The sequence below is a fragment of the Bacteroides sp. Phil13 genome (genome assembly GCF_001940965.1).
Taxonomy (GTDB): domain Bacteria; phylum Bacteroidota; class Bacteroidia; order Bacteroidales; family Bacteroidaceae; genus Bacteroides; species Bacteroides intestinalis.
This window is the reverse complement of the sequence record NZ_MSHA01000089.1, coordinates 4,648-45,977: the sequence shown is the minus strand read 5'-3', so window position 1 is coordinate 45,977 and position 41,330 is coordinate 4,648. Positions and strand designations below refer to the sequence as shown.

The following is a 41,330-nucleotide window of genomic DNA, read 5'->3' as shown; positions in this document are numbered from 1 at the left end:
ATATGGGGGCTTTTTGTATTTATACCCCCTGTCCAGATAATATTCTTTTTGTTTTTTCGTTTATATACTGTAAGTTTACACCTTATTTATATATGCTGAAGCAAATCCGTCCTATAAAGTTCTGGTTGATATTGATTGCTGTGATTATAGCTATCTCTTCCCTGTATGTTTCCCATTCTCTGATAAGCGATTTATCTGCTGAAGAACGGGTACGTATGGAGGTGTGGGCCGAGGCAATGAAGAATCTCCAAACCGCTGATGGAAATACGGATTTGACTATGGTGCTGAAAGTTCTGAACGCCAATCATACAATTCCGGTAATTGTAGTGGATCAGAATGAAGATGTACAAACTTACAGGAATATTGAGCTATCTCCAACCGATACAATCGCTTCGCTGAAAGAAAAACTGAATCGCTTCAGCCATGAAGGAAACTGTATCCGTATCGACTTGAATGGTGGTGGTGACTATCTGAATGTGTATTATGGTCCTTCCTTGATGCTCACGCGGCTGGCTGTTTATCCTTATGTACAGTTGGCAGTGGTACTTATCTTTGTTCTGATTGCTATTTTTGCCCTGTTGAGTTCTAAAAAAGCAGAACAAAATAAGGTATGGGTTGGACTATCTAAAGAAACAGCCCATCAGTTGGGAACTCCTATCTCTTCATTAATGGCATGGACGGAATTGTTGAAGGCGCAATATCCACAGGATGACTTGATTCCTGCCATGGCGGAAGATGTGGAACGCTTGCAGATGATTGCCAATCGTTTCTCGAAGATAGGTTCTGTTCCAGAGTTGGAAGAGGCGGACTTGAAAGCTCTGTTGGAACGGGTGACGGATTATATTTCCCATCGTACTTCGAACAAGGTGAAGATCATTACCCATTTGCCGGATTTACTTCCGCCTGTAAGGCTGAATGTTGCTTTGTTTGAATGGGTGATAGAGAACCTGTGTAAGAATGCGATTGATGCAATGGGAGGAGCTGGAACTTTGACTATTTCAGTACAGGAAACGTCAAGATTTTGGCATATTGATGTGGCTGATACGGGAAAGGGAATTGACAAACGGAATTTTGAAACAGTGTTTGCTCCCGGTTATACCACCAAAAAAAGAGGGTGGGGACTGGGCTTGTCATTGGCACGCCGGATTGTGGTGGAATATCATTCGGGGCGTATTTTTGTAAAGCAATCGGAGATCAATAAAGGGACGATATTCAGAATAGAGCTTAAAAAATGAATATTTCGTGGCTAATTTATACATTATGAGGATAATTATTTGTATCTTTGTCGCCCGAATAAATAAAAGAAGCTTTGGGAAAGTTTGATAAATACAAAATAGATTTGAAAGGCATGCAGGCAGACTCTTGTAAGTATGAGTTTGTACTGGATAACCTTTTTTTCGCTAACATTGATGGCCCGGAAGTACAGAAGGGCAAAGTTAATGTTACATTGGTTGTAAAGAAAACATCTCGTGCTTTCGAATTCAACTTCCAGACGGAGGGTATGGTGTGGGTGCCATGTGACCGCTGCCTGGACGATATGGAACAGCCGGTTAGTTCTACAGATAAACTGATGGTAAAGTTTGGTCATGAGTATGCTGAAGAAGGTGATAACCTCATTGTGATCCCTGAAGAAGAAGGGGAGATCAATGTGGCATGGTTCATGTATGAATTTGTTGCGTTGGCAATCCCGATGAAGCATGTACATGCTCCCGGAAAATGTAATAAGGCCGTTAGCAGCAAATTGCATAAGCATCTGCGCACAAAAGCAGATGAAGATGATGCGGAAGATGAAATCTTTATCGAAGGTGAAGATGCAATGCCGGAGAGTGATGCGGAGGAAACACAGATTGATCCGCGTTGGAATGAATTAAAGAAAATATTAGATAACAATTAAAGATTAAGAAAAATGGCACATCCTAAGAGAAGACAGTCTAAAACAAGAACTGCAAAGAGAAGAACTCATGATAAAGCAGTAGCTCCTACATTGGCTATTTGCCCGAACTGTGGCGAATGGCATGTATATCACACAGTGTGTGGTGCTTGCGGATATTACAGAGGCAAGCTTGCTATCGAGAAAGAAGCTGCTGTTTAATTTGCAGCCTGATGAAGAATATACTTGAATGCCGGATGTCTAAAAAGATTTGTAACACACAAACCTTTTTAGACTACCGTTGTTTAGGTATTTATTAACTTTAAGCAGGATTGATGGAAAAAATAAATGCAGTAATTACAGGAGTCGGCGGATATGTACCCGATTATATCTTGACGAATGAAGAGATATCAAGAATGGTGGATACCAACGATGAATGGATTATGACCCGTATCGGAGTAAAGGAAAGACATATCCTGAACGAAGAAGGACTGGGTACTTCGTACATGGCTCGCAAGGCTGCAAAGCAGTTGATGCAGCGTACTGGTTCTGATCCTGATGATATCGATCTGGTGATTGTAGCTACTACTACTCCTGATTATCACTTCCCTTCTACAGCTTCTATCTTATGTGATAAGCTCGGTTTAAAACATGCTTTTGCTTTTGACTTGCAGGCTGCGTGCAGCGGTTTTCTGTATCTGTTGGAAACAGGAGCTAACTTTATCCGCTCGGGAAGATATAAGAAGATCATTTTAGTAGGCGCTGATAAAATGTCGTCTATGGTAGATTACACAGAGCGTGCTACTTGTCCGATTTTCGGTGATGGTGCAGCTGCGGTTATGATGGAACCTACTACGGAAGATGTAGGTGTTATGGACGCTATCTTGAGAACAGATGGTAAGGGATTACCTTTCTTGCATATGAAAGCAGGTGGTTCTGTATGCCCTCCTTCTTATTTTACAGTGGATAACCATATGCACTTCATTTATCAGGAAGGCCGTACAGTATTCAAATATGCTGTATCGAATATGTCGGATGCGTGCGCTGCCATTGCAGAACGAAATAATCTCACCAAAGAGAATATTGACTGGATTATTCCTCACCAGGCCAATCTGCGTATTATCGATGCAGTAGCTCACCGCCTGGAGCTTCCCCATGAGAAAGTAATGATTAATATCGAGCATTATGGTAACACAAGTGCCGGTACGCTTCCGCTCTGTCTGTGGGACTTCGAGGATAAACTGAAAAAAGGCGATAACCTGATCTTTACAGCATTCGGTGCAGGGTTTACCTGGGGAGCCGTTTACGTGAAGTGGGGATACGACGGAAAAAAAAAGTAACTGTATAATTACACGGATTACGAATTACGGTTACTAACATATAAACTAAAAAAACGCATCCTACTTCGATTCGATGCGTTTTTTTGTCTCAACTAAAATACAGGAATGTGATGCATAAAGCTGGTTTTGTAAACATCGTGGGAAATCCGAACGTGGGTAAATCTACATTGATGAACGCCTTGGTGGGCGAGCGGATTTCGATTGCTACTTTCAAGGTGCAGACAACCCGTCATCGTATCATGGGAATCTATAATACGGATGATATGCAGATTGTATTCTCGGATACTCCGGGAGTGCTGAAGCCACAGTATAAGTTGCAGGAGTCTATGCTGAATTTCTCTACTTCGGCTCTGACAGATGCGGATGTGTTGCTATATGTAACAGATGTGGTTGAGACACCCGATAAGCATAATGAGTTTGTGGAGAAGGTGGCACACATGGAAATACCGGTGTTGCTCCTTATCAACAAGATTGATTTGTCGAACCAGGAGAAACTGGTGGAACTTGTGGAAGCTTGGAAAGCATTATTGCCCAATGCAGAGATTATTCCGATTTCTGCAACGGCAAAGTTCAATGTGGATTATGTGATGAAGCGGGTGAAAGAACTGTTGCCCGATTCACCGCCTTACTTTGATAAGGACCAGTGGACGGACAAGCCGGCCCGTTTCTTTGTAAACGAGATTATCCGAGAGAAAATTTTGTTGTACTATGATAAGGAGATACCTTACTCGGTAGAGGTAGTGGTGGAACAGTTTAAGGAGGATGCGAAGAAGATACATATCAGCGCTGTGATTTATGTGGAGCGCGATTCGCAGAAAGGAATTATTATCGGCAAGCAAGGTAAGGCACTGAAAAAAGTGGCTACTGAAGCACGCCGTGATTTAGAGAGGTTCTTCGGAAAAACGATTTTCCTGGAGACATTTGTGAAGGTGGATAAGGATTGGCGTAGTTCGGATAAAGAGTTGCGCAATTTTGGCTATCAACTGGATTAGAGTATTCATACGACTGTGATAGTCGCAAAAACAAGAAGAGTGAACTATGGGAAATTTAGTTGCAATCGTAGGACGCCCCAATGTGGGAAAGTCTACTTTATTTAATCGCTTGACCAAAACACGTCAGGCAATTGTGAACGAAGAAGCAGGAACAACACGAGATCGCCAGTACGGTAAGTCCGAATGGCTGGGGAAAGAGTTCTCCGTGGTAGATACCGGCGGATGGGTGGTGAACTCTGACGATATCTTTGAAGAGGAAATACGCAAACAGGTGCTGATGGCTGTGGACGAAGCAGACGTTATATTGTTTGTAGTAGATGTGATGAATGGGGTAACTGACCTCGATATGCAGGTAGCAGCCATTTTGCGCCGGACTCAAAAGCCGGTGTTGCTGATTGCCAATAAGACTGATAACGGGGAATTACAATACAATGCTCCCGAATTTTATAAGTTGGGTCTGGGTGATCCTTACTGCATCTCGGCTATGACGGGTAGCGGTACGGGGGATATGATGGACTTGATTGTGGGTACATTTAAAAAGGATACGGATGAGATTCTAGATGAGGATATTCCCCGCTTTGCTGTGGTGGGACGCCCGAATGCTGGTAAATCTTCTATCGTGAATGCCTTTATCGGAGAAGAACGGAACATTGTAACGGAGATTGCCGGTACAACACGTGACTCTATCTATACCCGTTATAATAAGTTTGGATTTGATTTCTATCTGGTAGATACTGCTGGTATCCGTAAAAAGAATAAGGTGAATGAGGATCTGGAATATTATTCTGTGATTCGTTCCATCCGTTCCATTGAGAATGCGGATGTGTGTATTCTGATGTTGGATGCTACACGTGGTGTTGAAAGCCAGGACTTGAATATATTCTCACTGATACAGAAGAATGCCAAAGGTCTGGTGGTAGTAGTGAATAAGTGGGATTTGGTACAGGATAAGACTGTGAAAGTGATGAAGACTTTTGAAGATGCGATCCGTAGCCGCTTTGCTCCATTCGTTGACTTCCCTATCATCTTCGGTTCGGCATTGACCAAACAACGTATCCTGAAGGTGCTGGAGGAAGCACGCAGTGTATATGACAACCGTATGACGCGTATTCCGACTGCCCGCTTAAACGAGGAAATGCTGCCGTTGATTGAGGCATATCCGCCTCCTGCAACCAAAGGTAAGTATATCAAGATTAAATATATTACGCAATTGCCGAATACACAGGTGCCTTCTTTTGTTTACTTCGCTAATCTGCCGCAGTACGTGAAAGAGCCATATAAACGTTTCCTGGAAAACAAGATGCGTGAAAAGTGGAACCTGACAGGAACTCCGATAAATATTTATATCCGTCAGAAGTAGATAAATCGATTACTGAGATATTGGTATGAAACCGCCCGATTTAGTTATAAATCAGGCGGTTTTTTTGTTGCTTATTAGGAAAATGTAAATAAAAAATAGGTTAATATAAATATAATATTTATTTTTGCTCTGACAACATAAAAAAGGATTAGATGAAACGTTACAGGTGGGTATTGGGATGCTGCTTGCTCCTCTCCATAGGTGTGCTGTGGGCAGAGGACAAGTCGGATTTACGCGCATTACAACAAGAGGCAGCCCAAAACAGAAACCTGGATAGCTATGTCAAGGTCTGTAAACTCCTTTATCAGACAGAAGAAGATCCTGATTTACTTCTTTCATACGCCGATTCCATTCATCAACTGGCCATAGACAGTGGAAAGCCGGAAATATTTATCGAATACTACATCTGGCTAAGTGAAGGTTACTTCATTAAAGGCGACTTCAAGCAGGGGTACGCTTTGAAACGGAAAGCCATTGGCTTGGCTGAAAAGGCTGGATTGAGGTTTACAATAGCCCAGGCTTGCTGTGATATGGGATATTATTGTAATGCGGATGCCCGCTATGACTCTGCACGTTATTATTTTCATAAAGGGTTGGTAGCTGGTGAAGGTTTGCCGGGTGCTGAGGAGGCATGCCGCACCATATTGACGAATTATGCCAGTTCTTTTCTTTTTGAGGGACAGACCGATTCGGCTTTAGTTTATACCATTCGTGCCAGTGAGCGCTCTGCTGCCGATAAAGATACAGCTATGTTGATTGAAAATCTGAATCAGTTGGGCACTATCTATCGTCGGAAAAAGAATCTGGAGGATTGTATCGCTAACTTTGAAGAAGCGCTCCATTTGTGTGAATTGTGTGGAAATTACAACACGGTCGCTTTTATATATGGAAATATAGCGACGGCTTATTGTGACTGGAATCGACCGGAGGATGCTATTTCCTTCTCCGAAAAAGCTTTGAAATATGCTTTGAAGACAGATAATAAACGGAGGATAGGTACGTGCTATGTTAATTTGGGTGCCATCTTGGTACGAATGGAGAAAATGCGTACAGAGGGCATTGACACGTTACTGAAAGCTATTCCTTTTTTGGAGCAGGTGAATGACAGAAGGCAGCTATGTAATGCTTATAATTATTTGGTAAATGCCTACCGGTTGGATGGAAATCTGGATATTGCAATGCAGTACTTGCAGAAGTTGGATAAATTGGCGCATGAGATGCAGACTGATATAGAGCGTTTCAAGTATTACCAGGCAAAAGCTGCATTGTTGCAGGAAAGTAAGAACTATGCGGATGCTATTGTTTATTATCGCAAGATAGTTGATATGCTCCGTAGTGGATATAAAGATGCACGTGATTATGAGCATTACAGGAAATTATCGGAATGTTATCTGGCTGTGAATAATCTGTCTTTGGCTTATAATTATATGACGCAGGCTTATGCACTTCGTGATTCTGTGTTCCAGACGGAAGAGACTGACCAGTTGTCCGAATATTCTGTGAAGTACCGGACCAAAGAGAAGGAGTTGGAGATTGTAAGCCTGAGGCGTGAACAGTTGGAACAGGAGACGTATATGTTACGTCACCGTATTATTGTAGGTTCGGTGATCTCTTTACTGGGAATTTTGTTGCTGGGCTCACTTTATGCACGCCAACGTCAGCGGGCAAGGATTGCTTTGCTGGCAAATGCAGCTTGTGAAAAAGAGCGCGAATTCCTGGAGCTCCAGAAAGAAACAGAACAGCGCTTAACACGAAAATACATTGATGGTTTGGAGAGTGAACGGGAGCGTATGGCAACTGAATTGCATGATGATGTATGTAATAATTTGCTTGCACTTGAAATGAATATTCGTACTATTTCTACTGAAGAAGGAGCTGATCTGGATAAGCAGCTGGATTTATTGAATAATACTAGGGAAAGGTTGAGAAAACTTTCCCATGAACTGATGCCACCGGTTTTCCAGTATGCTACACTCGATGAACTGCTTGCTGACTATGTTTTGCACTTATCATTGCCAGAAGGTACGCATGCGGAATATCATTCTACGGTAGGTGTAGATTGGAATGTAGTGCCTAAATCAATCAGTTTTGAATGTTATCGCATTGTTCAGGAAGCAGTGAGCAATGCAGTAAAATATGCCGGCTCAACCTGTATACAGGTAGAGTTAGTTCTGGAAAATAATGACCTTTCCATACTTGTAGCAGACGACGGAAAAGGGTTTGATATGAGCAAGAAAACTAAGGGTATCGGCTTACGGACTATCTGGCAGCGAGCGGAAACCGTAGGTGCTGAAGTTGAACTGGTCTCTTCTCCTGGTAAGGGAACCCGTTTGAAAATTAACGTATTAATCTAATCGAACAATGGAAAAGAATGTGAAGGCAGAATTATTGGTAGTGGATGATCATAATCTGATTCTGGAAGGTATTTGTAAAGTGGTGAATAAGATGCCGGAAGTAGTTGTGGTGGATGCTGTAACTTCCGGATTGCAAGCTGCAGAATTGATTGAAAGACGAGATTATGATATATATATCCTGGATGTCAGTATTCCTGATATGTCCGGATTTGAGTTGATTGCTAAAATCCGTGAAATGAATGACCAGGCAAAGATTATTGTGAATACAATGCACGAAGAAATATGGATAGTTAACAGGTTGGTACAGTGCGGAGTGAATGCTGTTATTCTGAAATCTTCGGCCTCTGCGGAGTTAATGACAGCTATTCGTTGTGTGTTGAGAGGAGAAGCGCATGCTTGTCCACGGTTTGCTGCTATCTCGCAGAAACTGAATTCTGCATCAGCAGGTTTGCAGCCTAAGGATGCGCCTACCCGTCGGGAGCGTGATGTGTTGGAGGCTGTGGCTAAAGGAATGAACACCCATGAAATTGCTGATTTATTGAAAATTTCAGAGAACACTGTGGAAACATTTCGTAAAAGGCTTATTAGCAAGTTTGGAGCAAAGAATGCTATAGATATGGTAGTCAAGGCTGTTGCGCAAGGATGGATTGCGCTGAAATGATTTGCGGAAAATTCAGAGTGTAACGGTTTTCCGTGATTTTTTATTAGTATCTTTTGGTTATCTTTGTTGCCGTAATTGAAGTTGTTCTTCATGTTTTCTCATGAAGATATAAGGGCAATCAAAGTATATCGTGAGGATATATGTCAATTCTATTAACTGGTTTTATGAGGAAAAGGGCGTCCGGAAAAACATCCGGACGCCCTATTTATAGGAGATTGCTAATTTTTTTAATCTTATCCTTCTATATTCTGCACTTCCACTTCCTTTACCTTCCGGAAGAGGTCGGATGCAAAAATAAAATCGTTGAGTTTCTTGTTGCTGGAAGTGAAGATGTCGTCTTTACTGCCTTCCCACTCCTTGTATCCGTCGTAGATATAAATAATTTTTTCACCGATACCCATTACAGAGTTCATGTCGTGGGTGTTGATGAGGGTGGTCATATTGTATTCATGGGTGATATCGTGTACCAGTTCGTCGATTACCAATGAGGTCTTTGGGTCTAATCCGGAGTTCGGTTCGTCACAGAACAAGTATTGCGGATTTAAGGCAATGGCGCGGGCTATGGCAACACGTTTTTGCATACCACCACTGATTTCACCTGGAAATTTATCTTTTGCTTCTGCCAGGTTTACGCGATCCAGACAGAACATGGCACGGCGGGTACGGTCGCGGAATGTATCGTTGCTGAACATGTTCAAAGGAAACATTACATTGTCCAGCACCGTCATGGAGTCAAACAATGCCGCACTTTGGAATATCATTCCCATTTCGCGGCGCAATGCTTTCTTTTCATTCTTGCCCATGGCAAGGAAATTTCGGTTGTCGTATAATAATTCACCCCGTTCCGGTGTGAGCAATCCAACGATACACTTCATCAATACGGTTTTTCCCGAACCACTCTGTCCGATGATGAGATTAGTTTTCCCATTTTCAAAAGTGGCATTGATATCCTTTAATACATCTCTGCCTTCAAATGATTTCCAAAGTCCTTTCAGTTCGATCATCCCATTAAGAGTTTAGTTAATATTAAGTCGGCAAATAAGATAAGTACGCTGCTGCATACCACAGAGTCTGTAGAGGCCTTGCCCACCTCTATAGAACCACCCTCGACGGTATAACCGAAAAAGGCCGATACACTGGCGATGATGAAAGCGAAGAACAATGATTTGATGATGCCACACCAGATAAACCATTCTACAAACATATATTGCAAACCGTATTCCAAGTCTACCGCCGACATGATGCCACCGAACCAACACGTGGCAAAGGCTCCGATGATGCCGGCAAAGATACTGAACGTTACCAGGAAAGGAATGGTGGTCACCATGGCGCAAATCTTGGGAAGGATCAGGTAATTAGCTGAATTGACTCCCATGATTTCCAATGCATCGATTTGTTGGGTTACTCGCATGGTTCCCAACTCAGAGGCTATATTGGAACCTACTTTTCCTGCTAATATCAGACACATGATGGAGGAAGAGAATTCCAGCAACATAATTTCACGTGTCACATAACCTACTGTCCAACGTGGCATAAAAGGGCTCTCGATGTTCAGTTTGATTTGTATGGTGATAACAGCGCCGATGAAGAACGAAATCAGCAACACAATGCCGATAGAGTTCACGCCGAGTTGCCCCATCTCGTTGAGGTATTGGCGGAAGAACATGCGCATGCGCTCCGGGCGGGCAAAAGTGCGCCCCATCAACATGATGTATCTTCCGACAGTTTTAAGTGCTTTTATCATGACTCTTAACTATTTTGTCTGCAAATATAGCCCATTTTCAGCTGATAATTGCTACATTTGCGGCAAAATAACGCAAGTATGGAAGAAAGCAAAATGGTGCTTCGCACTGAGGACCTGGTGAAAAAGTACGGTAAACGTACAGTAGTAAGCCATGTTTCCATAGATGTGAAGCAGGGGGAAATTGTTGGTTTACTGGGACCGAACGGTGCTGGTAAGACGACTTCATTCTATATGACCGTGGGACTGATTACGCCGAATGAGGGACGTATTTTTCTGGATGACCTGGATATTACGAAATATCCGGTGTATAAGCGTGCGCAAACCGGTATCGGATATTTGGCGCAGGAAGCATCTGTATTTCGCCAGATGAGTGTGGAAGATAATATTGCTTCTGTACTGGAAATGACGGATAAACCTCTGGAATATCAGAAGGAAAAACTGGAAAACCTGATTGCGGAATTCCGTTTGCAGAAGGTGCGTAAAAATAAAGGTAACCAACTTTCGGGTGGTGAGCGCCGTCGTACAGAGATTGCCCGTTGTCTTGCTATCGACCCTAAGTTTATCATGCTCGACGAACCTTTTGCAGGAGTTGACCCGATTGCTGTAGAAGATATTCAGCAAATCGTATGGAAATTAAAGGATAAGAATATCGGTATCCTGATTACTGACCATAACGTGCAGGAAACATTAAGTATTACCGACCGTGCTTATCTGTTGTTCGAAGGGAAAATCTTGTTCCAGGGAACGCCGGAAGAGTTGGCGGAAAACAAAATTGTACGTGAAAAGTATCTGAGTAATAGCTTTGTGCTTCGTCGCAAGGATTTTATGAAATAATGATAGTGGTAAAACAAAGACCGCCTGCTCTCTTTTCCAAGAGTGAGCAGGCGGTCTTGTTTTCTTTCTCCTTTATATTAGTATTTCGGAGGTCTTGCTTCTTTAACTACCATGTTGCGGCCGAAATATTCAGCTCCGTCGAGTTCTTCAATCGCTTTAGCTGCAGCTGCTGCATCTTCCATTTCTACAAATGCAATGCCTCTGAAACGACCGGTTTCGCGATCTTTGATAAATTTGACTGCGGTTACAGCACCGTAATCTTCCATGACCTTTTGCAGGTCTGATTCCCTAACTTTGTAGTTAAGGTTTCCTACGTAAATGTTCATAATGAAAATGTAAAATAAATAAATGGATAAAACTCTCTTGGAACAGTAAGTATAATAAAAGGATCACAACAACAGAGAGTTTACAAAAGCGTTTTAATAAAACGGAAGTAAAAACCATGTACTGAAAATCTAAAAACTAACGCATTACCATTCCGCAACAAAGAAACTGAAATATTTCGAATTAACAATATTTCTCTTCTATTTTTTTTGCTTTTTCTTTCGAATCTATAGATAAATGCCTTATGAAATAACAATTTGTTGTTTATGGGGCGCAGACTTTTCTTTTTAATGATAGAGGTATCATTCAATGGTAAGTATTCTCTCCTTTTGTTATAAAGAAATAATTCAGCTATGTTTTTTTGATAATTGAAAGAATAACGCTAATTTTGCACCCTCATTTGAGATTGGAACAAAGTATAAATCAAATAAATAATTGTCAGAATGAACGTTTCATTACAAAACATTGACAAAGTAAGCGCTCTGCTTACTGTAAAGCTTGAGAAAGCCGATTATCAGGAAAAAGTTGATAAATCATTGAAAAGTCTTCGTCAGAAAGCTCAAGTTCCGGGTTTCCGTCCGGGTATGGTTCCGATGAGCTTGGTTAAGAAAATGTATGGTAAATCTGTTATTGCCGAAGAAGTGAATAAGGCACTTTCAGAAGCTGTATATAAGTATATTCAAGATAATAATGTATCTATCCTCGGCGAACCGTTGCCAAACGAAGACAAGCAACCGGAGATCGACTTCGACACTATGGAAGAATTTGAATTCCTGTTTGATATTGCTTTGGCACCTGAATTCAAGGCTGAAGTAGACGCTAAAGATAAAGTAGACTACTATTTGATTGATGTTACCGAAGATATGGTAAACAATCAGGTGAAAGCTTATACACAACGTAACGGTAAGTACGAGAAAGTAGACGTTTACGAAGATAAGGATATGTTGAAAGGTCTGTTGGCTGAGTTGGACGAAAACGGCAATACCAAAGAAGGGGGTATTCAGGTAGAAGGTGCTGTAATGATGCCGTCTTATATGAAGAACGATGAGCAAAAAGCTATTTTCGCCAATGCAAAGGTTAACGATGTACTTGTATTCAATCCTCACACTGCATGGGAAGGTAATGCTGCCGAACTGTCTTCTCTGTTGAAGATCGACAAGGAAGAGGCTGCTGAAATGAAATCTAACTTCAGCTATCAGGTAGAAGAAGTTACTCGTTTCGTAGAAGGAGAACTGACTCAGGAAATCTTTGACCAGGTATGTGGTAAAGACGTAGTGAAGACTGAAGAAGAATTCCGCGCTAAAGTAAAAGAAGTAATTGCTAATCAGTTCGTAGCAGACAGCGATTATAAATTCCTGATCGATGCTCGTAAGATGTTGATGGAAAAGGTTGGCAAACTGGAATTCCCGGATGCATTGCTGAAACGCATCATGCGTATGAACAATCAGGATAAAGACGAAAAGTTTGTTGATGACAACTATGATAAGAGCATTGAAGAACTGACATGGCACCTGATTAAGGAACAGTTGGTGAAGGCAAATGATATTAAAGTTGAACAGGAAGATGTAGTCAATATGGCTAAGGAAGCTACTCGTGCTCAGTTTGCACAATATGGTATGATGAGCGTTCCCGAAGATCTTCTGGAAAACTATGCAAAGGAAATGCTGAAGAAGAAAGAAAGTGTAGAAGGTTTGGTGAACCGCGTTGTTGAAACCAAATTGGCTTCTGCTTTGAAGTCTCAGGTGAAGCTGAATAACAAAACAATTTCTGCAGAAGAATTCAACAAGATGTTTGAATAAGCTTTTTTATTCTGAAAACAGTTTAAAAACATTAAGAAACACAGAGTTTTATAGTATATAACTCTGTGTTTTTTTGTGTCTCTGTGTTCTTTTTTGTTTCTTTGCATTTCAATTTACTAAACCTAAATAAAGAAAGTAATATGGATGATTTTAGAAAATACGCTACCAAGCATTTAGGAATGAATAGTTTGGTGTTGGACGATGTGATTAAATCACAAGCCGGGTATTTAAATCCTTATATCCTGGAAGAGCGTCAGCTTAATGTAACACAGTTGGACGTTTTCTCCCGCTTGATGATGGATCGCATCATTTTCCTTGGTACGCAAGTTGACGATTATACCGCCAATACTTTACAGGCGCAGTTACTTTATCTGGACTCGGTAGATCCGGGTAAAGATATCTCTATTTATATCAATTCACCGGGTGGTTCTGTATATGCAGGATTGGGTATTTATGATACAATGCAGTTTATTACAAGTGACGTAGCAACTATCTGTACCGGTATGGCGGCAAGTATGGCTGCAGTGTTGCTGGTGGCAGGTGCTGAGGGTAAGCGTTCGGCACTGACTCATTCGCGTGTAATGATACATCAGCCGATGGGCGGTGCGCAGGGGCAGGCTTCAGATATTGAAATCACAGCCCGTGAAATACAAAAACTGAAGAAAGAACTGTATACTATCATTGCTGATCACTCTCATACTCCTTTTGATAAAGTTTGGGCAGACTCTGACCGTGACTACTGGATGACGGCACAGGAAGCCAAAGAGTATGGTATGGTAGATGAAGTGTTGATTAAAAAATAAATATGGCAGACTCAAAAAGAAACAAAGGAAGGTGTAGTTTTTGTGGGCGTATGGAAGATGAAGTCGGATTCCTGATAACAGGAATGAACGGTTTCATCTGCGATAGTTGTGCTACTCAGGCCTATGAGATTACTCAGGAGGCATTGGGTGGAGCAAAAAGAGGTGGCGCTGCAACAAAACTGAACCTGAGAGAACTTCCGAAACCTTTAGAAATAAAAGAATTCCTTGATCAATATGTCATTGGACAGGACGATGCCAAGCGTTTCCTTTCCGTGTCGGTATACAATCACTATAAGCGCCTGTTGCAAAAGGACGGCGGTGATGATGTGGAAATTGAAAAGTCCAACATTATTATGGTAGGAAGTACTGGTACGGGAAAGACCCTGCTGGCGCGTACTATTGCCAAACTGCTTCATGTTCCTTTTACGATTGTGGATGCCACGGTGCTTACCGAGGCAGGATACGTAGGTGAGGATATTGAAAGTATTCTGACTCGCCTGCTGCAGGTGGCAGATTATAATGTTCCCGAAGCAGAACAAGGCATTGTGTTCATTGATGAAATTGATAAAATAGCCCGTAAGGGTGATAATCCTTCCATCACTCGTGATGTGAGTGGAGAAGGTGTACAGCAAGGTTTACTGAAATTGTTGGAAGGCTCAGTGGTGAACGTACCGCCTCAGGGTGGACGTAAACACCCCGACCAGAAGATGATTCCGGTGAACACGAAGAATATCCTTTTCATTTGCGGCGGTGCATTCGATGGCATTGAGAAGAAAATAGCTCAACGACTGAATACGCATGTGGTGGGTTATAGTGCAGTGCGTAATACTGCGGTGATCGATAAGAGCAATATGATGCAATATATCGCTCCGCAGGATTTGAAGTCATTCGGTTTGATACCTGAAATCATCGGTCGTCTGCCGGTGTTGACTTATCTTAATCCATTGGACCGTGCTGCTTTGCGCTCCATCCTGACTGAACCCAAGAACTCTATTATCAAACAGTATGTAAAGCTGTTTGAGATGGATAAAGTGGAATTGAAGTTCGAAGATGAGGTTTTTGAATACATAGTCGATAAGGCTGTGGAATACAAATTGGGAGCCCGTGGATTGCGATCTATTGTGGAGACCATAATGATGGATGCTATGTTCGAAATCCCTTCTGAGCACAAAGATACCTTTGTTGTGACGTTGGATTACGCAAAACAACAACTTGAAAAAGCAAACATTGCAAGACTGCAAACTGCTTAAAATCAAATGATAAGGATGTGCAAAACTGACTTTTTTGTTTTTTATTGAAAAATATTCATTGGATTATGCTTGAAAATTAAGAAGTTGTTTATAACTTTGTTAGAGTTCTTATTAAAAAAAGAATGGCTAAACGAGATGTTGAACAATCACTCAAAAAACAACCTAATGAATCATGGCAGGGAAGAAGATTAATTTGACAGACCAGCTGAAGAAATACTTCGGATTTGACACGTTTAAAGGGAATCAGGAAGCTATCATACAAAACCTGTTAGCAGGCAACGATACATTCGTGCTGATGCCTACAGGCGGTGGCAAATCATTATGTTACCAGTTACCTTCATTAATGATGGAAGGCACGGGTATTGTGATTTCTCCTCTGATTGCTCTAATGAAGAACCAGGTCGATGCGATGCGCAACTTCAGTGAAGAAGATGGTATTGCCCATTTTATAAACTCTTCCCTTAATAAAGGCGCGATAGATCAGGTAAAGTCTGATATCCTCAGTGGTAAGACGAAGTTGCTGTATGTGGCTCCTGAATCGCTGACGAAAGAGGAAAACGTGGAGTTTCTGAAGACAGTGAAGATATCCTTCTATGCTGTAGATGAAGCACATTGTATCTCCGAGTGGGGACATGATTTCCGTCCGGAATACCGGCGTATCCGTCCTATTATCAATGAAATCGGAAAAGCTCCGGTGATTGCTTTGACGGCGACTGCTACTCCTAAGGTGCAGCACGATATTCAGAAAAATCTGGGTATGGTGGATGCAGAGGTGTTCAAGTCTTCGTTCAATCGTCCGAACCTCTATTATGAGGTACGTCCCAAGACTAATAATATAGATAGAGATATCATCAAGTTTATCAAGAATAACTCGGAAAAATCAGGTATTATTTATTGCCTGAGCCGGAAGAAAGTAGAGGAACTTGCTGAGATTCTGCAGGCAAACGGCATCAATGCCCGTGCTTACCATGCAGGTATGGACTCTGCAACACGTACGCAAAATCAAGATGACTTCTTGATGGAGAAAATAGATGTGATTGTGGCAACCATTGCTTTCGGTATGGGTATTGATAAGCCCGATGTACGTTATGTCATTCATTATGATATTCCGAAAAGTCTGGAAGGATATTATCAGGAAACAGGACGTGCCGGAAGAGACGGAGGTGAAGGGCAGTGCATTACCTTTTATACCAATAAAGACTTGCAGAAACTGGAAAAGTTCATGCAAGGCAAACCTGTAGCAGAACAGGAAATTGGCAAACAGCTTCTGTTGGAAACTGCTGCTTATGCCGAATCTTCTGTATGCCGCCGAAAGACGCTGTTGCATTACTTCGGCGAAGAGTATTTGGAAGAGAACTGTGGAAATTGTGACAACTGTTTAAACCCGAAAAAACAAGTGGAGGCTCAAGAATTATTATGTACCGTGATAGAGGCTATTCTCGCGGTGAAAGAGAATTTTAAAGCAGATTATATTATCGACATTATACAAGGACGCGAAACTACCGAAGTACAAGCGCACCTGCATGAAGATCTGGAAGCTTTCGGTTCTGGCATGGGCGAAGAGGACAAGACATGGAATGCTGTCATTCGTCAAGCGTTGATTGCCGGTTACCTGAGCAAAGATGTGGAAAATTACGGTTTGTTGAAGGTGACGGATGCCGGAAAGAAATTCCTGAAACATCCTAAGTCATTTAAGATAACCGAAGATAATGATTTCGAAGAAGTGGAAGAAGAAGCTCCGGCACGGGGAGGTGGTTCTTGCGCTGTCGATCCGGCTCTTTATTCCATGCTGAAGGATTTGCGCAAGAAGCTCTCTAAGAAGTTGGAAGTGCCGCCATACGTTATATTTCAGGATCCTTCGTTGGAAGCCATGGCTACCATTTATCCGGTGACATTGGACGAACTGCAGAATATTCCTGGCGTAGGAGCCGGTAAGGCGAAACGTTATGGTGAAGAGTTCTGTAAACTCATTAAGCGTCATTGTGAAGAGAATGAGATCGAACGTCCGGAAGATTTACGTGTTCGTACGGTTGCCAATAAGTCAAAACTGAAGGTTTCTATAATTCAGTCTATAGACCGGAAAGTGGCACTGGATGATATCGCTCTCTCCAAAGGTATCGAGTTCAGTGATTTGCTGGACGAAATAGAGGCTATTGTTTATTCCGGTACGAAGTTGAATATCGACTACTTCCTGGATGAGATTATGGACGAAGACCATATGCTGGATATCTATGATTATTATAAAGAATCCACCACAGACAAAGTAGATGATGCCCTCGATGAGTTGGGGGATGATTTCACGGAAGAAGAAGTACGTTTGGTTCGCATCAAGTTCATTTCTGAAATGGCGAATTAATCCTTGGCTGTTGGTTTAAAAAAAGAAAAAAATATTGCGTGCACACATACGGAATGGAATAAAAACCGTATATTTGCACGCAATAAATTTTAAACGCATAGCCCTATGTCATTTATTGCTGATAAGATTGTAATGGATGGATTAACTTATGACGACGTTTTGTTAATCCCCGCTTACTCTGAAGTACTCCCTAAAACTGTCGAACTCTCGACAAAGTTTTCAAAAAACATTGAGTTGAAAATTCCGTTTGTAACGGCCGCTATGGACACGGTTACTGAGGCGAAAATGGCTATTGCCATTGCACGTGAAGGTGGTATCGGTGTTATTCATAAGAATATGTCCATTGAGGAGCAGGCACGTCAGGTTGCCATTGTGAAGCGCGCTGAAAATGGTATGATTTATGATCCGGTAACCATTAAAAGAGGTTCTACTGTAGGAGATGCATTAGCATTGATGGCAGAATATAGAATCGGTGGTATTCCAGTAGTAGATGATGAAAGATATTTGGTAGGAATTGTTACTAACCGTGACCTTCGCTTCGTAAGAGATATGAATAAGCATATCGATGAAGTGATGACAAAAGAAAATATCATTACTACGAATCCGACTACTGATATGGAAGCTGTTTCTCAGATTTTGCAGGAACACAGAATTGAGAAATTGCCGGTTGTGGATAAAGAAGGTAAGCTGGTAGGACTGATTACTTATAAAGATATTACGAAAGCTAAAGATAAACCGATGGCCTGCAAAGACTCTAAAGGTCGTTTGCGTGTAGCTGCCGGAGTAGGAGTTACTGCTGATACCCTCGACCGTATGCAAGCTTTGGTGGATGCCGGTGCCGATGCTATTGTTATCGATACTGCTCACGGACATTCTATCTATGTGATAGAGAAATTGAAAGAAGCAAAGAAGCGTTTCCCGAATATTGATATTGTAGTAGGTAACATTGCTACCGGAGAGGCTGCAAAGGCATTGGTAGAAGCTGGTGCTGATGGCGTTAAAGTTGGTATCGGTCCGGGTTCTATCTGTACTACTCGCGTTGTAGCAGGTGTGGGTGTTCCTCAGTTGTCTGCTGTATATGATGTTGCCAAGGCATTGAAGGGAACAGGTATTCCTTTGATTGCTGACGGTGGGTTGCGTTACTCAGGAGATGTTGTGAAGGCCTTGGCTGCCGGAGGTTATAGTGTAATGATCGGTTCGCTGGTTGCCGGAACGGAAGAATCTCCGGGTGATACGATTATCTTCAATGGACGTAAATTCAAGTCGTACCGTGGTATGGGCTCGTTGGAAGCAATGGAAAATGGTTCAAAGGACCGTTATTTCCAGAGCGGAACTAATGACGTGAAGAAGTTGGTGCCCGAAGGTATTGCTGCTCGTGTACCTTATAAAGGAACTTTGTATGAAGTAATCTTCCAGTTGGTTGGTGGTCTGCGTGCTGGTATGGGTTACTGTGGTGCAGGCAATATTGAGCAGTTGCACGATGCTAAGTTTACCCGTATTACCAATGCAGGTGTACTCGAAAGTCATCCGCACGATGTATCGATTACAAGCGAGGCTCCGAATTACAGTCGTCCCGAATAAAAGTATAGGCAAGTTAGATAAGAATACCCGGAAAGGAGCAGTTTCTTTCCGGGTATTTTAGTTTCTGAAAATACATGGTCTGTTCGGCATAAGCAGATGGTCTGTTTGAGGTAAACAGACCGTCTGTTTGAGGCAGACAGATGATGTGTTTAAAGAAAGCCGTTGAAGGCAAACAATATAAAAGATGTTTTCCCGTTATTACATTGTTCTTTTTCAAAAGAAGATAGTTATGATAAGAAGTGGATTGACAATAATTTTCCTATGTCTGGGATGGACAGTTTTTGCTCAGCAAGATCCTGTGCTGATGCGTATTAACGGGAAAGATATTCTCCGTTCGGAGTTTGAATATATCTATAATAAGAATAATGCTCTTTCTGGTATAGAGCAGAAAACATTGAACGAATATGTTGATTTGTTTGTAAACTTTAAGTTGAAGGTTGCCGCAGCTGAGGCTATGGGATTGGATACTACCCGTGCTTTCCGTGAAGAACTGGAAGGTTATCGTCGTCAGTTGGCAAAGACTTATTTAACAGATGAAACCGTATCAGAACTTGCCGCTCGGCAAGTATATGACAAGATGAAAGCCAATCAGCGTGCGGGACAAGTACGGGTTAGTCATATCTTTAAATCCCTGCCTCAGACAGCTACCAGTCATTTGCTCCGTACTACTGAAACCCGCATGGATTCTCTTTATACTGCATTGCAGAACGGACAAGCGGATTTTGATGCTTGCGTACGTAACTTTTCTGACGAAAAGAAGTCTTTCTGGGTAAGTTGGCTACAGATGCCGGCTGAATTTGAAGATACGGTCTTTAAAATGAAACCGGGTGAAATATCCCGTCCTTTCTTCACTCCGCAGGGTATTCATATTGTCAAGGTGCTTGAACGGAAAGATATTTTGCCTTTCGAGGATGTGAAAGATGAAATTATCCGTCGCCAGACCCGTCGTCATGGAATGGATAAGGGAACAGAATCTTTGGTGGAGAAGTTGAAAAAAGAGTATCAATACACACCGGATAAAGTGGGAATGGATGAATTGTTGGCAAAAGGGCAGACTGAAAAGAAACTTTTTACTCTTGGTGGCAGAGAATATACGGGGCAAATGTTTGCAAATTTTGCTATTGCCCATCCTCAGGGGATACAACGTCAGTTGAAAGGGTTTATCATGAAGTCTGTACTCGACTATGAATACAGTCGTTTGGAACAGAAGTATCCGGAGTTTCGTATGCTTATGCAAGAGTATCGTGATGGTATGTTGTTGTTTGAAATCAGTAATCGGGAAATATGGGAACGCGTGCCTTCGGATGAGGTGGGAATGGCTGCTTACTTTGATAAACATCGTTCTGATTACCATTGGAAAAATCCTCATTATAAAGGGATTGTGATACATTCTGCAACAAAACGAATAGGGAAACAAGTTCGTAAGCTTTTAAAATCTTTGCCGGAAGAAGAGTGGCAGGATGCCATCCGGTTGACATTTAATGTAAAAAAACAGCAAGTACAGGCCGAACAAGGATTATTTGCCCTTGGAGACAATATCTATGTAGATGATGAAATATTCAAAAAAGAGAAGGCTGAACCTATACCGTCATTTCCTTTTACCACTTTTCTGGGTGAGAAAATAAAGGGTCCTGAGAGTTATCAAGAGGTGCGTGGACTGCTTGCCGGTGATTATCAAAATTACCTGGAGGAGCGTTGGGTAGCACGATTACGGGCAGCTTCTAAGGTTGAAATAAACCAAGAGGTTTTAAAAACCGTTAATAAGCACTGATGCAACCGATTAAACCGCTATCTTCGTAGCTTGAAATAAAGTAAATATCAATCGGTAATGCGAATAATCTTTCTGGGAATCCTATCCATCCTTTTCTGTGTGGCTTGTAGCGAGCAGCACGACCATAAAGGTAAGACGCCATTGGTGGAGCTGGACGGCAATTTCCTTTACCAGGAAGATTTGCAATCTGCACTTCCGGCAAGATTGTCGAAAGATGATAGCTTGCTGTTTGCTGAACATTATATTCGCAACTGGGTGGAAGATATCTTGCTGTACGAGAAAGCTCAAAGTAATATTCCTGATAATGGGGAAATAGAAAAATTAGTGGAGAACTATCGCAAGGCATTGATAATGCACACTTATCAACAAGCGTTGATTCATCAAAGGCTCTCGAATGAGATATCAGAAGGGGAGTTGACGGATTATTATGAAAAGAATAAAGAACTATTCAGATTGGAACGCCCGCTTATGCAAGGGTTGTTCATTAAAGTACCTCTCACTGCACCGGAACTAAACAAAGTACGTCGTTGGTATAAGACTCCTACGCAAGATGCAGTGGAGCATTTGGAGAAGTATAGTTTGCAGAATGCTGTAAAGTATGAATACTTTTATGACAAATGGGTACCGATGGCGGATGTGTTAGATCTGATACCGCTGAAAGTTCCGGAGGTAGAGGATTATGTGAATAAGAACCGTCATATCGAACTGAAAGATACGGCGTTTCATTATTTTCTGAATGTAAGCGATTTCCGCACGGTGGGCCAACAGGAACCATATGAGTTTGCCCGTCCTAAAGTAAAAGATATGGTGTTGAATCTGAAACAAGTAGAATTTATGAGAGCTGTGAAAGATGACTTGTATCAGCAGGCAGTGAAAAGAGATAAGATTAAATATAATTAGTTTAGATACACAGAATGAAGAATTTTATGAACTTTAAGTTTGTCGTTTTATGTGCCTTGGCGCTGATGACCGGTTCTGCCGTTTATGGACAAGACAACGTGATTGACGAGGTAGTTTGGGTAGTGGGCGACGAGGCTATATTGAAGTCTGAAGTGGAAGAAGCACGTATGAGTGCTGCTTACGAAGGACGCAAGTTTGACGGCGATCCTTACTGCGTGATTCCGGAAGAAATAGCTGTGCAGAAGCTGTTTTTGCATCAGGCTGCTCTCGATAGTATCGAAGTACCTGAAAGTGAAGTTATCCAGCGTGTGGACTATATGACGAATATGTATATCGCCAATATCGGTTCGCGTGAAAAAATGGAAGAATACTTCAATAAGACATCCAGTCAGATTCGTGAGACTTTACGTGAAAATGCACGCGAAGGTCTGAAGGTGCAGAAGATGCAGCAGAAACTGGTGGGAGAGATTAAGATTACTCCGGCAGAAGTACGTCGTTACTTCAAAGATCTGCCACAGGATAGTATCCCTTATATCCCTACCCAGGTAGAGGTGCAAATCATCACACAGCAACCAAAGATCCCTTTGGAAGAGATTGAAGATGTAAAAAGAAGACTGCGTGAATATACGGAGCGTGTGAATAAGGGGGAAAGCTTTTCAATGTTAGCACGTTTGTATTCTGACGACCGCGGTACGGCTATCAATGGTGGTGAAATGCCATTTACAGGACGTGGATATTTGGACCCCGCATTTGCCAATGTGGCTTTTAATTTGCAAGACCCCAATAAGGTCTCTAAGATTGTAGAATCTGAGTATGGTTTCCACATTATCCAGTTGATGGAAAAACGTGGTGACCGAATCAAGGTGCGTCATATTTTGCTGAAGCCTCATGTACCGGAAGAAGCGTTGATGGCAGGTACTGCCCGTCTGGATTCTATTGCAGATGATATCCGTAATGGTAAGTTCTCTTTTGAGGAAGCTGCTTCTGTACTTTCGCAGGATAAAGATACACGCAACAACCATGGTTTGTTGCCTAATCCTAACAATAATACTTCCAAGTTTGAGATGCAGGAACTTCCGCCCGAGATTGCCAAAGTGGTAGATAATATGAAAGTAGGAGAAATCTCCACAGCATTTACTATGATTCCGCAAAAGACCGGTAAAGAAGAATGTGTGATCGTGAAACTGAAAAGCCGCATCAACGGCCACAAAGCTACAATTTCAGAAGACTATCAGAATCTGAAAGAAATCGTTTTGGAAAAACGTCGTGATGAAATGCTGGATAAGTGGATTCGTGAAAAGCAGAAGCATACGTACGTACGTATCAACGATAACTGGAAGAACTGTACATTTAAGTATCCGGGTTGGGTTAAAGACTGATTCCGGGTGATACATTGATTCTTTTTGTATGCAGAAAAAAAATACAAGAACTAATTTTCTGAACAGGCATAGATTCCTTCTCGCAGGTCTTCTATGCCTGTTTGGTGTCTGTTTACTGAGCGCTCAGGATAAGAAAAAAGAACCGGAAAAGAAGAAAACCCGGGTCGATTTGCTTCATGCTGAAGAGGCACAGGCGGACAAAGTGTTGCATCCGGATATCCAGATACTGATCCGGTCGGTGAAGTTGCGTCACGATAGCATGTATATGTATTGTGACAGTGCGTTGATCTACGAAAAGACAAATTCGGTAGAAGCGTTTGGTAATGTTCGTATGGAGCAGGGGGATACGCTTTTTATCTATGGCGATTATCTGTATTATGACGGTATGTCGCAGTTGGCAATGCTTCGTGAAAATGTCCGTATGATCAACAGAAATACTACCTTGACAACCGATAGTTTGAACTACGACCGTTTGTATAATCTGGGTTACTACTTTGAGGGCGGTACATTGACTGATGAAGAGAATGTACTGACGTCTGAGTGGGGGGAATATAGTCCGGCAACGAAAATATCTGTATTCAACCATGATGTGAAGTTGGTGAATCCGAAATTTATATTGACTTCGGATACCTTGAAATATAGCACTGCAACTAAGATAGCCACGATTCTGGGGCCTTCGGATATCGTGAGTGATAATAACCATATCTACTCTGAACGAGGATTTTATAATACTACTACTGAACAAGCTGAACTGCTGGATCGCTCCGTGTTAACTAACGAAGGTAAGAAGTTGACAGGTGACAGCATTTTCTACGATCGTGTATTAGGATACGGTGAAGCATTTGAAAATGTGCAGATGAATGATACTATCAACAAAAACATGTTGACGGGTAACTATTGTTTCTATAATGAAATAACGGGAAGCGCTCTCGCTACTCAGCGTGCTGTCGCTATTGATTATTCACAAGGTGACAGTTTGTTTATGCATGGTGATACGTTACGGTTGATTACTTATAATATAAATACGGATTCCATGTATCGTGAAATGCGTGTTTATCATAAAGTCCGTGCTTACCGTACCGATGTACAGGCTGTGTGCGACTCTTTGGTTTATAATTCAAAAGATTCTTGCATGACGATGTATACTGATCCTATTTTGTGGCACGGTGCGCAACAGGTATTAGGTGAGGAGATCAAGGCATATATGAATGACAGCACTATAGACTGGGTACATATCATTAACCAGGCTTTTACCATAGAACAGAAAGACTCTGTCCATTATAATCAGGTGTCGGGTAAAGAGATGAAAGGATTCTTTGTAGCAGGAGACATGCGTCAGGTTGACGTGAACGGTAATGTGCTGGTTATCTTTTATCCGGTAGAAGAGAGAGATAGTAGTTTGATAGGACTGAATTATGCCGAAGGTAGCTTCTTGCGTATGTTGCTGAAGGATAGACGTATGGAGAAAGGTGCTTTTATTGGTAAAGCTAACGGTACGATGTATCCGATGGATCAGATTCCTGCGGAGAAATACAAATTGCCTACCTTTGCCTGGTTCGATTATATTCGTCCGCGAAATAAGGAAGATATATTTGAATGGAGGGGAAAGAAGGCTGGTCAGCAAATGCAGAAATCAGACCGGAAACCTTTAACTTCACCAAGGAATATGAATATTAAACGAAATAAATAAACGCTATGGGAATGTTCACTATGAGAAAGCCGCGCGGCTTTAACCATCCATACATATATGTGGATGAGCGGAAAGAGAAGTTGGCGAAAATGGAAGAGAGCGCCAAGCGTGATTTGGGGATGTTACCTGAAAAAGAGTTTTCACCGGAAGATATCCGGGGGAAGTTTGTAGAAGGAACTACTCACCTGAAGCGACGCAAGGAAAGCGGGCGTAAACCGGTGCATCTGGGGGTGATATTGGTTATTATTGCCTTGCTGATATACTTGTGGTATGCAATAAGTACCGGAATCATTTAATTTAATTACGAATTACAATGTGGCATCATGTAATCTGTTGTTATTCGTTATTTGTAATTCATAATTCATAATTTGTAATTATAATGAGCGACATTATTCATTTGCTGCCCGATTCGGTTGCCAATCAGATTGCTGCCGGAGAGGTGATTCAGCGTCCGGCATCTGTGATAAAGGAATTGGTAGAAAATGCGATTGATGCCGAAGCACAAGAAATACACGTATTAGTGACGGATGCAGGAAAAACCTGCATTCAGGTGATTGATGATGGAAAAGGTATGTCCGAAACGGATGCACGCCTTGCCTTTGAACGCCATGCCACTTCTAAGATAAAAGAAGCAGCCGATTTGTTTGCTTTACGTACGATGGGATTTCGTGGCGAGGCATTGGCTTCTGTGGCTGCGGTAGCAGAAGTAGAATTGAAAACCCGTACGGCAAATGAAGAGCTGGGTACACGGATTGTGATAGCCGGTTCTAAAGTAGAAAGTCAGGAAGCGGTATCCTGCCCTAAAGGGAGTAACTTCTCCATTAAAAACTTATTCTTTAATATTCCTGCTCGTCGTAAATTCCTGAAAGCGAATTCTACGGAACTTAGCAATATCCTTACAGAATTTGAACGCATCGCTTTGGTACATCCCGAAGTGGCATTCTATCTATATAGCAATGATACTGAACTGTTTAATTTGCCGGTTATGCCGCTTCGGCAACGTATTCTTGCTGTGTTTGGCAAAAAGCTGAACCAGTATTTGCTATCGGTGGATGTGGATACCACTATGGTGAAGGTATCGGGTTTTGTAGCCAAGCCGGAGACGGCACGAAAAAAAGGTGCTCATCAATACTTCTTTGTGAATGGCCGTTATATGCGTCATCCATATTTCCATAAAGCAGTGATGGATGCTTATGAACAGCTGATTCCGGCTGGTGAGCAGATCTCTTACTTTATTTATTTTGAGGTAGATCCGGCAAATATAGATGTGAATATACATCCTACAAAGACGGAAATCAAATTTGAAAATGAACAAGCGATTTGGCAGATACTTTCTGCGTCTGTTAAAGAATCATTGGGCAAATTTAATGCTGTACCATCTATCGATTTTGATACCGAAGGTATGCCTGATATTCCGGCATTTGACCAGACACGTCCGATAGAACCGCCGAAAGTGCATTATAATTCAGACTTCAATCCGTTTAAAACTTCTTCTGCCTCTTCTTATAGCGGTGGCAACTATTCTCGTCCGAAAGTAGACTGGGAAGGATTGTACGATGGGCTGGAAAAAGCCAGCAAAATGAATGCTCCGATGGAAGAAGAACCCTTTGTGGATGAAACAGATTGGGCTTCTGCGCCGGTATCGACTGATATGTCCGAAGAACGTACACCGTATGTACCGGAAACGCAGGCTTCTTCTTCCTTATCTGCACCGTTGTATGCTAATGAGCCGGCAGTGGAAAAGGGGACGCAGCATTTCCAATTCAAGGGACGTTTTATTCTGACTTCGGTGAAGTCCGGCTTGATGTTGATAGACCAACACCGGGCACATATCCGGGTATTGTTTGAACGCTATATGAATCAGATCAGTCAGAAGCAGGGAGTGTCTCAGGGCGTCCTGTTTCCGGAAATCGTACAGTTACCGGCTTCGGAAGCTGCTGTGTTGGAAAGCATTATGGAAGACTTCTCGGCAGTTGGCTTTGAATTAACCCCGTTGGGCGGTGGCAGTTATGCTATCAATGGTATTCCATCTGGCATTGAGGGACTGAATCCTGTGGAACTGGTACGTAATATGGTACATACAGCCATGGAAAAGGGAAGTGATGTAAAAGAAGAAGTGCAAACCATGCTGGCTTTAACGCTGGCAAAGGCTGCGGCAATTGTTTATGGGCAAGTGCTGAGCAATGAAGAAATGGTTAATTTGGTAGATAGTCTGTTTGCTTGCCCTACTCCAAACTATACACCGGATGGGCGTACCGTATTGTCAACTATTAAAGAAGAGGATATTGAGAAATTATTCTCGCGATAAAGATTATAAGGTAATAACAAAAATTAATCTCTTTCAAAAACCTTTTAGCAGGGATGGTGTTATTTAGTCAGTTATAATAATGAATTTAAATTAACCACTTAACTATTTAGGTATATGAAAAAGATTCTAATGTTGCTGGCTTTGGCCGGTCTGACTTCTGCCGCCTGGGCGCAGAACAGTACAAGTGAAGTTGTAGAGTATGAAGTAATTCAGGTACAGGATAAGTATCAGGTGATAACGAATCCTTTCTGGAGCAATTGGTTCTTCTCTATTGGCGGTGGTGCCGAAGCTACATTTGGTGATAACGATTCAGCCGGAAGTTTTGGCAAACGTATTAGTCCGACGCTGAATGTTTCCGTCGGTAAATGGTTTACTCCGGGTTTAGGATTGCGTTTGCAATATAGCGGTCTTCAGGCAAGAGGATTTACGTACGATGCAGGTGCCGACTATGTAAAAGGTACCCAACTGAAAGACGGTTACTATAAACAACGCTTTGACTATATGAACCTCCACGGTGACGTGATGTTCAATCTGAACGCACTCTTCGGTGGTTACAATCAGCATCGCGTTTATGAGATTATCCCTTATGTAGGTGCCGGTTTTACTCACAACTATTCAAAGCCTCACCGCGAAGCACTGTCCGTAAATGCGGGTATCATCAACAAGTTCCGTATTTCGAATGCGATAGATATTAACCTGGAACTTAGTGCAATGGGTGTTGAAGACAAATTCGATGGCGAAGTTGGTGGCGATCATGGATATGATGGTGTACTGAGTGCTACAGTTGGTTTGACTTACCGTTTCCCTGCCCGTGGTTTCCGTCGTCCGATGCCGCAGTTGATTTCTCAAATCGAGTTGGCTGCTATGCAAGATAAGTTGGCCGCAATGGGTGCGCAGAATGCACAGTTGAAGAATGCTTTGATACAGGCTCAAAACCAACCGGTAGCTGAAGTTACAGAAACAGAAGTAATCGTTCCGGATCCGGATATCGCACCGCGTACTGTATTCTTCACAATCGGTTCTGCTGAACTGTCTCCGCGTGAAATCATGAACCTGTCTTATCTGGCAGAACAGATGAAGCAGTTCCCGAATGCAACTTACACCGTGAATGGTTATGCAGACTCTGCAACCGGTACTCCGGCATTTAACAAAGAATTGAGCTTGAAACGTGCACAAGCTGTGAAAGATGCACTGGTTAAGAATTACGGTATTGCTGCCGACCGCTTGAATATTGAAGCCGGTGGTGGTGTAGACAAATTTGGTCAGCCAATTCTGAACCGTGTGGTATTAGTGAAATCTGCCAATTAAATCATAGATGATTTATAAATATAGGAATGGAGTTATGTGATGGCATAACTCCATTCTTTTTTTAAGAAGAAATAAAAAAATACTCAATATTGCAACTTTATTATCTGTCTTGCATGATTCCTGAATCCACATCTTTGTTATTGATACGTTTCTGTTTTTCTTTCAGAAGACGTTTATAATTAAAGTTCCATGAGAAACTCAGTATTACCATGCGCGAAAGATCATTGATGTATAGAGTGCTTTTTGAAGGCGTATAAATATTCCTGCTTCCGGTCTCTCGTTTATACAACTTTGTGAATGGGTTCATGATGCCTGCCCCTATTGAGTATTTACCGCTATTATATCTCAGCATAAATAGGTGTGCATCCTCTCCTTTGGCTAAAGTTTCTCCTGAAAGACCTGCATAATATGCTTCTTTTATCTGGAACATTCCCATAAACTTTTTATAGATAGCAGTTATCTGTGCCTGATAATAGAAGTCGGTATGGTTGTGAGTATACAGATTCCCCCTGCTTATATATCGATTGATTCCTCCTGTAAATGAAATCATCAGAAACTTCTTAATCGGTCCTGCATTGATTGACAACTCGTTACCCAGTCTTTGCCAACTTTTCTGATTATTCTGCGTAGATACGAATATGTCGTTCTCCCTGAAAGTATCTTCCATAATGTTTTTGGGAATATATTGATAAGTGAGGTAATATGTGGCATTATAAATGTCCTTTCTCCAACTCAACATCATATTCGTCGAATAGTTTAAGAAAGGTTTTAATGCTGGATTTCCCCTTTGAATATTCAATGTATCTATATATTGGTCGACAGCACTCATCTGGCTAAGGGAGGGAGAATTGTTGGAAATGCTTCCCGTCATGCGCAAAAACATATTCGGAGTGACATCATATTGCAGGGTGAATTTAGGTCTGAATATTATGTCGATATATTCCTTTTCGTTTGTCTGCTGGAACCATGAACGGGCTATGCCAACCCCTCCGGTATAGCTGAATTTATTTTTTCTTCCTGAATAATACTCGGCACCGAAATAGAAGTCATTCTGCCGCATCTTTGTGGAGCTGTTTATGGTACCAGTATATTGATTATCGGTAAATGATTGCATGTATCTTAGGTTAGCCGTAAACCGCCCCGAATTCTTGAATATCTTTTCATAAATGCCTTCACTGATAATCGAATATTTATCTCCATCTACGTCTGAGATAATATCGGCAAGTGGCGAGCCATTTTCTGTTTCTTCATATTTCCTGTTTACTTTTGTGTCGATATATGTCCCCACCACATCCAAGATAATAGTTTGCTTATTCTTTAAAGTGCGCAGGTAGTAGAGGTTGATTGAAGGTAAATATTGTTCTTGTTGTCCTCCTCCGTATACATCTGTTATTTTCCCGATTTCGGCAGATGTGTATTGTCGGCTACGGTTCATCAGGTTTACGTCCCTGATAGATTGATTGAGTGAGGCTGTGAAAAGATATTTGTCGTTATCCATCAGATTGTAGTTTAAGGCGATATTATGTGATCTTTCCAGCACTTTTCCCGGGACTCCTTCTTTATAGCGTGTCAAGCTGCTTCCGTCAGTGAAATTAAATGTCTGTTGTTGATCTGTCCATGACTTTTTCAGGTTACGGGAATTCAGAACGTAATTTGCTCTAAATTCTGATTTCTTATGATTAAGCCTTGCAGAGAGCTGATCTTCATTAAAATTTGTATTGATAGCATTGCTTAAATCCACACTGATCGCTCCTCCTGATATTTCTCTTTTCAAGATGTAGTTGATGACCACGTCACTGCCGTAACGGATGCCTGGATTATCCATGTATTCCACACGAATTATTTCCTGAGGTTGCAACGCTTTAATATCTGTTCTGTTCACTTTTACCCCATTTATGCAGAATTGGATACTTTCGCCGCCCGGAAGGGACACATCGTTGGTGAGCGGATTAACGGTTAATCGGGGAAGTCCCATCATCAACAGTAGATTTACACCGTTGGTGGAAGTTGACCGATGTTGGTCGGTAACGAAAACAATCTGTTTGTCTGTATGGTTAATGACGTTTGAAGCAGATATGGTTACTTCATCCAGTTGACCGGAAACAGGTGTCATCCGGATTTCTCCAATATTAACAGACTGAGAAAGTTTGTCTAATGCTACTACTTTTGTGCCATACCCTAAATACGAGATGACAAGGAAAAAATCGCCCGTAGGGATGTCTTTAAGATGAAATGTTCCTTTGCTGTTGCTGCTGGTTCCTTTAAGGTAGACGGAGTCTTTTGTATTCAGCACAATATTGGCTGCATCGAGTGGTGAGTTTCCATCCATCACTTTTCCGGAGATTTTGTGTTGTGCCTGTATCGGCATGTTTGCCGTTAAAAGAATGATGAATACAAGATTTCTGAGTGCTATCGCCGCCTGTATAGCATCGAAGTAAGATGAAGCAATCTTTTTCATGTCAAATTTCAGTTTTATTATTACTATTACACTTATTTCTGTTCTTCTCCATCGGGAGGAGAAATCAGGTGTGAATCTGATATGACAAAGTTAGGTAGTATGGGGCTGGAAATGATTGGCGACATATGGACATGTGTGGACATGAAGAAAATATAAGCACCTATATATTAGATGCTTATATTGCCAATAAGATGCTGATGTGGACATCTTGTTGGCTTAATAGTTCCAGAGATAAGATTCGAGAGATTGTTCTTTGGAGATTTCTGCTTCTTTTTGCTGGTTTACCTTCTCTTTGATGCGTTGTTTACGTTTGGTTACCGATGAAGGTGAAATACCCATAAGGGTAGCTATAACTGATGTGGATAATTGGAGCTTAAGTAGGCAGCAATACCGGACATCTTCTTCGGTAAGCACGGGAAATTCTGTCTGTAGCCGATAGGTGACCCCATCGAATAAATGATTCGCGGCATTTACGATTTCAGGCCATTGGCTGTAATCTATATAATGTGCTTTGGTGCTCAATCTGTTGAGAACCGGAATGTTGGCTATTGCCATAACCGTAAGGAATCGTTCGCGTTCTTTTAACCGGGCATTTTGTTCCATTAATCTCTTGTAGACCAACAACTCGCTATCTTGCTGTTTGCCGGATTCCGACAGACGTTCAATGTCAGTTTGCAGTACTTTATTCTTTTGGATCAGATTGTTATTCTTGCTTGTGAGTTGTTCTATTTCTGATTTTAAATCGCCGCTTTCGTCAAGTTGGGCAGAGAGGGAGTTTATCAGCTTTTCATTTTCACAGATGATCGATTCATTTTTAGAGAGCTGTATAATGTGTAGGTGCAATTGCTCTTTTACAGATTGCACCTGCTTTTCCTTTTTCAGTAGTTTACGTTGATAAATAAATAGCAATATTGAAATAATACACACAACGATAATGCCTATCCACAGGAAGCGTTGTCGCAACTGTTCGTGTTCTATGGCGAGCATCAGATTCTTCCTTTGTAGTTTACTTTGTGTGAATTGCCTTTCACGGTCATTATACACCATAATATTCTCAAATTTCCTGATGTTATCCGCTGTTGTTCCGATATCATATATACTGATATTTTCTCCCTTCTTGGCTTTGAGCAACATCTTGAATGATTTGTTCAAAAGATCCAGTGTATTCATTTGTTCGGGGAATTGGGTCTTGTATTTGTCGATAGCTGCCTGGTTCGAATCAATGTATGCTTGTACCGAATCGAGCTGTCCTAATCCAAACCATGAGTTTAGGTAGTTGATGGCAAATTCGTTGGGATTGTTTTGGAGAACCTGCGGGCTATGTAATATCTTTAATGCGTCTTTATGTTTTCCTTGTGCATTTAGTGTTCCTATGTATAGTCTCAGAAATTCAGTTTTACGGTGGTCTTTCCGGTGATGTGCTAAATCGAATCCTTTTTGCAGATAGTGTGAGGCGGAATCCAACTGCCCCAGATAGATAAATCCGTAACTCAGATTCTGATAAGCGGTCACATCGCCTCCGGGCTTCATGTATTTTTTTATAATTCGGATGAGATCGTTTTCAGGGGCTTCATATAGGCGGAGAATCAGAGAACATATTTGTTGTATGGCTGCAGTATCTTTTTCTTGTGTTGCCACTTGAAGCCCTTCCATTAATAATTCTTTCGGGCGGGGAGAATCGCTTTTCTTGTATATGATTTGGAATGCTGCTAATTGATAGGTATCTATCAGGCGGGGGGATTTAATCAGTTTGTAGTATTCCAGCGTATGTTGGATAAGTGTATCATTGATCAGACTTCGGTTTTGCTTGTGATGTGCATTTGTCAGCCACCAGCCATAATCTGCCTGTTCTGCTTCCGGCAGAGAAGAGGGGTCTATATCTTCTAAAAGAATAGCCAGGCTGTCCGGGGCATTTTGCAGTAATGTGTACAGAATATTGTCTTCAGGCAGTTGGAAGCTTGTGCCGGGATGGCAGCCGGCCAGATAGAATAGACAACAGATTAGTGTGTAACGGATGTATTGTTTCATAGCATGTATTTGTGGCGGTGACTTTTTCCGGCATCTCTCTGATAAGAGATGCCGGGGAAAGTATTATTTATTCTTCTCTGAATCGCTTCACCTGTTCAGCTATCAGTTCCGCATCGTCGAAATAGTTTATCTTCATCGCTTTGCGTACATCGTCCAGTGTGGCAGCAGCAACTTCGCGTGCCGCATCACAGCCTTTCTTCAGCATCTCATAGATGGCAGGTATATCTTTCTCAAACTCTTTACGGCGGTTGCGAATCGGTTCCAGTGTCTCCTGCATGATGGAGTTCAGGAATCCTTTCACCTTCATATCACCCAGACCGCCACGTTGATAATGCGCTTTCAGTTCATCGAGATTCGGATAGTCGGGCAGGTAAAGACCGAAGTGTTCGGGACGGCAGAAGGCATCCAGATAGGTGAAGACAGGATTGCCCTCTACTTTACCCGGGTCTTGTACACGCAAGTGATCGGGATCGGTGTACATGCTCTTCACTTTTTTCTGTATTTCGTCGGCAGAGTCGGAAAGGTAGATACAGTTACCCAGGCTCTTGCTCATTTTGGCTTTTCCGTCTGTTCCGGGAAGGCGCAGACAAGCGGCATTGTCGGGCAGAAGGATTTCCGGTTCAACCAGCGTTTCGCCATAGATATAGTTGAAGCGACGAACGATTTCGCGGGCTTGCTCCAGCATTGGCTCCTGGTCTTCACCTACAGGGACAGTTGTTGCCTTGAAAGCTGTGATATCTGCTGCCTGGCTGATGGGGTAGGTGAAGAAACCTACGGGAATGCTGGCATCGAAGTTGCGTAGTTGAATTTCGGCTTTCACAGTAGGATTGCGTTGCAGGCGGCTCACAGTTACCATATTCATGAAGTAAAAGCTCAACTCGCATAATTCGGCAATTTGTGATTGGATGAAGATGGTGCTTTTCTCCGGATTCAGTCCGCATGCCAGATAGTCAAGGGCCACTTCGATAACGTTCTGGCGTACTTTTTCCGGATTGTCCACATTGTCTGTTAATGCTTGTGCATCAGCAATGAAGACAAATATCTTGTCATATAAACCGGAGTTTTGCAACTCTACTCTTCTTCTCAATGAGCCTACATAGTGTCCTATGTGCAGGCGTCCTGTTGGGCGGTCGCCCGTGAGGATGATTTTCTCTTTAGTCATATCTATGATTTTCTTTGTTTTTTCTTTCGTGAATTTTAATATGACTGCAAAGATACCGATATTTATCGAAACCTCAAGGAAAAGCTGTTTCTTTCCGCTTCACATAGAGCTTATGCGAACCTCGTCCGTTGGTGGTAATGCCTGTTTCCGGCATTTCCCTCCAGTGCTTCAGTTCCTTGGCGGCGGTGTTTCGCAGCAAACCGGTTAGTTGGCAATAGTCATTCACTCTCATATAAGGATGTTCTTCCAGATATTTTTGTGCCAGTTGTAACCGTTGTTCCGGCGCGTATTTTGAGGATGAGCGGTTGGGCTTTATCTCCGAGCGGTTTAATATACAGCGTCTTCCGGTTTCTTCGATGAATTGCTTGTCGGCACGGAAATTAATATTCTGTACGCAGATGCTCATCGCATTTCGTCGTTGTCCCTTTTTCTCGCCCGATTCCCGTTCTTTGCCTTTGCGCAATCCCAGTGCTGGCGTGAAGATGCCCAGTCCGTCTACCTTTACCGAATTGCCTTGTGCCATTTGGTAGGCAATCTCTTGTGTGAGCGAGTGTACCAATCCAATGATGTCTCCCGGGGTGAAGGTACTGGCATAATTAATGTTGCTCGCAATGTATTCCAGATTTACTTGGTTCCATAACTTCATGCGTGGAAAGAGGATTCGTTTGCCCTCTTCATTTGGCAGGTTCGATTCCTGCATTTCATATTCAGCCATTGTATTTTAATGCTATTAGTGATGTTCGTGCTAACAGTTAATGATAAATGAAGACTTTCCTTAACTTTGAGGTGCCTTCTCTTTAGGGATGGAGATACCTGTGATTAGGAAGAAAGGTTATATCCAGGCTGGAGATAAATATCTTCAAGTTGAAGATGCTTATGTTCAGTTTGAAGATATAGATCTTCAGTGCAAAGATAAAGTTTAAAACCGGAGTGAGAAAGTTTTGTAGCAGGTTTATTGTGTTTTTGTGGTAAGGAGAGTGTGACTTTATAATAAAGCTAATTTCATGGGCTATAATTTGTTTATTATTGAAATAAGTCGTTACTTTGCACAAATTTTAAAGCAACGATGCAACAACACGGGAAAAGAGATACATATAATCTGCATTCGAATGAATTTCATTCGTTAGTCGATGATTTCTCTTTCTCTGAGAAGATATTGTTAGTTCTTTGGTAATGCGTTAATCCTTTGTTGGGTAACGCATTTTTTTTGTGCCCGAATGTATAGAAAGAAACTTAATAGACAACAAGAGAATATATGGAAAAGAATTTGAAGAAAGTGTTGGTCTTGGGCTCAGGTGCACTCAAGATCGGTCAGGCCGGGGAGTTCGACTATTCCGGTTCGCAAGCATTGAAAGCTTTGCGTGAAGAAGGTATCAGTTCAGTATTGGTAAACCCGAACATTGCGACTATCCAGACTTCGGAAGGTATCGCAGATAAGGTTTATTTCCTGCCTGTAACTACTTATTTCGTAGAAGAAATCATTAAGAAGGAACAACCTGATGGTATCCTGTTGGCTTTCGGTGGTCAGACTGCCTTGAACTGCGGTGCTGAGTTGTACACAAGTGGTATCTTGAACAAATATGGTGTACGCGTATTGGGTACTTCGGTAGAAGCTATCATGTATACGGAAGACCGTGACCTCTTCGTGAAGAAACTGGACGAGATCGAGATGAAGACTCCTGTCAGCCAGGCTGTAGAGAGCATGGAAGATGCTATTGAGGCTGCTGAACGCATTGGCTTCCCGGTTATGGTTCGCTCCGCTTACGCACTGGGCGGTTTGGGCAGCGGTATCTGTCAGGATAAGGAAGAGTTCCTGAAACTGGCTGAAAGCTCCTTCGCTTTCTCTAAACAAATTCTGGTAGAAGAGTCTCTGAAAGGTTGGAAAGAAATTGAGTTCGAGGTTATCCGTGATGCAAACGACCACTGCTTTACAGTGGCAAGCATGGAAAACTTCGACCCGCTGGGTATCCATACGGGAGAGTCTATCGTAGTAGCTCCGACTTGTTCACTGACTGACGAACAGGTGAAGATGTTGCAAGACCTCTCTACAAAGTGTATCCGTCACTTGGGTATCGTGGGTGAATGTAACATTCAGTATGCATTCAATGCTGAAACAAACGACTACCGTGTGATCGAGGTAAATGCTCGTCTGTCCCGTTCTTCTGCTTTGGCTTCTAAGGCTACAGGATATCCGTTGGCATTCGTTGCCGCTAAGATTGCATTGGGCTATACGCTCGACCAGATTGGTGAAATGGGAACTCCGAATTCTGCATACGTGGCTCCGCAACTGGATTACCTGATTTGTAAAATTCCTCGTTGGGACTTGACGAAATTCGTTGGTGTATCTCGCGAAATCGGTTCCAGCATGAAGTCTGTTGGTGAAATCATGTCTATCGGACGCTCTTTCGAAGAAATTATCCAGAAGGGGTTGCGTATGATCGGTCAAGGTATGCATGGATTTGTAGGCAACGACCTGCACTTTGATGATCTGGACCGCGAACTTTCACGTCCTACGGACTTGCGTGTGTTTGCTATTGCTGAAGCTTTGGAAAATGGCTATACAATAGACCGTATCTTCGACCTGACGAAGATCGATCCCTGGTTCCTTGGCAAATTGAAGAACATTGTTGACTATAAGTTGAAACTTTCTCAATATAATAAGGTGGAAGATATTCCGGCAGATGTATTGCGTCAAGCAAAAGTGCTGGGCTTCTCTGACTTCCAGATTGCACGTTTTGTACTCGATCCGCAAGGTAATATGGAGAAGGAAAACCTGATGGTGCGTGCCCGTCGTAAAGAGTTGGGTATTCTGCCGGCAGTGAAGCGTATCAATACCGTAGCTTCCGAGCATCCGGAACTGACTAACTACCTGTACATGACATATGCCGTTGAAGGGTATGATGTGAACTATTATAAGAATGAAAAATCAGTAGTTGTACTGGGTTCCGGTGCTTACCGTATCGGTTCTTCCGTAGAGTTCGACTGGTGTTCGGTAAATGCAGTGCAGACAGCACGCAAGTTGGGTTATAAGTCTATTATGATCAATTACAACCCCGAAACTGTATCTACTGACTACGATATGTGCGACCGTCTTTACTTCGACGAACTTTCTTTCGAACGTGTACTCGATGTTATCGACTTGGAACAGCCTCGTGGTGTAATTGTATCTGTAGGCGGACAGATTCCGAACAATCTGGCAATGAAGCTGCACCGTCAGTCAGTACCCATCCTGGGAACTTCTCCTATCTCTATCGACCGTGCTGAAAACCGTAACAAGTTCTCTGCAATGCTCGACCAACTGGGTATTGACCAGCCGGCTTGGCAGGAACTTACCAGTCTGGAAGATGTGAAAGGTTTCGTAGAAAAGGTCGGTTATCCGGTATTGGTTCGTCCGTCTTATGTGCTTTCGGGTGCTGCGATGAACGTATGCTATGATGAAGAAGAATTGGAAAACTTCTTGAAGATGGCTGCTGAGGTATCAAAGGAATATCCGGTAGTAATCTCTCAATTCTTGCAGAATACAAAAGAAATCGAATTTGATGCTGTAGCACAGAATGGTGAAGTGGTGGAATATGCTATTTCCGAGCATGTGGAATTTGCGGGTGTGCACTCTGGTGATGCTACGTTGGTATTCCCGGCACAGAAGATTTACTTTGCTACGGCACGTCGCATTAAGAAGATCAGCCGTCAGATTGCGAAGGAACTCAATATCTCCGGTCCGTTCAACATCCAGTTCCTGGCACGTAACAATGAAGTGAAGGTAATCGAGTGTAACCTTCGTGCTTCTCGTAGCTTCCCGTTTGTTTCTAAAGTGCTGAAACGCAACTTTATTGAAACGGCTACCCGCATCATGTTGGATGCTCCTTATTCACGTCCTGATAAATCAGCATTCGATATTGATTGGATCGGTGTGAAAGCTTCTCAGTTCTCCTTCTCTCGTTTGCACAAGGCAGACCCGGTACTGGGTGTGGATATGTCTTCTACGGGTGAAGTTGGTTGTATTGGTGATGACTTCTCAGAAGCATTGCTGAGTGCAATGATTGCTACAGGTTTCCAGATGCCTCAAAAAGGTGTTATGTTCTCTTCCGGTGCAATGAAATCAAAAGTAGATTTGTTGGAGTCCAGTCGTGTACTTTTCGATAAAGGCTACAAGATTTATGCAACGGCAGGTACGGCTGCGTTCTTGAATGCTCATGGTGTATCTACCGAAGCTGTTTACTGGCCGGATGAACGCCCTGATGCTGAGAACAACGTAATGAAGATGATAGCTGAACACAAGTTCGACTTGATCGTTAACATTCCGAAGAACCATACGAAGCGTGAATTGACGAACGGTTACCGTATTCGTCGTGGTGCTATCGACCATAACATCCCGTTGATTACGAATGCTCGTCTGGCAAGTGCCTTTATCGAAGCATTCTGCGAATTGAAGCTGGAAGATATTGCTATCAAGAGTTGGCAAGAATATAAGTAATCAGGTATTTACCTGAAGTTAAAAAAGAGATGCTAAATTGGCATCTCTTTTTTTTATGCTTATCTTTGTGGGTAAGATAAGGTTTAGTTATTGTTTAACCAGAATGCGTTCTTAAACCATGAAAAAAATCCCCCATTTCTTTATTGTTTTAGTTTGTATATTGGCTGCTGTACAATTAAAGGCAGCAGATGATTTCCTTCCTCAATCCAAATGGATTGGTAGTGAACATTGTCAAAGTACTCCGAATACCTGGCTTTGTTTTCGTAAAACAGTGCATCTGCCCGGCGTTCCGGGTGAGATGATTGCAAATATCGCTGTTGATTCTAAGTATTGGCTATGGATTAACGGCAAGATGGTGGTGTTTGAAGGCGGATTGAAACGGGGACCTGCTCCCGGAGCGACTTATTATGATCAGGTGGATATTGCCCCTTATCTGGAGAAAGGTGAGAATACCATTGCTCTGCTGGTGTGGCATTTCGGGAAGAACGGATTCAGCCATGTGAATAGTGGAACGGCAGCTTTGTTGTTTTGTGCCCAAGGGGCAAATTTATCCATTGTCAGTGATAAGAGCTGGCAATGTAGTGTGTATCGGGCTTATCAGAATACAGAAGCCCCATTTCCCAATTATCGTTTATCCGAAAGTAATATCCGCTTTGATGCCCGTAAGGAATTGGCAGGTTGGAATATGCCGGATTTCAGTGAAAAGCTGGGAGCATCTATCGAAATTGTGGCTCCGAACGAAATGCCGTTTGGAAAATTGGTAGCCCGTCCCATCCCGATGTGGAAGAATGGTGGGTTAACGGATTATCCGGAAGTAGTCAAAAATGAAAAAGGGGATACTATTCGGTGCCGTTTGCGCTATAATTGTCAGATAACTCCTTATCTGCATGTAAAGGCTCCTGCCGGATTGGTGGTTGGCATGCTGACCGATAATTATACGGGAGGAAGTGCTAATAATGTGAGAGCTGAATACATTACTCGTGAGGGTGAGCAGGAATATGAAAGTTTCGGCTGGATGAATGGTCATGAGGTGCTTTATGTTGTTCCTGCCGGCGTGGAAGTGCTGGGCGTTAAATACCGGGAAACGGGTTATAATGCGGATATGAAAGGTTCTTTCGCATGCGATGATGATTTCTATAATGAATTGTGGAAGCGAAGTGCGCGTACTTTATATATTACCATGCGCGATAATTACATGGACTGTCCTGATCGTGAGCGTGCTCAATGGTGGGGAGATGAAGTAAATGAGTTGGGTGAAGCTTTCTATGTACTTGATCCGCGCGGTTGGCAGTTGGCCGCAAAAGGTATCTATGAATTGATGAACTGGCAACGTCCGGACGGCGTTATTGCTTCTCCTGTTCCATCGTTGAACTGGTGTAAGGAACTTCCTTTGCAGATGCTTGCGTCTGTAGGCTGGTATGGATTCTACACGCAAGCGTTCTATAGTGACGATTATTCTTTTGTTCCGCATATTTACGACGGCCTGAAGAAGTATTTGCATGAAGTCTGGCAGGTTGATGGCCAAGGTATGCCTGTGGTTCGTCAGGGTGATTGGAGTTGGGGCGATTGGGGAACGGATGTTGATATGGAGGTTCTTACTACCTGTTGGTATTATCTGGCTCTTAAGGCTGAAAAAGAGTTTGCCCTTCATCTGCGTAAACTGTATGATGCCAATCAGATCGGTGAAATGATGAAACGTATCTCTGCGGCTTTTGACGCCCGCTATTGGAATGGTAAGGCTTATCGTTCCAAATTGCATAATGGGGAGACGGATGACCGTGCGCAGGCAATGGCCGTAGTGAGTGGATTGGCACCGGCCGGTAGATATAAAGCTTTGCTAAAGGTTTTCAAGAAGGAATATCATGCCAGTCCTTATATGGAAAAGTATGTAATGGAAGCCTTGTTTATGATGGGCGAACCGGAGTTTGCATTGAAACGTATGCGCGACCGTTATGCTAAAATGATGTCATATCCTTATACCACCTTATTTGAAGGGTGGGGGATAGGCGCCGAAGGTTTTGGTGGAGGCACTATAAATCATGCATGGAGTGGTGGTCTGCTGACTATATTGAGTCAAAAACTGTGTGGAATAGAACCACTTGCTCCCGGATTTAAGCAATTCCGTGTTGCTCCGCAACTGGGTTCGTTGAATAAAGCTTCGGCGGTGGTGCCTACTCTTTATGGTGACATCAGGGTTGATATAAGGCAGCAAGATCATAAACTCGGTATTCAAGTGGTCGTTCCGCAAGGTACCACGGCAGTAGTGGCATTGCCTGGCAGTAAGGAAAAAGTGCTTTCACCGGGTACTCATATTCTTCCGTAAGGCGAAGAATCGGTTTATAGCGATTATGTTGGTGAAATGTCTCAGAAAAAAGTTACTTATTTAAAATGCTGAAATTCAATAAGTATATATCTTTCTGTATAAATTTCTTAGAAAATAGTTCGCAATTGTTTTGGTAATATCAAAATAAGCTGTACCTTTGCATCGCTTTTGAAACGAAAGTGTATGGGCGTTTAGCTCAGCTGGTTCAGAGCATCTGCCTTACAAGCAGAGGGTCGGCGGTTCGAATCCGTCAACGCCCAC

Annotated in this window: 30 protein-coding genes and 1 tRNA gene; 24 read left to right on the top strand and 7 right to left on the bottom strand. The window is 42.3% G+C overall.

The features are described 5' to 3' along the window. Positions 1-92 precede the first annotated feature (92 nt). The 8 genes from BWI44_RS18090 to BWI44_RS18055 all read left to right on the top strand — a co-directional run bounded on the left by BWI44_RS18090 (position 93) and on the right by BWI44_RS18055 (position 8,577). Positions 93-1,235 carry a sensor histidine kinase gene (locus tag BWI44_RS18090; RefSeq protein WP_044534289.1) on the top strand — a complete coding sequence of 381 codons (1,143 nt, stop codon included), beginning with the start codon at positions 93-95 and terminating at the stop codon, positions 1,233-1,235. 74 nt (positions 1,236-1,309) lie between these two features. Then, positions 1,310-1,894, top strand: a complete 585-nt coding sequence (locus BWI44_RS18085; RefSeq protein WP_007659541.1) for a YceD family protein — start codon at positions 1,310-1,312, stop codon at positions 1,892-1,894. 12 nt (positions 1,895-1,906) lie between these two features. Continuing rightward, positions 1,907-2,092, top strand: a complete 186-nt coding sequence (rpmF, locus tag BWI44_RS18080; protein WP_002562387.1) for a 50S ribosomal protein L32 — start codon at positions 1,907-1,909, stop codon at positions 2,090-2,092. 113 nt (positions 2,093-2,205) lie between these two features. Continuing rightward, positions 2,206-3,210, top strand: a complete 1,005-nt coding sequence (locus BWI44_RS18075; protein WP_118296178.1) for a beta-ketoacyl-ACP synthase III — start codon at positions 2,206-2,208, stop codon at positions 3,208-3,210. Between the two features lie 110 nt (positions 3,211-3,320). Continuing rightward, positions 3,321-4,202, top strand: coding sequence for a GTPase Era (gene era, locus BWI44_RS18070; protein WP_286815657.1), 882 nt, complete (start codon positions 3,321-3,323; stop codon positions 4,200-4,202). Between the two features lie 46 nt (positions 4,203-4,248). After that, positions 4,249-5,562, top strand: coding sequence for a ribosome biogenesis GTPase Der (gene der, locus BWI44_RS18065; RefSeq protein WP_007659544.1), 1,314 nt, complete (start codon positions 4,249-4,251; stop codon positions 5,560-5,562). 152 nt (positions 5,563-5,714) lie between these two features. Beyond that, positions 5,715-7,916, top strand: a complete 2,202-nt coding sequence (locus BWI44_RS18060; RefSeq protein WP_195210016.1) for a tetratricopeptide repeat-containing sensor histidine kinase — start codon at positions 5,715-5,717, stop codon at positions 7,914-7,916. A 7-nt stretch (positions 7,917-7,923) separates the two neighbouring features. Further along, on the top strand, positions 7,924-8,577 hold the full coding sequence (locus BWI44_RS18055; RefSeq protein ID WP_007659546.1) for a response regulator: 654 nt from the start codon (positions 7,924-7,926) through the stop codon (positions 8,575-8,577). Between the two features lie 233 nt (positions 8,578-8,810). Here BWI44_RS18055 and BWI44_RS18050 read toward each other — a convergent pair whose 3' ends face one another. Both BWI44_RS18050 and BWI44_RS18045 read right to left on the bottom strand, forming a co-directional pair. Beyond that, a complete protein-coding gene (locus BWI44_RS18050; RefSeq protein ID WP_007659547.1) occupies positions 8,811-9,581 on the bottom strand; it encodes an ABC transporter ATP-binding protein in 771 nt (256 codons plus the stop codon). Continuing rightward, positions 9,578-10,321 carry an MlaE family ABC transporter permease gene (locus BWI44_RS18045; protein ID WP_007659548.1) on the bottom strand — a complete coding sequence of 248 codons (744 nt, stop codon included), beginning with the start codon at positions 10,319-10,321 and terminating at the stop codon, positions 9,578-9,580. Before BWI44_RS18045 ends, BWI44_RS18050 begins: the two co-directional genes overlap by 4 nt. Before the next feature lie 78 nt (positions 10,322-10,399). On the opposite strand from BWI44_RS18045, the gene lptB reads away from it, so the two are divergent. Beyond that, positions 10,400-11,155, top strand: coding sequence for an LPS export ABC transporter ATP-binding protein (gene lptB / locus BWI44_RS18040; RefSeq protein WP_007659549.1), 756 nt, complete (start codon positions 10,400-10,402; stop codon positions 11,153-11,155). Positions 11,156-11,232: 77 nt separating this feature from the next. Here the strand turns inward: lptB and rbp are convergent, their stop codons facing one another. Then, positions 11,233-11,481: an RNA-binding regulator gene (gene rbp / locus BWI44_RS18035; protein WP_007210212.1), complete on the bottom strand. Its 249-nt coding sequence runs from the start codon at positions 11,479-11,481 to the stop codon at positions 11,233-11,235. A gap of 441 nt (positions 11,482-11,922) precedes the next feature. Between rbp and tig the strand changes: the two genes are divergently transcribed. The 12 genes from tig (at position 11,923) to BWI44_RS17975 (ending at position 28,624) form a co-directional block, all read left to right on the top strand. Continuing rightward, entirely contained in the window at positions 11,923-13,278 is a 1,356-nt protein-coding gene (tig, locus tag BWI44_RS18030) for a trigger factor (RefSeq protein ID WP_117693921.1), read from the top strand. Between the two features lie 140 nt (positions 13,279-13,418). Beyond that, positions 13,419-14,081 (top strand): ATP-dependent Clp endopeptidase proteolytic subunit ClpP, encoded by a 663-nt coding sequence (gene clpP, locus BWI44_RS18025; RefSeq protein ID WP_007659551.1) that lies wholly within the window; start codon positions 13,419-13,421, stop codon positions 14,079-14,081. Between the two features lie 2 nt (positions 14,082-14,083). After that, positions 14,084-15,331 (top strand): ATP-dependent Clp protease ATP-binding subunit ClpX, encoded by a 1,248-nt coding sequence (clpX, locus tag BWI44_RS18020; protein WP_044154505.1) that lies wholly within the window; start codon positions 14,084-14,086, stop codon positions 15,329-15,331. 172 nt (positions 15,332-15,503) lie between these two features. Then, a complete protein-coding gene (gene recQ / locus BWI44_RS18015; protein ID WP_007659553.1) occupies positions 15,504-17,687 on the top strand; it encodes a DNA helicase RecQ in 2,184 nt (727 codons plus the stop codon). A 105-nt stretch (positions 17,688-17,792) separates the two neighbouring features. Continuing rightward, positions 17,793-19,268 (top strand): IMP dehydrogenase, encoded by a 1,476-nt coding sequence (gene guaB / locus BWI44_RS18010; protein WP_007659555.1) that lies wholly within the window; start codon positions 17,793-17,795, stop codon positions 19,266-19,268. A gap of 229 nt (positions 19,269-19,497) precedes the next feature. Then, on the top strand, positions 19,498-21,039 hold the full coding sequence (locus BWI44_RS18005) for a peptidylprolyl isomerase (protein WP_195210015.1): 1,542 nt from the start codon (positions 19,498-19,500) through the stop codon (positions 21,037-21,039). Positions 21,040-21,096: 57 nt separating this feature from the next. Next, on the top strand, positions 21,097-21,939 hold the full coding sequence (locus tag BWI44_RS18000) for a peptidylprolyl isomerase (protein WP_007659561.1): 843 nt from the start codon (positions 21,097-21,099) through the stop codon (positions 21,937-21,939). A 14-nt stretch (positions 21,940-21,953) separates the two neighbouring features. After that, entirely contained in the window at positions 21,954-23,318 is a 1,365-nt protein-coding gene (locus BWI44_RS17995; RefSeq protein WP_007659563.1) for a peptidylprolyl isomerase, read from the top strand. A 28-nt stretch (positions 23,319-23,346) separates the two neighbouring features. Further along, positions 23,347-25,008 (top strand): OstA-like protein, encoded by a 1,662-nt coding sequence (locus BWI44_RS17990; protein WP_117693930.1) that lies wholly within the window; start codon positions 23,347-23,349, stop codon positions 25,006-25,008. A gap of 5 nt (positions 25,009-25,013) precedes the next feature. Next, a complete protein-coding gene (locus tag BWI44_RS17985) occupies positions 25,014-25,304 on the top strand; it encodes a hypothetical protein (protein ID WP_007659566.1) in 291 nt (96 codons plus the stop codon). Between the two features lie 83 nt (positions 25,305-25,387). Then, positions 25,388-27,316, top strand: a complete 1,929-nt coding sequence (gene mutL / locus BWI44_RS17980; RefSeq protein ID WP_118423660.1) for a DNA mismatch repair endonuclease MutL — start codon at positions 25,388-25,390, stop codon at positions 27,314-27,316. 114 nt (positions 27,317-27,430) lie between these two features. Then, positions 27,431-28,624 carry an OmpA family protein gene (locus BWI44_RS17975; RefSeq protein ID WP_115503178.1) on the top strand — a complete coding sequence of 398 codons (1,194 nt, stop codon included), beginning with the start codon at positions 27,431-27,433 and terminating at the stop codon, positions 28,622-28,624. A gap of 100 nt (positions 28,625-28,724) precedes the next feature. Here BWI44_RS17975 and BWI44_RS17970 read toward each other — a convergent pair whose 3' ends face one another. The 4 genes from BWI44_RS17970 to BWI44_RS17955 form a co-directional block, all read right to left on the bottom strand. Continuing rightward, entirely contained in the window at positions 28,725-31,082 is a 2,358-nt protein-coding gene (locus BWI44_RS17970) for a TonB-dependent receptor (protein ID WP_195210014.1), read from the bottom strand. 216 nt (positions 31,083-31,298) lie between these two features. After that, a complete protein-coding gene (locus BWI44_RS17965) occupies positions 31,299-33,110 on the bottom strand; it encodes a helix-turn-helix transcriptional regulator (RefSeq protein WP_195210013.1) in 1,812 nt (603 codons plus the stop codon). A gap of 67 nt (positions 33,111-33,177) precedes the next feature. Continuing rightward, entirely contained in the window at positions 33,178-34,272 is a 1,095-nt protein-coding gene (gene trpS, locus BWI44_RS17960; protein ID WP_195210012.1) for a tryptophan--tRNA ligase, read from the bottom strand. A gap of 73 nt (positions 34,273-34,345) precedes the next feature. Continuing rightward, positions 34,346-34,987: an HU family DNA-binding protein gene (locus tag BWI44_RS17955; protein WP_195210011.1), complete on the bottom strand. Its 642-nt coding sequence runs from the start codon at positions 34,985-34,987 to the stop codon at positions 34,346-34,348. A 540-nt stretch (positions 34,988-35,527) separates the two neighbouring features. Here BWI44_RS17955 and carB point away from each other — a divergent pair. The 3 genes from carB (at position 35,528) to BWI44_RS17940 (ending at position 41,329) form a co-directional block, all read left to right on the top strand. Then, positions 35,528-38,746: a carbamoyl-phosphate synthase (glutamine-hydrolyzing) large subunit gene (carB, locus tag BWI44_RS17950; RefSeq protein ID WP_195210010.1), complete on the top strand. Its 3,219-nt coding sequence runs from the start codon at positions 35,528-35,530 to the stop codon at positions 38,744-38,746. A gap of 118 nt (positions 38,747-38,864) precedes the next feature. After that, positions 38,865-41,069: an alpha-L-rhamnosidase-related protein gene (locus BWI44_RS17945; protein ID WP_195210009.1), complete on the top strand. Its 2,205-nt coding sequence runs from the start codon at positions 38,865-38,867 to the stop codon at positions 41,067-41,069. A gap of 185 nt (positions 41,070-41,254) precedes the next feature. Then, positions 41,255-41,329, top strand: a tRNA-Val gene (locus BWI44_RS17940). The last annotated feature ends 1 nt before the right edge of the window (position 41,330 follow it).

Excerpts from the sequence above, each read along its gene's own strand:
- BWI44_RS18075 (WP_118296178.1), top strand. The coding sequence starts at position 2,206 with ATGGAAAAAATAAATGCAGTAATTACAGGAGTCGGCGGATATGTACCC.
- der (WP_007659544.1), top strand. The coding sequence starts at position 4,249 with ATGGGAAATTTAGTTGCAATCGTAGGACGCCCCAATGTGGGAAAGTCT.
- BWI44_RS17985 (WP_007659566.1), top strand. The coding sequence starts at position 25,014 with ATGGGAATGTTCACTATGAGAAAGCCGCGCGGCTTTAACCATCCATAC.
- rpmF (WP_002562387.1), top strand. The coding sequence starts at position 1,907 with ATGGCACATCCTAAGAGAAGACAGTCTAAAACAAGAACTGCAAAGAGA.
- recQ (WP_007659553.1), top strand. The coding sequence starts at position 15,504 with ATGGCAGGGAAGAAGATTAATTTGACAGACCAGCTGAAGAAATACTTC.
- rbp (WP_007210212.1), bottom strand. The coding sequence starts at position 11,481 with ATGAACATTTACGTAGGAAACCTTAACTACAAAGTTAGGGAATCAGAC.
- BWI44_RS17990 (WP_117693930.1), top strand. The coding sequence starts at position 23,347 with ATGCAGAAAAAAAATACAAGAACTAATTTTCTGAACAGGCATAGATTC.
- guaB (WP_007659555.1), top strand. The coding sequence starts at position 17,793 with ATGTCATTTATTGCTGATAAGATTGTAATGGATGGATTAACTTATGAC.
- era (WP_286815657.1), top strand. The coding sequence starts at position 3,321 with ATGCATAAAGCTGGTTTTGTAAACATCGTGGGAAATCCGAACGTGGGT.
- BWI44_RS18005 (WP_195210015.1), top strand. The coding sequence starts at position 19,498 with ATGATAAGAAGTGGATTGACAATAATTTTCCTATGTCTGGGATGGACA.
- BWI44_RS18045 (WP_007659548.1), bottom strand. The coding sequence starts at position 10,321 with ATGATAAAAGCACTTAAAACTGTCGGAAGATACATCATGTTGATGGGG.
- BWI44_RS17975 (WP_115503178.1), top strand. The coding sequence starts at position 27,431 with ATGAAAAAGATTCTAATGTTGCTGGCTTTGGCCGGTCTGACTTCTGCC.
- BWI44_RS18050 (WP_007659547.1), bottom strand. The coding sequence starts at position 9,581 with ATGATCGAACTGAAAGGACTTTGGAAATCATTTGAAGGCAGAGATGTA.
- BWI44_RS18055 (WP_007659546.1), top strand. The coding sequence starts at position 7,924 with ATGGAAAAGAATGTGAAGGCAGAATTATTGGTAGTGGATGATCATAAT.
- BWI44_RS17995 (WP_007659563.1), top strand. The coding sequence starts at position 21,954 with ATGAAGAATTTTATGAACTTTAAGTTTGTCGTTTTATGTGCCTTGGCG.
- clpX (WP_044154505.1), top strand. The coding sequence starts at position 14,084 with ATGGCAGACTCAAAAAGAAACAAAGGAAGGTGTAGTTTTTGTGGGCGT.
- BWI44_RS18060 (WP_195210016.1), top strand. The coding sequence starts at position 5,715 with ATGAAACGTTACAGGTGGGTATTGGGATGCTGCTTGCTCCTCTCCATA.
- clpP (WP_007659551.1), top strand. The coding sequence starts at position 13,419 with ATGGATGATTTTAGAAAATACGCTACCAAGCATTTAGGAATGAATAGT.
- BWI44_RS17970 (WP_195210014.1), bottom strand. The coding sequence starts at position 31,082 with ATGAAAAAGATTGCTTCATCTTACTTCGATGCTATACAGGCGGCGATA.
- tig (WP_117693921.1), top strand. The coding sequence starts at position 11,923 with ATGAACGTTTCATTACAAAACATTGACAAAGTAAGCGCTCTGCTTACT.
- BWI44_RS17955 (WP_195210011.1), bottom strand. The coding sequence starts at position 34,987 with ATGGCTGAATATGAAATGCAGGAATCGAACCTGCCAAATGAAGAGGGC.
- mutL (WP_118423660.1), top strand. The coding sequence starts at position 25,388 with ATGAGCGACATTATTCATTTGCTGCCCGATTCGGTTGCCAATCAGATT.
- lptB (WP_007659549.1), top strand. The coding sequence starts at position 10,400 with ATGGAAGAAAGCAAAATGGTGCTTCGCACTGAGGACCTGGTGAAAAAG.
- BWI44_RS18090 (WP_044534289.1), top strand. The coding sequence starts at position 93 with ATGCTGAAGCAAATCCGTCCTATAAAGTTCTGGTTGATATTGATTGCT.
- trpS (WP_195210012.1), bottom strand. The coding sequence starts at position 34,272 with ATGACTAAAGAGAAAATCATCCTCACGGGCGACCGCCCAACAGGACGC.
- BWI44_RS18000 (WP_007659561.1), top strand. The coding sequence starts at position 21,097 with ATGCGAATAATCTTTCTGGGAATCCTATCCATCCTTTTCTGTGTGGCT.
- carB (WP_195210010.1), top strand. The coding sequence starts at position 35,528 with ATGGAAAAGAATTTGAAGAAAGTGTTGGTCTTGGGCTCAGGTGCACTC.
- BWI44_RS17965 (WP_195210013.1), bottom strand. The coding sequence starts at position 33,110 with ATGAAACAATACATCCGTTACACACTAATCTGTTGTCTATTCTATCTG.
- BWI44_RS17945 (WP_195210009.1), top strand. The coding sequence starts at position 38,865 with ATGAAAAAAATCCCCCATTTCTTTATTGTTTTAGTTTGTATATTGGCT.